The sequence below is a fragment of the Streptomyces sp. NPDC005863 genome, from assembly GCF_042871345.1.
Taxonomy (GTDB): Bacteria; Actinomycetota; Actinomycetes; order Streptomycetales; family Streptomycetaceae; genus Streptomyces.
On sequence record NZ_JBIAII010000002.1, the window covers coordinates 1,083,499 to 1,140,321 of the forward strand.

Consider the following 56,823-nt stretch of genomic DNA (forward strand, 5'->3'; position numbering starts at 1 on the left):
GATCACGGAATCGGGCGAATCGCGGCGCAGGCGCACCTCCTGCCCCGGGCGGACGCCTGGGCGCGGCGGTCGGACGCCTGGGCGCCGCGGGCAGCGCAGGTCAACTCCCTTGTATGCGGCGTCGATCGGTGACTGTTCCCCGTCACGGGGTACCCGGACGTCCTGAGGTCGTTCCGGGAGGTGGGCGATGGTGTGGTGGGCGTGGTTGATCGCCGCGGTCGTGGTGGTGGGGCTGCTGGTCGGCGCGGTGGCCGGCGTGCAGGCCCGGCGGCGCAGCGGCGGAGTGATCGTGGTGCGGCGCGGTCGGCGCACCGGGCGCGGGAGGGTGCGATGACGGCGCCCCCGGCGGCCGTGATGGCCGCCGGTGACCTCACCAAACGGCCGGTGGTGACGCTGGACGGCGAGGCGGTCGCCCAGGTCAAGGATGTGGTCCTTGACGGAGCGGGCGGCCGGATCGCGGGGTTCACGCTGGCCGGCCGTGGCCTGCTCTCCGGTCCGCTGCGCAAGAGCCTGCCGTGGTCGGCGGTACACGCCCTGGGCGCGGACGCCGTGATGATCACGTCCGCCGAGGCGCTGGAGGACAAGGCGGCCGTGGCTTCCTGGCAAGAGGCCTCCCGCGGCCTGGTCCGCGGGGCCCGGGTGCTGACGGACCAGGGGGTGCAGGTGGGATCGGTGCGCGACGTGCTGGTCGAGTCCGGCCGTGAGGGGCGGGTGGTCGGCGTGGAGATGTCCTCCACGGAGGCGCTGGGGCGGCAGGAGCGCACGGTCTTCCTGCCGCTCGGCGGCCGGCCCGCCCTGACGGGCGACACGTTGATGATCCCGGCGCGGGACACGGAGTACGTCGTCGAGGACGTGGGCGAGCTGGCGGCGGCGGTGGGGCGCAGGCGGCTGGCGGAGGCGGGGCCCGGTCTTGACGGGTTGGGCGGGGCTCACCTGACGAAGGGGCCCTCCGTGGCGGGTGGCCCCGATGGCACGGGCGGGCCCGGCGGCTCCGGTGAGGGGCGGACCTCATGATGCTGCTCAGTCAGACCGTGGGCCGTCCGGTCGTCAGCGCGTCGGACGCCGCGCACGTCGGTACCGTCGCCGGGCTCGTCGTTGAACCGGGCGGCGCGAGTGGCGCGGGTGGCGCGGGCGGCGCCGTGGTCACCGCCGTCCGTCTGGACGGCGTCAAGGGTGGCGGCGACGTCGTCGCCTGGGCGGACGTGCACGCGGTGGGGCCCGACGCGGTCGTCGTCGAGGCGGCGACGGCGGCCCGGTTCACCTCGGCGGACTCCTCCGAGCGCCAGAACCTGCTCGGCAAACGGCTGTTGACGGAACTGGGCGACGCCGCGGGGACGCTCGCCGACGTCGCCTTCGACCCGGCGACCGGCCGCATCGGCATGCTGTACGGCTCGCGCGGCGACCGTATCCCGGGCGACCGGCTGCTCGGTGTCGGCTCGTACGCGGTGGTGATCCGCGTCGCCGGGGAGGTGAGCGGAGTCTGACGCCCGTCCGGCGTTCTCATAGGTCGCGGCGGTCCACGCCGAACACGGTGACGGCCGCCGCGACCACCGGCCAGACCGCCAGGACCAGCCACGCGCCCGTGGACGTCCACGGGTAGAGGACGTCGGGGCCGCCCGGCTCCGCGAAGAACAGCCAGGCCTTGTACGGCATCGCGTGGCCGACGACCGCCGTCAGGTGGCGGTCGTCACTGAGCGCGACGGGCAGCAGGAGCATCAGCACGAACAGGGCGACCAGCGTGGTGCCGCTCTGCCGCAGGAGCGCGCCGAGCGCCATGCCGACCAGCGCCGACACCGGGGCCAGCAGTGCGGAGGCGACGACCAGCGACCACGCTCCGGGATAGCCGATCGGCACGCCGACGCCCCGGCCCGCCAGGATCGCCTGGGTCAGCCAGAAGGAGCCGCCCGCCACGACCGCCCCGAAGACGGTCATGACGGCGGCGGTCACCAGGACCTTGGCCGCCATCAGCGGGCGCCGGGCCGGGACCGCGGCGAACGTCGTACGGATCAGCCCGGTCCGGAACTCCGCGACCAGGAACAGCGCCCCCACGGCGCCGGCCGCGAGCACCAGGACGAGGGAGGAGTTGGCGGTGAAGGCCTCCTGCAACGGGATGCCGTCGCGGATGTACCGCGCCCGCCCGGCCGGCCCCTCGTCCGTCCAGTAGTGGTACGTGTCGTACGCCGTGCCGACGTTGATGCCGACGACGGCGAGCCCGGCGATCAGCAGGGACCAGCCGGTCGAGCGCAACGACCGCATCTTCAGCCACTCGGCGGCGACGAGGTCACCAAAACGGGCACGGGGCTCGGTGATGGTCGCGGTCATCGGGGCTCTCCCGCCAGGAACTCGACGCTGTCTGAGGTGAGTTCCATGAACGCCTCCTCCAACGAGGCCGTCTGGCTGGCCAGTTCGTGGAGCACGATCCGGTGGTGCGCGGCGAGTTCGCCGATGCGGGGCGCGTCGACGCCGGTCACCACGAGCCGTCCCGCGTCGTCGGTGGCGAGGGTCGCCCCCGCCGCCGTGAGCAGCGGGGTCAGCGTGCGGGCGTCGGGCGTCCGTAGGGTGACGGTGGCGCGGCCCGAGCGGCCCGCGAACGCGGCGAGGCTCTCGGCGGCGATGAGTTCGCCGCGCCCGATGACGACCAGTTCGTCGGCGGTGTGCTCCATCTCGGACATGAGGTGACTGGAGACGAACACGGTGCGGCCCTCCGCGGCCAGGCGCCGGAAGAGCCGGCGGATCCACTGCACGCCCTCGGGGTCGAGGCCGTTGAGCGGTTCGTCGAAGAGCAGGACCGGCGGATCACCGAGCAGCGCGGCGGCGATGCCGAGGCGCTGCCGCATGCCGAGCGAGAAGCCCGCCACCCGGCGCCGCGCCGCGTTCTCCAGGCCGACCTCGGCGAGGACCTCGTCGACGCGGCGCCGTGGAATGCGGTTGCCGCGGGCGAGGACGGCGAGGTGGGCGCGCGCGGTGTGGCCGCCGTGCACGTCCCCCGCGTCGAGCAGCGCGCCGACGTGGCGCAGGCCCCGCTGCCGTGCGCGGAACGGGCGTCCCGCGACGGTGACGGAGCCGCCGGTCGGGCCGTCCAGGCCGAGGATCATGCGCAGGGTGGTGGACTTCCCGGCGCCGTTCGGCCCGAGGAACCCGGTCACCAGGCCGGGGCGGACCCGGAAACTGAGGGCGTTCACCGCGGTCTTGGTGCCGTATCTCTTCGTCAGTTCGTTGGCTTCGATCACGTGTTCCACGGTGCCGGGCGCCGGGCCGCACGGCGTCGGCCCGACGACGACACTTGTCGCCTCCGGTGTCGACCGGGGTTGTACACCCCAGGTGCGATGCCGGTCGGGGCCGCTCTGGCTACGATCGGCGCATGTCCGCCACAGCGCCGCTCCACCTGCTCAAGCACGCTCCCGTGGGCGTGTGGGCCGCCGCGTCCTGGTGGCTCGGCACGGCGTTCGCCGCGCGGGCCCACTCCGGACTCCCCCTGATGCCGACGAGCGCGTTCGCGGGCCCCGCCCCGTGGGAGTGGCTGGTCGTCGTCGCCGCGGCCGGGGCGGCGCTGGTGGCCGGCCGGCTCCTGACGCGCCGCCCCCTCACGGCTCTCGGGCTGCTGATCGGCTGCTCGTACGCCGCCACCCTGGCGCTCGGCGAGACGCGCGTCACCTTCCTGCAGTACGCGGCCGTCGACATCGCCGCCGGCTTCGTCGTGGCGACGGGGACGCCCCGCGCCCGCCGGACGGCCGTGGCCCTCGCGCTCTGCGTGCTGCCTGCCTTCGCGATCCTGCGGCAGCTCCTCGGGCTCCCGTTCCGGCTGCCGCACAGCCTGGACAGCAGCTGGTCCGAGTGGCAGATCCCCGTGCTCCTTGCCGCCGTCGCCTGGCTGGCGGGCGACTCGGTGCGCCGGGCCCGCGCGTACGCGCGGCGGCTGAGCGCGCAGGCCACCGCGCAGGCCGTCACCGCCGAACGGCTGCGCATCGCCCGGGAGATGCACGACACGGTGGCGCACAGCATCGGCATCATCGCCCTGCAGGCGGGCGCGGCGGCCCGCGTTGTCGAGACCCGGCCCGCCGCCGCGCGGACGGCGATGACCGCGGTGGAACTGGCGGGCCGCGAGACCCTGGCAGGGCTGCGCCGGATGCTCGTCGCGCTGCGCGAGACCGAGTCGGGCCAACACCCGGACGAGGCAACCGATTTGACACCGCGCGGTCCCGCCGAGGGCCTCGCGGACGTGGACCGGCTCGCCGTGTCGACGACCGCCGCCGGGGTGCGGGTGGACGTGGCGTGGCGCGGTGAGCGGCGGCAACTGCCCCCGGACGTCGACCTGTCGGCGTTCCGCATCGTCCAGGAATCGGTGACCAATGTGGTGCGGCACGCGGGCGCCACGGCCTGCACGGTCCTGGTGGACTACCGCGACGAGGAGATCGTCATCGAGATAGCCGACTCCGGGCGGGGTCGCGGCACGGCGTCCGGTCCGCACTCCCGTACACCGTCGGCGACCGGCACGGACACCGGGTTCGGCCTGGTCGGCATGGGTGAGCGAGTCGCCCTGCTGCACGGCGAGTTCAGTGCCGGACCGCGTCCCGACGGGGGCTTCCGGGTGAGCGCCCGGCTGCCGTTGCCCGCCCCGGCGGGTGCCCGATGACGGTCCGCGCCCTGCTAGTCGACGACCAGCCCCTGGTCCGTACCGCCCTGAGCATGGTCATCGCCGAGGCCCCTGATCTCGAGGTCGCGGGCGAGGCCGCGTCGGGCGAAGAGGCGGTCGAGCTCTGCGCCCAACTGCGCCCGAACGTCGTGGTGATGGACATCCGGATGCCCGGCATGGACGGCATCGAGGCGACCCGGCAGATCACGTCGGGCCAGACGGGCGCGCATGTGGTGGTCCTGACCACGTTCGACGACGACGCGTACGTGTACGGGGCGCTGCGCGCGGGCGCGGCGGGCTTCCTCGTCAAGGACATGGCGCTGGACGACATCCTGGCGGCGGTGCGGACCGTCGCGGCGGGCGACGGCCTGCTCGCGCCGGGCGTCACCCGGCGGCTGATCCGGGAGTTCGCGGAGCGGCCCGTCGCGCCGCCGCCGCGCGAGGTGGCCGTCGACGGCATCACGGACCGCGAGCGCGAGGTCCTGACTTTGGTGGGCCGCGGCCTCTCCAACACCGAGATAGCCGAGGAGCTCTGCCTCAGCGTCGCCACCGCGAAGACGTACCTCACCCGGCTGCTCGCCAAGCTCGACGCGCGGGACCGGGTGCAGCTGGTGATCATCGCGTACGAGAACGGGCTGGTGTCGACGGGCAGTTGAGTGCCTGTCGTTGCTCCGACCGGTGTGCCCGGCGAGTTCGCGTCGTGTTCACGCGCCCCTCATTGACGCGCCTCCGGCACCTCCTTAGCTTCATGGCGCATCTGTCCTCACTCGTCGCCCGGCGGACGCCGCTCGGTCGACGGGCCATCATCCGCGGGAGGTCCGTCGTGCGCCGACACCGCCGACACATCTGGGGGGCGGCCGCCGTGCTCGCCCTGCTCACGGGGCTCGTACCGGTGGCATCGGCGCAGGCCGCGGCCCCGCACAGACCCGGGCCGCTCCCGCTGGAGCGGCTCTTCGACAGCCGGGCGGTCAGCGACGACGACCATCCGGCGGACGCGGACTTCGACAGTGCGGGCCGCTCGCTGTCGGCGCGGGATCTGGCCGCCGCGGGCTGGACTCCCGGGCGGACGCTGGGCGTTGACGGCGCCCGCCTCACCTGGCCGCGCACGGCGCCGGGCGCGCCGGACAACGTGCGCTCCGACGGGCAGGCGGTCCGGGTGCGCGGCCGCGGGAACGCGCTCGCCTTCCTGGTCGCCGGCACGGGCGGCGACGCGAGCGGCACGGGCACGGTCCGCTACCGGGACGGCTCGCGCGGCAGCTACCGGCTCACCGCACCCGACTGGCGCTCGGGCCCGCTCGCCACCAAGGCCGTCGCCCTGCCGCACGTCAACACGCCCGACGGCCAACTCGCCGAGAAGGCACGGCTGTACGTGGTGACGGTGCCGCTGGCCCCGGGCCGCGAGGTCGAATCGGTGCGGCTGCCGCGCGACCCCGGCGGGCCCGACCTGCATGTGTTCGCCCTGTCGGTGCGGGCCGAGCAGCGGGGCTGGACGGGCACCTGGTCGGCGTCGACCGCCGGCTACACGGCGGTGGGCCCGTGGGCCGACCGCACCGTACGGCTCGTCGTCCACACCAGCGCCGGGGGGCCGCGGGTCCGCGTCCGGCTCGACAACACCTTCGCCGCCGCGCCGGTACGGATCGGCGCGGCCACCGTGGCGGTGCAGGAGTCCGGCGCGGCGGCGCGCGGCACACCGCGCCGGCTGACGTTCCGGGGGCGCTCCGGTACGGAGATCCCGGCGGGCGCCCAGGCGTTCAGCGATCCGCTCGGCTTCGACGTGCCGGCCGACGCCAACCTCCTGGTGAGCTTCCACCTGCCCGGGTCCGTGCCGACGGCGCCCGTGCACAGCCAGGCCCTCCAGCGCAGCTACGTCAGCACGCCGGGCGACCACGCGGCGGACGGCTCCCCGGCGGCGTACACCTCGACCCTGACGGCGTGGCCGCTGCTCACCGGCGTCGACGTGAGCGGCGGGCCCGGCTCCGTAGTGCTGCTCGGCGACTCGATCACCGACGGCGTGCAGTCGACGCCGGACACGAACCGGCGCTGGCCCGACGTGCTCGCGGACCGGCTGCACGACCAGTCCGCCGTGCCGCGCTACGGCGTGCTCAACCAGGGCATCTCCGCGAACCGCGTGGTCGCCGACCGCTACCCGGGCGACGGCGTCTCCACCGACACGGGCGGCGTGAGCGCCCTGCACCGCCTGGACCGCGACGTCCTCGCCCAGACGTCGGCGCGCACCGTCGTCGTCTTCCAGGGCGTCAATGACGTGCGGTGGGGCACCTCGGCGGAGCAGATGATCGCCGGGCTGCGGGAGATCGCGGACCGGGCCCACGCGCGGGGGCTGCGCGCCGTGGCCGCGACGATCACGCCGTGCGAGGGCGAGTCCCTCTGCACGGCGGCCGCGAACGGGCAGCGGGAGGCCGTGAACGCCTATGTGCGCGCGGGCGGCGCGTTCGACGCCGTGCTCGACTTCGACGCGGTGCTCCGCGATCCCGCGCACCCGGCGCGGATGGCGCCCGCCTACGACAGCGGGGACCATCTGCACCCGGGCGACGCGGGGCTCGCGGCGCTGGCGGACTCGGTCGACCTGCGGAAGCTGGTGCCGTAAAGCCTGTCCGGCGCCCTACACGTCCAGGTCGACGACGACCGGGGCGTGGTCGGAGGCTCCCTTGCCCTTGCGCTCCTCACGGTCCACGTAGGCGTCGGAGACGGCCTTGCCGAAGGGCTCGTTCCCGTACACCAGGTCGATGCGCATGCCGCGGTTCTTGGGGAAGCCGAGTTGGCGGTAGTCCCAGTACGTGAACGGGTGGGCGTACTTCAGGGGGCGGGGGACGATGTCCGTGAGGCCCGTCTCCCGCAGCGCCGCGAGGGCGGCGCGCTCGGCCGGGGTGACGTGGGTGGCGCCCACGAAGAGCGAGGGGTCCCAGACGTCCTCGTCGGTCGGCGCGACGTTGAAGTCACCGAGGACGGCGAAGGGGCGCGGACCCGCCGCGTCCTCGGCAACCGCGGCCTTCAGTGCCTCGAACCACTGCAGCTTGTACGCGTAGTGCGCGTGGTCGACCTCGCGGCCGTTCGGCACGTACACCGACCAGACACGCACCGGGCCGCAGGTCGCCGAGATCGCGCGCGGCTCGTCGGCGCCCTCGTACCCCGGGCCGCCCGGCAGGCCCTTGACCACGTCGTCCAGGCCGACCTTGGAGACCACCGCGACGCCGTTCCACCTGCCCGTCGCGTTCACCACCGACTCGTAGCCCAGCTCGCGGAGCTCGGCCGCCGGGAACTGCTCGGCCGTCGTCTTGGTCTCCTGTATGCACAGCACGTCCGTGCCGGTGCTCTCCAGCCAGGCCAGGAGCCTCGGCAGACGGGCGGTGATCGAGTTCACGTTCCAGGTCGCAATGCGCATGTCCTCAAACCTACCGGGCGCCACCGACAGTCAGAGTTCGGCCGACTCCCCCGGGGTCAGCCTGACGTGCTCGGCGCCGCCGAGCGAGCCGATCTGGTGGTCGTAGACGGGCCGCGCCAGGTCGGTGAGGAGCGCGTCGTGGATGTCGTAGGCGCGCTGCGGCTTGACCTCCCGTACGTACTCGATCACCTCGGAGATCTTGCTCCACGGGGCCATGACCGGCAGCATCAGCGTCTCGACCGGCTGGTCGGGGACGGTCAGCGCGTCGCCCGGGTGGAACACCGCGCCGTCCACCAGATAGCCGACATTGGTGATCCGCGGGATGTCCGGGTGGATGACCGCGTGCAGCTCGCCGTGGACCTGCACGTCGAAGCCGGCGGCCGTGAAGGTGTCGCCGTGCCCGACGGTGTGCACGCGTCCGGGGAAGGCCGCCGAGATCTGGTCGGCGACGGACTTGAGCGTCCAGATCTCGGTGCCGGGGCGCGCCTCCATGGCGGCCCGCAGCCGGTCCTCGTTGAAGTGGTCCGGGTGCTCGTGCGTCACGAGGAGCACGTCGGCGCCGAGCGCGGCGTCCTCCTCGCTGAAGCCGCCGGGGTCGACGACGAGCGTGCGCCCGTCCTTTTCGAGACGCACGCACGCGTGGGACTTCTTCGTGAACGTCATGCGCTGCGCGCGCGGGGAGTGATCTTCCGTAAGAGGCGTCATCCCCCCATCCTGCTACTCCGGGGGCGTGGTTTCCTCACGGATCACGGCTTGGGCGACCTTGAAGGCCGAGTTCGCGGCGGGGACCCCGCAGTAGACGGCGGCCTGCAGCAGGACCTCCTTGATCTCGGCGGGGGTGAGGCCGTTGCGCAGCGCGGCGCGGGTGTGGAAGGCCAGCTCGTCGAGGTGGCCGCCGGCGACGAGCGCGGTGAGCGTGACGCAGCTGCGGGAGCGGCGGTCCAGGCCGGGCCGGTTCCACACCTCGCCCCACGCGTAACGCGTGATGAGGTCCTGGAAGTCGCCGGAGAAGTCGTCGGCGGCGGCGAGCACCCGGTCGACGTGCGCGTCGCCGAGGACCTCGCGGCGCACCTTCATCCCCGCCTCGTACAGGGCGGGCGACGCGGGGTCCGGGACGGCCTCGGGCTGCTCCATGGGGGCGATCTCGCCGACCGGCGAGACGGGCCCGGCGGGCGGCGGGGCGAGGACGGGTTTGACGGGCGGCGCGCTGAGGGCCGACTGGCCGAGGGTCGCGTCGGGCGCGGCCTGCCAGGCCGAGGAGAAGTGCCGTACGAGCAGGTCGGTGACGGCGGCCGGCTGCTCGACCGGCGCGAGATGTGAGGCGCCCGGCACGACGGCGAGCCGCGCGTCGGGGATCCCCGCGACGAGCGTGCGGGCCTCACCCTGCCCGGTGACCTGGTCCTCCGAGCCCACGAGCACCAGGGTGGGCACGCCGATGCGGCCCAGCTCGGCGCGGATGTCAAAGGCGGCGAGCGCCTCGCAGGCGGCGATGTAGCACCCCGGGTCGGTGGTGCGGACCATCTGCACGGCCCACTCGGTGATGGCGGGCTGGGCGGCGGCGAAGCCGGGGGTGAACCAGCGTTCGGGGGCGGAGCGCGCGATGGGGTCGAGGCCGTTGCTGCGCACGATCACGCCGCGCTGCCGGAACTCGTCGGCCGTGCCGAACCGCGGCGAGGCGGCGATCAGCCCGAGCGAGGCGACGCGCTGCGGGTGCCGGAGGGCGAGCTCGGCCCCGATGGCACCGCCGAAGGCGCAGCCCGCGTATCCGAAGCGCTGCACGCCGAGCTCGTCGAGCGTGCCGAGCAGCCGGTCGGCGAGCTCCCCGACGGACCCGCAGGGGTGGGCGGGGGCGCCGCCGTGCCCGGGCATGTCGAACCGGAAGACCCGCCACTGCTTGATCAACTCGGGAATCTGGCGGTCCCACATGTGCCATGTGGTACCCAGCGAGGCACCCAGGATCAGGACTGGAGCGTCTTCTGGCCCGTCAAAGCGGTATTGCAGGGTGTTCATCGGCGTCTCACTCACCTGCCTGACCCTCTCATCAGTCACTACCGCCCCTATGAGTGGGGTGCCCTGTATGCACGTCTGACCAGGTGGAAGACCTCCCGTACCGTCTCGCCGCAGTGCATGTCCGTTCCTCTGCTCAACCCATCAACGCGTCGCGTTGCCGGTACCGGGTCGCGTCAGGCGGTCAGGTATGTGAGAGAGCCTTGTTGATCGGCAGGCCCCTATGGGGACACGCCCCGCCGGCCCGGCACCGGCAACGCACCGTCCCCAATCCGCAGCCGACACGGAGTGATCCAGGCACTTCGGCCAAAGGAGTCATGAGTCAGACCTCGGACTCGGGACAGCACCTGCCCATCCTCTCCTCGCGCACCATCCCCTCGCTCGGGGACGGCGGATGTGGCACTGGTCGGTCCTTTTCGAGGCAGGGCTCCGACACGTGTGTTCACGTCCGAACCTCCACGGCTGTCTAAACGACGCCGTTCAGCGTCACCCTCCCCCAGCGCCCCGCCACACTCGCCTGGCGTCCACACCCTGGCCAGCCACAAAGCACCTGCCGCCCCATCAGAACGAGCGTCATTTCGGCGTCAAGGTATCGCCCGTAACGCCCACACCGCACATAACGCACACAGGAAAAAACCGCAGGTCAGGCGCCCTTAGCGACCGGTTCAACGATCGCCACGCACTCCACATGATGCGTCATCGCGAAACATGTGGAGCGCAAGCGTGTGGAAGTAGCCGCAGGTCAGCACCCCGCAACGAACATTCCGGGCACAACGCTCGCGTGCGTTACGTGCGCCGTGTGCGTTACGTGCGGCTTCTTGACGCACGAGGCCCCCGGTGCGCCATTCAACGTTAGGCCCCAGGCAGTCCCTCACGAAACCAATCCGCCCATCGCACTCCAGCGGCCGTTTGGGGTCCAGTCGGCGGCATCATCTGCCCAGGGCGGCACGACTGCACGAAGCTGGATTAGACCGCAGCCCCGGCCCCGCACCCGACGCCCGGGTCCTGCTCGATCGCCAACGGGGCTCCCGCCCACGACCAGCAGGAGCTTCTCGAGGACCGGCCACCCCAGCCCCATAACCTGCGAATTCAAGTTGACGAAGGCTCAGTGCTCGGTGAGGTCCCGGGTATCCCAGCCAGCGCCGGCCATCGCATCTGCGTACTTTTCTGCGGTCGCGGTGGGCGGCGAGCGCCAGAAGGTGGGTAGGGCGTATCGCGCCGACGATGATGCATCAGCGACATGATCGTGTGCACGAATCGGCCAGCCCGCGACGTCCTGGGGACGTCCCGGCCCGGCGTCCGGAAGACGTCATCGCACGTAATTCCGGCGCAGGTGTGACGCGAAATGCGCGATTTCATCTATTTTGAGATATTCATCAGGAGATCTGCGACTTGATGACCGGAGCACGCCATGGCCACCTTTCTCTACCGTCTCGGGAAGCTCGCGTTCCGGCGCCGTAGGCTGGTTCTCGGCCTGTGGGCGGTGGTGATCGCCGCAGTCGTGGCCGGTCTAGGAATGGCCGGTGCGGACACCGACGACACGTTCACGATTCCGGGGTCGGAGTCCCAGCAGGCGCTCGACACACTCAAGCGGGTGTATCCGCCGGCCGGTGGTACCAGCGCGCAGATTGTGTTCACCGCTCCCGCGGGAGAGCAGGTCACCGCGCAGAAGTACCAGGCGGGGATCGCCGCGTCGCTCAAGGAGGCCGCGGCCGCCCCGCAGGTGGCCGGGGTCCTCTCACCCGAGCAGACCCGGGTCGTGTCCAAGGACGGCCGTGCTGCCCTCGCCCAGGTCCAGTACACCGTCTCCAACGTGGACCTCAAGGACGGGTCCCTTGACTCACTCGAGGACACGATCGCCCCGGCCGAGAAGGCCGGGCTCACGGTGTCGGTGGGTGGTCAGGCGTACAACAGCACCGGTGTCGACATCAGCGCCAAGGAAGTCGTCGGTGTCGTGATCGCCCTGATCATCTTGGTGATCACGTTCGGCTCGCTGCTCGCGGCCGGGATCCCGGTGCTCACCGCCGTCATCGGCGTCGTGGTCGGCGCCGGCGGCCTTCTCCTGGTGAGCCATCTGACCGCGATCTCCTCCACGGCGCTGACCCTGACGGTCATGCTGGGCCTCGCGGTCGGCATCGACTACACGCTGTTCATCCTGTCCCGCCACCGCGACCAGCTGAAGGCAGGGATGGCGCCCGAGGGTCGGCGGCTCGCGCGATCGGGACCTCCGGCAGCGCGGTCGCCTTCGCCGCGCTCACCGTGATCATTGCCATGGTCGGACTGTCTGTGGTCGGCATTCCCTTCCTGACCGCGATGGGGCTGGCCGGTGCGGGAGGAGTGGCGGTCGCCGCGCTCGTCGCCCTCACCTTGTTGCCCGCGCTGCTTGGATTCGCGGGCGAGCGGCTGCGACCCAAGCCGAAGAAGGCGGCCGTAAACGGCGACCAAGCCGCGTCGGACGATCACGGCGTTCGCGGCGGTCACGGCGGTCAGGCCCAGCCGAAGCAGACGCTGGGCGCCCGGTGGGTGCGGGTGGTGACCCGCGTTCCCGCCCTCACCGTCGTTCTGGTGGCGGCCGGGCTCCTGGTCGTCGCCTGGCCCGCCCGCGATCTGCAACTGGCCCTGCCCGACAACGGCAGCGCCGCGAAGTCCACCACCCAGCGCGAGACCTACGACACCATCACCACGGAGTTCGGCCCCGGCCTCAACGGCCCGCTGCTGCTCCTCATGGACACCGGCGGCGCCAAGGCATCCTCCGCCCAGGAGCTGACCGGGCAACTGAACACCGTACGCCAGGACTTGAGCACCATCGAGGGTGTCGCTCTCGCCTCGGCCGCCCAGCAACTCAACCCCGACTACGCGATGCTGACCGTGGTGCCGACCACCAGCTCCGGGGACGAGGCCACCAGCGACCTGGTCAAGGCGCTGCGGGACAAGGAGTCCTCCATCCGGTCCGGCACCGGGATCTCCTACCAGATCACCGGACAGACCGCCGTCAACGTCGACGTGTCCCAGAAGCTCAGCGACTCGCTGCTGACCTTCGCCACCGTGGTCGTGGGCCTGTGCCTGCTGATCCTGCTGGTGGTCTTCCGCTCCCTCGTGGTCCCGGTCAAGGCGACGGTCGGGTTCCTGCTCTCCGTCGCGGCCTCCTTCGGCGCGGTCGTCGCGGTCTTCCAGTGGGGCTGGGCCGCGGACTTCATCGGCGTCACGAAGACCGGTCCGGTCGTGTCCTTCCTGCCGATCATCCTCATGGCCGTGCTCTTCGGACTCACCATGGACTACGAGGTGTTCGTCGTCTCCAGCATCCACGAGGAGTACGCGCACAGCGGTGACGCCCGCCGGGCCGTGCTGCGGGGCTCGCCCCTGGCGTTCCGGGTGGTCACCGCCGCTGCGCTGATCATGGTGGCGGTGTTCGCCGGCTTCGTCACGATGGAGGACGCCATCGTGAAACCCATCGCCTTCGCCCTGGCCTTCGGGGTGCTGGTGGACGCCTTCCTGATCCGGATGACGTTCGTGCCCGCCGTGCTCATGTGGGTCGGCCAGGGTGGGTGGTGGCTGCCGCGATGGCTGCAGAAGGTCCTGCCGAACGTCGACATCGAAGGGCGCGATCTGCCGAAGCCGGAGCTGGCGACTCAGCCGTAGGACAAAGGGCAACGGGTATGCGGCGGCTCCGCTACACGGCGGCTCTGCTCTCGCGGCGCCGGGCGCCCAACTGTGCGTAATACGCGATGAGGTCGGGGTCGTCCACGGCGGCGGGGTTGACGACCTGGTCGGCCGGGGCGCCCTGGAGCAGCCGCTTGACCGGGACTTCCAGCTTCTTGCCGGTGCGGGTGTGCGGGATGCCCGGCACTTCGAGCACCTCGTCGGGGACGTGGCGCGGTGAGGCGCCGCTGCGGACGGCGTCGCGGATCTTCTCGCACAGGGTGTCGTCCAGAGTCACCCCCGCCGCCGGGACCACGAACAGCGGCATCCAGTAGCCGCCGTCCGGTTCCTCCACGCCGATGACCAGGGCCTCGGCGATCTCGGGGAGGCGTTCGACGACGTCGTGGATGTCGGCGCTGCCCAGGCGGACGCCGTTGCGGTTCAGCGTGCTGTCGGAGCGGCCGTGGACGATGACCGAGCCGTGGGAGGTGTGGGTGATCCAGTCGCCGTGCCGCCAGACGCCTGGGTAGGTGGAGAAGTAGGCGTCGTGGTAGCGGGTGCCGTCGGAGTCGTTCCAGAAGTACAGCGGCATGGACGGCATGGGGCGGGTGACGACCAGCTCGCCGACCTGGCCGATGACCGGACGGCCCGCACTGTCGTACGCGGCCAGAGCCACGCCGAGGTGGGGTGCGGACAACTCTCCGGACCAGATGGGGGTGTTGGGGGCGCTGCCCGCGAAGCCGGAGACGACGTCGGTGCCACCGCTGGTGGACGAGAGCATCACATGGGCGCCGACGTGGTCGCGGACCCAGGGGTAGGCGGAGGCCGGCAGGGCGGAGCCGGTGCAGCCGACCGCGCGGACCGCGGACAGGTCGTATGCGGACGGGCTGATGCCGAACTTGGCCATGCCCAGCAGGTATTGAGGGCTGGTGCCGAAGACGGTGACGCGGTGGCGGGCCGCCAGCTCCCAGAGGATGCCGGGCCGGGCGGAGGGGGCAGGGCTGCCGTCGTAGGTGCAGGTCGTGGCGCCGGTCAGCAGGGTGGAGGCGACCAGGTTCCACATCATCCAGTGGGTGGTGGTGTACCACAGCAGGCGGTCGCCCGGGCCGAGGTCCGAGTGCAGGCCGAGGGTCTTGAGGTGTTCCAGGAGGACGCCACCGTGGCCGTGGACGATGCCCTTGGGCAGGCCGGTGGTGCCGGAGGAGAAGACGACCCACAAGGGGTGGTCGAACGGCACCGGTGTACAGGCGAGTTCTTCGGTACGGGTGGCGGCCTCCTGCCACGGCACCACCGGCGACGAGTACGCCTGCGAGGGCCATGCCAGGCCCACGTGGTCCACCAGGAGCGTCGCCTTCAACGTCGGCAGGGCGTGGGCCAGTTCGCGTGCGGCGTCGCGGCGGTCGTGGGTGGTGCCGTTGAAGAGGTAGCCGTCGGCGGCGATCAGGACGGTGGGTTCGAGCTGGGCGAACCGGTCGGCGGCGGCCTGGGGCGCGTAGTCCTGCCCGCAGACCGACCACACTGCGCCCAGGCTCGCGGCGGCCAGGAACGCGACGATCGTGTGCGGGGTGTTGGGCAGGTAGCCGACGACGCGGTCGCCCTTGCCGACGCCCCGGTCGCGCAGGGTGGCGGCCACGGAGGCGACCTGGGCGCGGAGTTGCCCGCCGGTCACCTCGTACGCGGAACCGGTCTCGTCGAGGGCGAGGATCGCCACGTCGTCGTCGGTGAGGCGGCGCAGGGCGTGGTGGGCGTAGTTGAGGGTGGCGCCGGGAAACCAGCGGGCGCCGGGCATGGTCTCCTCGGCGAGGACCTGCTCATAGGGGGTGTCGGCGTCGATGCCGAAGTACTCCCACACTGCGCCCCAGAAGCCCTCCAGGTCGGTGACCGACCACTGGTGCAGGGCGGCGCAGTCGTCCGGGGCGATGCCCTGACGCCGGGCGAACTCGGCGATGCGGCTGGCGGCCGCCGTCTCCGGGTCGGGTGTGAAGAAGGGCGTGTTCATCGCGTCGTACTCCTCAAAAGGCTTTTCGGGACCGGGAGTTCGGAGGGATCGGGGCGTCGCGTGGTGTGCAGCAGCGCTGCCCAGTCGGCGGTCGCGGTGAAGTCGCGTGCGCCGGCCGGGACGACGTCGAGGACGATCCGGTCGGGCCGCAACAGGACCGCGTCCGCTCGTCCGGCGTGCAGCCAGGCGGCGAGTGTGCCGTCGTCACCGAGGCCGGTCACCGGGATCACGGGGACGCCGAGACCGTGGGCGAGCGCGGCCGACCAGGGGTCGGGTTCGGTGGCGGTCAGCACGGCGAAGGAGTCGCCGAGCGCCTCGTCGAGGCGGATACGCCGCCCGTCGACGCGCACCCAGGGTTGCGGACAGTGCGTACCGGCCAGGCCCCGGCGGGCCGTGCGCCGCACGAGCGGCCCGGCGGTCAGGGGCGTGCTGATGTCGCGGCCGGCCAGCCTGGGCAGGCCGGGTATGCGGCAGGCGGCGGCCAGAAGACTGCGGCGAAGCGCAGCGGCGCCGTCCTGCCCGCCGGTCATGGCCCAGCCCATGGCGACCGCGAGCCGGATCACATGCCGCGCGTGCGGCTTGCGCTCGCTCTCGTACGTGTCCAACAGCCGTTCCGGGGAGCCGTGTTGGAGGAAGCGGGCGAGCTTCCAGGTGAGGTTGTAGGCGTCGCGCAGGCCCGCGCACAGGCCCTGGCCGATGAACGGCGGGGTGAGATGGGCGGCGTCGCCGAGCAGGAAGACCCGGCCGTTGCACCAGCGGTCGGCGATGCGGGCCCGGAAGGTGTACTGCGTCTCGCGGACGACCTCGAAATCGCCCTGGTACGAGGACGGCAGCCACGGGGCGACCAGGTCGCGCACCGGCTGCTCCGCCCCCTCGCGCTGACGGAACTCCCAGCGGTAGCGGCCCTCGCCCACCCGCATGAAGGTCGCCGGCCGGTCCGGGTCGCAGACCTGGTCGACGCCCTCCCAGCAACGGACGTCGGCCGTGGTCCGGACGTCGATGACGGTCCAGTCCTCCTCGAAGCGCAGGTCCTCCCAGACGGCGCCGACGGCTTCGCGGGTGAGGCTGTTCGCGCCGTCGCAGCCCAGCACCGCCTCGGCCCACAACTCGTGCTCGCCGTCGCCGTCGCGGTAGGTGACCCGTACGGGGCCGCTGGTGTCCGGGCCGATGCCGGTCACCTCCACGCCGCCCCTGAGTTCGCACTCCGGGCGCCGGGTAAGGGCGTCGCGCAGGACGCTTTCGAGTTCGGGCTGGTCGAACATGCTGGTCTGCGGGTAGCCGTGCGGGCCGTGCGCGGAGCGGCGGAACTCGGTCATCACCCGGTGCCGGGCATCGAGCAGCCGCAGCCCGTTCGACGGGCGGGAGATCGCGGCGAACTCCGCACCGACGCCCGCGGCCTGGAGGATCCGGCGCACCTCGTCGTCGGTGGCGACGGCGCGCGGGAGCGGGTAGACGTCCCGGTGGCGTTCGAGGACGACACTGCGGATGCCGCGCCGGGCCAAGAGCAGAGCGGCGGTCGCGCCCACCGGCCCGGCGCCGACGATCACGACGGGCACACGTGCGGCTTCCCCAACCGGTGCACTTGCGGCTTCATCATCGGTCATGTGCGGCTCACCTCGGGTGTCGGTTCCGGTGTCAGTTCGCGTCCGCGACGGGCGTGCGCTGCTCGCCGAGGTCGATCCGGCCGTCCGGGGTCGCGATCGACGCCGTGACCACGTCACCCGCGCTCAGGTAGTGCGGGTTCTTCACCTGGCTCTTGAAGAACGCCTTCCACTTCACCGCGGGCGGCAGCAGGGCGCCGATCTTCTCGACCGCCTTCGGCGGGGCCTTGAGCGCGGTGCCGCCGGGCGTGCCGGTGAGCAGCAGGTCGCCGGGGTCGAGGGCCTGGAAGCGGGCCAGCAGGGTCAGCGCCCGCGCCGGGCGGACGATCATGTCGGCGAGGGTGCGGTCCTGCCGCAGCTCCCCGTTGACGCTCAACTTCAGCCGCAGGTTCAGGAGATGGGCGAAGTCCTCCGGCTCCAACAGGGCCAGGTACGGCCCGGTCGGGGTGAAGGTGGGGTACGACTTGCTCTCGTAGAACTGCGTCTTGGTCAGCTGGACGTCACGGGCGCTGACGTCGTTGGTGACGACGAGCCCGGCGACGTACGACGGCAGGTCCTGCTCCTCGACGACGGTGCCGACGGGCAGCGGCGCGCCCATGACGAGGCCGAGCTCGATCTCGTAATCGAGGAGCTTCACGTGCGCCGGGCGGACGACGGCCTCGCCGGGGCCGCTGACCGAGCCGGACGCCTTGCGGAAGAAGGCCGGCGGGATGTCGCCGGTGAAGCCCGAATCGCGGGCGTGGCTGCGGTAGTTGACCATCTGAGCGACGACCCGGCAGGGCGTGGTGACCGGCGAGAGGGCCACCAGGTCGGCTACAGGCGTGCCCACCTCGCCGGAGGCGGCGGCCTCGCGGACGGCGGCGCGGTCGGCAAGTAGCTCGGCGGTGGTGGCGGCCTTGGTCTCGACAGGGACGGCGCGGTCGCCTCGGACGACCCACCAACCATCGGCGGTACGCAGAACATTGGTGCTCATATCAGTGCCTTTGTCAGGGGATTGGCGTGGGGGATTCAGGAGTTGGCGGCCTTGAGCAGGCCGAACAGGCGCGCCCGGTCCAGCTCGTTGTCACCGCGCAGCGCCGCGATGACCTCGCGGACCCGCTGCGGGGAGGGACTGGAACCGAGGAAGTCACGCGTGACGGGCGGGCCCCACTGGGCCAGGCCGCTGCTCGACATCGGCGCCCAGCCGGGCTCGACGTCACAGGAGAACAGGTCGCCGTCGGCGAAGTGCTCCAGCATGAAGCGGTCGGGATCGCGCCAGTAGTCGAAGAGCTGGCTGCCCTGGATGTGTCGGCCGATGCCCCAACTGCGCTGGTAGCCACGCTCTTTGAGGTACTCGCCACCGGCAGCGATGGAGTCCAGGTCGGTAACCTGGTACGCGGAGTGCACATACCCGGCGCCCGGCCCCAGATGCATGGCCAGGGTGTGGTGATCGGCCGGTACGCCGCCCAGGTCGCAGCGGATGAACGCCATGGTCGGGCCGCGGTCGCGCTGACCGTCCAGGAACAGGAAGTCGGAGACGATCATCCCGAGGGTGTCCAGGTACCAGTCCAGGGCCCGGCCGAACACCCGCGTCTCCAGCACCACATGCCCCAGGCGCTGGATACGGGACGGTTCGCGCGGCGGGCGCTGAGCGGCGTTGGTACGACGGTGATCCGTACCGAAGTTGAGGAGCAGCGACTGCTGTTCCGGCAGCGCCGGAAGCTGCTGACCGCAGTGCACGACCCGCACCGGGAAGCCCGACGGATCGAGCAGATCGACCACCTTGCCTCCGCCACCGGGCACGTCGGCATCCCGTACCGATGACCCAGTGGCTCGGGCCAGCCGGTCCAGGTCACCGCGCTCGGCCGCCCGGAACGCAGGGCCGATGAAGCGGGAGGTGCGGCCCTTGCGGATCACCATGCACGGCGGACCGGCGAAGGTGCCGCGCAGCCACAGCTCCCGCTCGGTACGCGCCACGATGCCGAACCCGAAGTCCCGGGCGAAGACCTCGGCCCGCTCCAGATCCGGCTTCTCGAACTCCAGCCAAGCCAGGTCGGCCACCTTGATCACGGGATTCCGGGAGCGGCCGGGATGTTCGCCGCGCAGGGCGCCCTGCTCACTGTGGAGGTCCTGGTGGGCCGTGCTGACGTCGGCCCCGTTGACGCGGGTTTCAGACATGCTGCCCTCCGAGCGACATTGCTTGTTGATGAAATCAACAGCTTTGACAGTTCGCTCGTCAAGGCGTCCGCGACGAGTAATGATGAATTCATCAGGACTGTGACCGACATCGTTCGGCGGTTAGAATCGACACATGTCGACGCAAGCCCCGCCCAGCAACCGGTTCGAGCGACGTCGCGCGGAGACTCGCAGGGCTCTTGTGCGAGCGGCCCGGCAGATACTCGCCGACAACGGCGACACCAGCGCGAGCATCCAGGCCATCGCCGAGCGCGCCGACGTGGGCTTCGGCTCCTTCTACAACCACTTCGACTCCAAGACGGAGCTGTTCGAGACGGCGGTGGTGGACGCCCTGGAGGAGTTCGGCCACAGCTTCGACGAGCACCTGGCCGGGATCGACGACCCGGCGGAACTCCTCTCGGCCGGCTTCCGGCTCAGCGCCCGCATGGCCGACTCGCACCCGGAGCTGATGCAGGTCCTGCGCCGCCGCGGCCTGGGGCACGTCCACTCCGACAACGGACTGGCCCGCAGGGCACTGCGCGACCTCCAAGCCGGCATCGCCTCCGGCCGCTTCACCACCCTCGACCCGACGGCCGCCCTGACTGCACTCGGCGGAACCCTGCTGTCCTTGGTGGAACTGCGCTTCGCCCGCCCCGAGGTGGACGGCGACGAGGCCGCCGCGAACCTCGCCGAGATGGTCCTGCGCATGCTCGGCCTCTCGCCGGACGACGCCCACGAGGTCGCCCGGCGCCCCCTCCCCGACCTTGACTGAGCCGGTCTCTCGGCGCGCAAGGACTACGACGACTGCACCGCCAAGTACGGCCGCTACGGCATTCCTGTCTACGTGATCGTGGACCCGTCCGCCGCGGAGGTCGTCGCCCACACCGAGCCCACCGGTACCGGCCACATCACCGCCCGGACCCACAAGTACGGCACGGGCAAGCTCCCGATCGAGCCGGCCGACGGGCGGACCGACGTTCTTGACCTGGACGAGCTGCCCCGGCCTGAGCCGGGTCTGTCTAGGTCCTGGGTCTGTCCCGTAGTCGGTGGTGACGCTGCGTTGCGGAGTGCTCGTTGAGGTCGTGTGATGGATGTCAACGAGCTTGTGAGTACGGTGTTTTCCGGGCTATCGGCGTTGGTCGTCGAGGACGTGGCGGATGGCGGTGACTCGGTATCGATGTTCTGGTCAACAACGCAGGGATCATGGACAGCATGTCGGCTGTGGCCGATGTCGGCGACGCCGAGTGGGAACGGCTGATCCGTATCAACCTGACCGCTCCGTTCCTGCTGACCCGGGCCGCCCTGCCCCACATGCTGAGCGCGGGCCGCGGCTCCATCGTGTTCACCGCTTCGGAGGCGTCACTCCGCGGCTCCGCTGCCGGAGCTGCTTACACCCTCGCCAAGCACGGCATCGTCGGCCTCACTAAGTCGCTCGCCGTGACCTACCGCAACCACGGGATCCGCACGAACGCGATCACCCCGGGGGGCACCGTCACCAACATCCGGGCTGATGTCGACGCGGAAGCCCTCGGCCCGCAGGCGCTTTTCCCCTCCATGGGCAACGTGGGACAGCCCGCGGCCGCCGAGACGCAGGCCGCCGCCATTGTCTTTCTTGCCTCTGAGGCCGCACGCAACATCAACGGGGCTGCTCTACCGGTGGATGGCGGCTGGGCCGCCGTCTGAGGCACGCCGTACCGACCGAGTGGCCGCCGCGCCGCGCGGCGAGGTACCAGAGGCACAGCCCGAGCGGGACACGGCCTTGCGATAGCCCCATGTGATGGGGAGACAGGCTGCCTGCGCTCGCCGCGGGGCATCCGTAAGGGCATCGCGTTCGCTTGCGGCACTTCGCTACGGTCTCCGACGATGCGGGCGATGGAGGCGGCCGACAGGCCGTCGCGCCCCAAGGTCCTTCCGTGACGCAACCGGGGGCGCTCGTCGACAGGGCGGGCGTCAATCTTCGCTGGACCGCCGCGAGAGTCCGGTGATGAGGCAGTCGAGGCCGAAGTGGAACTCCTCGGTGACCGGTACGGCAGTGAGGGCGTCGGCGGTGCGGGTGAGGGCAGGGTAGGCGTCGGCGTCCAGCTGCCGGTAGAAGGCGGCGAGTTGGGGGGCTGCGGCCGGGTCGGCTGCGGCGGGGCCGTGCTGCTGGGCGGTGAAACCGATGACGTAGTGGCCGACGGCGGTGAAGGCGCGGGCGGCGAAGGCGGGGGCAAGCCCTCGGTCCAGGAGCGCGCGTAGGACGCGCTCGCGCTGGGCGAGTCCGTTGGGGCCGACGGGGATCTGGGCCATGAGCGGGGGGATGACGGCGGGATGCCGGCGCAGGGCCTCATACAGGCGGCTCGCCATGACGGTGAGCGTTTCCTGCCAGGTTGCAAGGGTGTCGAGGTCGCCGAGGCCGGGTTCGCCGAGGACGCGGTCGACGATGTGGGCAAGGATCTCGTCCTTACTGGCGAAATGACGGTAGAGCGTGGCCGTTCCGGAGCCGAGGCTGTCGGCGAGCATGCGCAGGGAGAACGCCTGGACTCCGTGCTCGTCGACGAGTTGGAGGGCGGTCTTGACGATGTGGTCCGTGTCCAGGGAGGGGCGGCCGCGGCGGGGGGCGCTGGGCGCGCTGGGGCGGGCGGCCCACCACGCCGGGCTGCCGGGCGTTGCCGTGCCGTCGTGCGCGTCCGAGGGGGCGGTCATCTCCTGGGACCTTTCTGTCGAGTGGGAACCAGGCCGGTGTCCGCACGGTGCAGGGGCGAGCGGCGAGAAGGTCGCGCCCGGGCCACGGTAGCCGCTGGGTAGAGCGTGTCCCTTTCGCGTGACCTCAGAGCGGCCTGCTCCCGGGTGGCACGAGGGAGGCAATTGATTACGTTATATATGCACGTAAAACCTGATTTGCCCCCATTCTCATTTTATGGCTACGCTGTAACCATAATGAGGTGGCCGGATGTCGGCGACCGTGAGCGCACACGCCAGGAGGCAGCGATGAAGGCAGCAGTGGTAACAGCCGCAGGGGCCGTGCCCCAGTGTCAGGACTTCCCCGAGCCCGAGGCGGGCCCCGGCCTGCAGTTGGTCGAACTGGTCGCGTCCGCGATCCACCCGGTCGTGCGCTCCAAGGCGGACGGCGTGCACTACAGCAGCACCGGCCAGTACCCGATGATCCCCGGCGTCGACGCCGTCGCCCGCGCCGCGGACGGCGCGCTGGTGTACACCGGCGAGACGCAACTGCCGTGGGGAACCTTCGCGGAGCGGATGGCCGTGCCGATGGCCGCCCCGCTGCCCGAGGGGGCCGACCCGCTGGCCGTCGCGGCCGGCATGAACCCGGGGATGGCCTCGTGGATGCCGCTCACGACCCACGTCGATGAGCGCGGAGTGCCCGACACGGTGATGGTGCTGGGCCCGACCGGCGCGGCCGGCGGCCTGGCGGTCCAGAACGCGCGCGCCCTGGGCGCCCGCAGGATCATCGGTGTCGGCCGGGGTGCGGCCGACCTCGCCCGGGTCGCCGGGTACGGCGCCGAGACCGTCGAGCTGACCGGGGAGCGGGACGCCGACGCGCGGGCCATCGCCGCCGCCCTCGACGGCGCCACCCCTGACCTGGTCCTGGACTACCTGTGGGGTACGCCCACCGAATCCGCCTTCCAGGCCCTGCACGGCCTGGAAGGCGCGAACCCCACGAACTACGTGGAGATTGGCTCCATCGCCGGCGCGGACGCCGCCGTCCCCGCGGCCCTCCTGCGCAGCCGCCCCTTCCGGCTCTCCGGCAGCGGCATCGGCTCCTTCGACATGCACCGCTACCTCGTCCAGGCCCAGGCGTACCTGAAGGTGATCGCGGACGGAAAGATCGCGGTGGACACGGCGCCGTACCCCCTCTCGCAGTGCGCCGCGGCGTGGACGGCCAAGGGCGGCCCGCGCGCCGTCCTGACCGCCGAGTAGCGGACCCGGCGCCGACCCCGCAGCCCCGCCGCGGCCTCCCGGCGGCGGGGTTCGTCGCGTCCCGGGACGCCGATGGGGGCGCTTCGCGCCAGGTCCTGGACCGTTGTGCCCTCGATTATTTACGGATACGGTGTGGCCGAAATACTGGTCCATCGTTCGCTCCGCCGGGAATCCTGGGGTGGTGTGCGGGCCGGCGTGTGCGGGACCGAGCAGGAGGAGCGGGGCATGAACCCATCTGGTCCGGATCTGGCGAAGGTCGGCGGTTATGAATGTCTGGTCTGAACCCCAATCCGACTCACGATTCGCCGACGTCGATGGCCTGCGGTTCCACTACAAACGAGCCGGCCATGGGCCCACGGTCGTGCTGCTGCACGGCAGCGCCTCGTCCCTGCACCACTTCGAGGAGGTGGCGGCCCTACTGTCGGCGTCGTACGACGTCATCCGCCCCGATCCTGCCGGGATGGGGGCTCACCGAGTCCCGCGACGACCGGGACTATCGCGTCCCGACGTACGCGGCCACGGTCGCCCGTTTTCTGGACGTACTGGGCGTGCGCAGCAGTGCCGTGGTGGGCAACTCGCTGGGCGGTAACATCGCGTGGAACCTCGCGCTGGACCGTCCGGAGCGGGTCAGCGGTCTGGTGATCGTCAACGCCACCGGCTACCCGGAGAAGGCGGTCCCGGCGGGCCTGCGGCTGGCCCGCAATCCGCTGCTGCGTCCCTTGCTCCGCCGGACGATGCCGCGCCGCGCGATCGAGCGAAACCTGCTCGCGGCCGTCGGCCCGCACTCGGACATCGTCGACGACGCGATGGTCGAGCGTTCGTACCAGCTCATGAGCCGGCCCGGGAACCGATCGGCCTTCGTCGACTTCGTCAACACCGACCAGCCCGACCGCAGCGCGGAGATTCCGCGCATCGCGGTGCCGACGCTGGTGCTGCGCAGCGCGAGCATCAATGCCCAGCACTTCGCCCAGGACATCCAGGGCGCCCAGGAGTTGGTCCACGCCGACGGTGGCCATCTGCTGCCGGAAGAGGACCCGCAGTGGGTCGGCGGCGCCATCGCAAAGTTCCTCGACTCCCCTGCGGACAGCTCGCAGTGGCAGCAAGGAGGCCGACCGTGAAGTACTTCGTAGCCGCCGGCGAAGACCGCCGCCTCCCGGCCGCGCGGCAGAGCCTGCGCGGCAGCTTCATCGAGCTGTCCGACGGTGTCACCCACTACGAGCTGGCCGGCCCCGAGGGCGGCGACACCGTCCTGCTGGCCGGCGGGCTCACGGTTCCGCTGTCCTACTGGGACCGGACGGCGGCGGAGCTACGGTCACGCGGGCTGCGCACCCTGGCGTGCAGCGCGTACGGACGCGGATACTCCGACCGGGTGCGGGCGACATACGACGAAACGCTGTTCGTCCGCCAGCTCGTCGAGCTGAAGGAAAAGCTCGGCATCAAGCGGCCGGTGCATCTCGTCGGCACCTCCATGGGCGCCCTCGTCGCGATGCAGTACGCCGGACGGCATAGCGAGTCGCTGGCGACCCTGACACTGGCGGGACCTGCCGGGCTCGCCCCGCAGAAGGTGCCGCCGCACCGGCTGCTCGCCAGTGATCTGCTGGCCGGCTTCGTGGCCCGGCGGTTCGGGCGCCGGCTGCTGGAGAGCCACCTCGGCTCCAACGTGCGTGATCCGCAGCTCTCCGCCGAGCTGGCCGCGATGGTGCTCGACGCCTACCGGTACGAGGGTTCGCTGTACGCGTTCTTCGACACGCTCCAGCATCTGCCGCTGTCCGGACGCACCGAGCTGTTCCGACGTGCGGGCGAACTCGGCATACCGACGCTGCTGCTGTGGGGCGACGACGACAAGGTCACGCCCATCGACCAACTCGACACGGCACGCTCCCTGTTGAAGCCGCAGCAGTGCCACGTCATTCCGGACTGCGGCCATATGGCCGCCTACGAACGGCCCCGCGAAGTCGCCGAGCGGATCGCCTCGTTCATGGCAACCCGCACGGAAAGGCAAGACTCATGAACCACACTCAGCCCCTCGACGTCCTGATCATCGGCGCCGGGCCGACCGGCACCGCGCTGGCGATCGACCTCGCACGCCGCGGCCTCGCCATCCGCATCGTCAACAAGTCGGACCACGCCTTCGACGGCTCACGGGCCAAGGGCATCCAGCCCCGCACCCTGGAAGTGCTGGAGGACCTAGGAGCGCTCGACTCCATCCTGGCGGGCGGCACCACCTATCCGCTCCTCGGAATCCATCTCGGCCCCCTGGCGGCACCATGGCGGATGATGCGCAACCGGCAGCCGAGCGCGGACGTTCCGTACCCCAACACCTGGCTGATACCCCAGTACAGCACCGACCGCGCGCTGCACGCCCGCCTCGAACAGCTCGGCCACCACGTCGAGTTCGCGACAGGGCTCGTCGAACTGACCCAGGACAGCGACCTCGCTACCGCCAAGGTGACAGGCCCCGACGGAATCGAGGAGATCACCGCCCGGTATGTCGTCGGCGCCGACGGCGGTTCGAGCACCGTCCGCAAGCAACTCGGCATCGGCTTCACCGGCTCGACGGACGAGCAGGACCGGATGATCATCGTGGATGTCGTCACCACGGGCCTGTCCCGCGACCGGTGGCACATGTGGCCGCGTACCGGGGGCAAGTTCACCGGCGCCTGCCCGCTTCCCCACAGCGAACTGTTTCAGTGGATGATCCGGCTGGACGCCGACGAGGAGCCCATGCTCGACGAGGCACAGCTCAACGAACGGATCCGCTCGGCCACCGGCAACCGGCGCATCACACTGAGCAACATCCAGTGGACGTCGGTGTTCCGGCCCAACATCCGCCTCGCCGAGAGCTACGGTCAGGGGCGCGTCTTCCTCGCCGGCGATGCCGCACACGTGCACACCCCGGCCGGAGCCCAGGGACTGAACACCGGCATCCAGGACGCCTACAACCTCGGCTGGAAGCTCGCCCAGGTCCTGGCCGGCATGGACCCCGCGCTCCTGGACACCTACGAGGCCGAACGGATGCCGATCGCCGCCGAAGTGCTCGGACTGTCCACGAAGAAGTACGACGGAATAGCCAAGCTCGACCCATCGAGCCTCAAGCGAGGCAAGGACGAACAGCAGCTTGCCCTCACCTACTTCGGCGGCCCCCTCGCCCCCGCCGACAGCGACCGCACCAAGACACTGCGCGTGGGTGACCGGGCACCGGACGCCGCACTGACCGGCAGCGACGGCAAGCACGTCAGGCTGTTCGACGTTTTCCGCGGACCGCACTTCACTGCCCTCGCCCACGGCCGCCGCGCCTCCGACGCCCTCGACCAGCTCGAATGGCCCGCGGTCGGCGCACAGTTGAAGCGGATCGCAGTCGGCTCCCCCGCCGAACACGCGGACCACGTCCTCACCGACTCCGCGGGGACACTCGGGGCGGTCCACGGGCTCGCCGCGGACACCCTGCTGCTCGTCCGCCCCGATGGCTATATCGGCCACATCTCGAGCGAGGACATCCTCACCAGCACCCGCACCGCAATTGAGGCGATGACGCCTACCACTATGAGTGGCACCGGAGTCTCTCCTGTTACAGGCGTCGCCGAATGAGCCGCACCTCGCTGCGGGGCGCGAGTCACCGCCATGGCCCACGAGATGCACTCCACGTACCTGCGGCACACGTGGCTCGTACGGCCACGGACATCCACTCCCGGGGACGGACCCGCTCGCGCGCCACGACCACCATCGGTGCGCAGTCCGCGACGGCCGGATTCACCGGCCCGGAGGCCGAACATGCGAGGGGACCAACGGCGCATTGCTTTTCGACGACTCCCCCGCCACGCCCCCAGCCAGTCTCGGTTTCGGACCGCAGGCGGTTCACTGGGGACGCTCGCTCTGGAAGCATTCCTCGGCTTTCCAGCTGCGGGCTGGTGATGCTCGCCAGGTCGGCGACGGTGGTGTGAAGCAGCAGAAGGAGGCCCTGAGCGTGATCGGTACATGGCTGGGTGAGCTCAGTCCACGTGACACAGACACGTTGGCCCACTCGGTCCTGCCGCCGCCCAGGCTGGCGGAGTTCGCGACCCGAGTCGGAGCGGGCCCCTGCGGCTGGGCGATAGAGCTCGGCGCGGCGATGGCGGTACACATCACCGAAGAGATCCCGGAACTCGCCGTCGACGGGATCGCGCAAGAACTTCGAAGGGGCTGCGAGGCGGTCGCCCTGGGCTTGGTCGCCGCCTTGTCCGACCAGCGGGACTTCAATGTTGCCGACGTTCCCGAGGTCTTGTTGGGCACGGCCGAGGTGGTGAGCCGGGGCGTCGGGATCGAGCACATGCTGCGCGCCATCAACGTGGGCCACTCCTTCGCCGTCCACGAGGTGCTGGACGCCTGTGAACGGCTCCTGTCGGGCGACGAGCGGTTCACGGCGATGCGGCGCGTCTGCGAGCTGATGCTCAGAGTCGTCGACGAACTGACGGCCGATATGGCCCGCGACTTCGGTCAGGTGCAGCAGGCGTGGCTGGCCAGTGCCGCCGCCGCACGTATGGAGATCGTGCAGAGCATCGTGCACGGCGACCCGGTGCCGCTGGATCGTGCCGCGCGCGTTCTCGGGTACGACCTGACCAGGCAGCATCTGGCTGTCGTTGCCTGGGCCGACGATCCGACCCCCGTGTGGTCGGGCCGGCTGGAGGAGGCCGCGGTCGACCTGCTGCGTGCGGCCGGCTGCACGTCGACCCTGGTGGTGCCGGTCGGCGACCGGAGAGTGTGGGCCTGGGGTTCCGGTGTCCGCCGGTCACCTGGTCTCCCCGCGAACGGCACACCCCGGCCCAGCCCCGGAATCCGGATCGCCGCCGGGCTGACAGCCCCGTCGCTCGGCGGTTTCAGGGACAGCCACCACCAGGCGCTCGAGGCCGCCCGGGTCGGCATGATGTCCCACGATCCATCGTCCGGCGGTCGTTGGCTTTTCGACTACGGAGAACTCGACCTGGTGGCCATGCTCAGCTACCGCATCGACCTGGCCCGCGAGTTCGTGCTGCGCGAGCTCGGCGGACTAGCGGGTCCCGGTGAGTCCACCGCCACGGTTCGGGCCACGCTCAAGTGCTACCTGGACGAGGAGCGCAGCCTCAACGGCGCGGCCGAACATCTACATGTCGCACGCAACACGGTCGCCTACCGGGTGCAGCGGGCGGAACAGCTGCGCGGGAGAGAGATCGGCGTGCGGCGCATGCAGCTCCAGGCCGCCTTGACGTTGGTCGAGGAGCTCGGCGAGGCGGTCCTTTACCTGGACCCGGCGCCGTCCTCGGGCAGTCAGGAACGGGCTTCCCGGCCCGCAAGGTGACTGGAGTACAAGCCGGGCGCGTACGTTTGCACCACAGTCCAAGCGACGGCACGGCGACGCGGGGCTTCATGGTGGGGTCCGTTCCGCCCCCCCCCGACACCGCTGACGCGGTACGTCAGCCCTTGCCAGGAGCCCGTGATGCCGGCTGCCACGAACAACCCGACCCGCCTTCCGGCCGGGGTGCTGGAATCCGTCGAGCGGCGTGTCCTGTGGTTCTCCGCCGCGATGGTCGACCACGCCAACAACGTGCGAGAGAACCCCTCGGGCCTGAAGGTCGGTGGCCACCAGGCATCGAGCGCGTCGATGGTCTCGGTCATGACCGCGCTGTGGCTCCAGCACCTCCAACCGCAGGACCGCGTCTCGGTCAAACCCCACGCGTCACCGGTGCTGCACGCGATCAAGTACCTTCTCGGCGACCTCGACGCCAGATACCTCACGACGCTGCGTGAGTTCGGCGGCCTGCAGAGCTATCCCAGCCGTACCAAGGACCCCGATCCGGCCGATTACTCGACCGGATCGGTCGGCATCGGGGCGACGGCGCCGGTCTGGGGCGCGCTGGCACGGCGCTATGTCGACGCCCGCTTCGGTGGAGCCGGCCGCGGTCGCCAGTACTCCCTCATGGGCGACGCCGAACTGGACGAAGGCGCCTGCTGGGAGGCCATCCTCGACCCGATGGTCGCGGACCTGGGCGAGGTCGTCTGGATCGTGGACGTGAACCGCCAGTCGCTGGACCGCGTGGTGCCCGACATCGCCGCCCACCGACTGCGGGGCATGTTCGCCGCCGCCGGCTGGCAGGTCGTCACCGTCAAGTACGGCAGCCTCCTGGAGAACCTGTTCACCCGCCCCGGTGGTCGCGCCCTGCGCGAGCGACTCGACACGATGACCAACCCTGAGTACCAGCGGCTGCTCCGGCTCTCGGCCTCCGACCTGCGCGAGCGCCTTCCCGGCACCGGCGCCGACACGGACCGGATCCGCTCCCTCCTCGCCGAAGTCCCCGACGAGGATCTACTGCGTGCGCTGCGCAACCTGGGCGGCCACGACCACGAGATCCTCGCAGACGCGTTCGACACCATCGACGACAGCCGCCCCACGGTGATCTTCGCCTACACCGTCAAGGGGTACGGCCTGCCCACCGAAGGGCATCCCCAGAACCACTCCTCGCTGCTGACCGCATCCCAGGTCGCCGATCTTGCTGCCCAGCTCGGCGTGGACCTCGCGGACAAGTGGGCCCGGTTTCCCGCCGACAGCCCCGAGGCCGTCGCCTGTGCCGAGGCTTCGGCACGCCTTGCCCGCCCCCCGGTCCCCGAGGCCGACCCTCCGCCCGTACCGGCCGACCTGGGCCGGACCGTCTCCGGAACCCAGTCGAGCCAGGCGGCCCTCGGCCGCACCCTGCTCGACCTCCTCAGGTCGGCCCCCGAGACCGGAGCGCGCGTGGTGACGCTGAGCCCCGACGTCAGCTCCACCACGCACCTCGGCGGCTGGGTCAACAAGGTCGGCGCCTGGTCCGCCGTTGAACGCCACAACTGGTTCGCCGATGACCCCGACACCCTCCTGCACTGGCGGGAAAGCCCCACCGGCCAGCACATCGAGCTCGGCATCGCCGAGACCAACCTCGTGTGCGCCCTGGGCGAGCTCGGCTCCACGTGGAGCCGCTGGGGCCAGCCGCTGCTGCCCATCGGCGTCCTGTACGACCCGTTCGTGGAGCGGGCCCTGGAGCCGTGGTCCTTCGGTATCTACTCCGGCGGCCAGTCGATCCTCGTCGGGACCCCCTCCGGTGTGACCCTCGCTGCCGAGGGCGGCGCACACCAGTCGGTAAAAACGCCCTCGATCGGCCTGGAGCAGCCCGGCTGTACCACCTACGAACCGGCCTTCGCCCAGGACACCGAATGGGTCCTGCTCGCCTCCCTTGCCCGCCTGGGCAGGAAGGACGGCCGCTCGGCCTATCTGCGCCTGTCGACCAGGCCGGTCGACCAGACGCTCGCCGACGTGCCGGTCGACCCCGTGGCACGCGAGCGACGCCGCAGGCAGACCGTCGCGGGCGGGTACGTGCTGCGCCGGACCGGGGGTGCCGCCGTGACTATCGCCGCCATGGGTGCGCTCATGCCGGAAGCCGTCGCGGCCGCGGACCGTCTCACCGCCCTGGGCCAGCCGGCGGACGTGTTGTGCGTCACCAGCCCCGGTCTCCTCTTCGAGGCCCTACAGGCACGCCGCGGCATGAGCGCCGCACCGGACCGGATCCTCGACACCCTGCTGCCCGCCTCGACGGCCAGGCCCCTGGTCACGGTGCTCGACGGACATCCGCACACCTTGGCCTTCCTCGCCGGAGTGCACGGCGTTCCCGCCGCCCACCTCGGTGTCAGCCGGTTCGGGCAGTCGGGCGACCTGGCGAGCGTGTACCGCCACCACGGCATCGACGAGTCGGCGATCGTGTGCGCCGCCCTGGACCTCGTCGACTGAAGCCGACCGAACCGGCCGCCCACACGCCAACCCGCCCCCCGTTTCCTACGCCAGACCCACCACCCCGGAGGCTCGTCCATGGTCACCCATCTGGCCCACTACCGCTCCGACGGCGGCGACATCAGGTGGGGTGTCGTCGTCGACGGTGGGCTCTCGCCCCTGAGCGACACCTACCGCACCACTGCGGATCTCATCCAGCACGGCACCGACGACTGGCGCTCCGCGAGCCGCCGGCCCGCGCCCTTCCACCTGGACGACGTGGAGCTGCTGTCCCCGGTGACGAGGCCCTGCCGGGTGATCTGCCAGGGAACCAACTACCGTCAGCACGCGATCGACTCCGGCATGGACCCCGACGCCCGCGCGTTCAACCTCTTCTTCGACAAGACCGACGCCTCGCTCACCGGCCCGCGCGCGTCTGTCGCTCGGCCGAGCCACGTGCGCCTCCTCGACCACGAGATCGAACTCGCCCTGGTGCTACGCAAGGAGGTCACCGAGCCGGAGGAGGTCACGGTGAAGAACCTCCACGAGTACGTGTTCGGGGTGACGATCGCCAACGATCTCTCCGCCCGCGACGTCCAACTGCCCCAGGGCCAGTACCTCAAGGGCAAGAGCTACCGCGGGTTCTGCCCCGTGGGCCCCTTCCTCGCCGTGCCGGAACCCGACGAGCTCCCCCTCCTTGACGAACTCGCCCTGCGCCTCGAAGTCAACGGACAGCTCCGTCAGCAGGACAGCACCGCCAACCTGCTCTACCGCCCCGCCGAGACCCTCACCGAGCTGACCACCTTCTGCAACCTCAGCCCCGGTGACCTCCTCCTCACCGGTACCCCCCACGGGTGCACGGCCACGACACCTCCCGCCCTGCTGCGCCGGCTCGCCACCGCCCTGCTGCCCGAGGACAAACTGTGGGCCCTGTTCATCCGCCAGAACCTGAAGAAGCCCTACCTCGCGCCGGGTGACGTCATCACCGCCGCCATCCACAACGCCGACCGGTCCATCGACCTGGGCATGCAGCACACCACCATCACCACGCCCTGAGTGGACCCGTGGAAGGACAGCACATGCAGCACACGAACCCCGACACCGCGGCTGCCCAGGGATCACCTCCCGCGGACGCCCTCACTCCGGACTTCCTGGCCCACTGGGTCGTCAAGACCGCTCGCAGCAAGGAGATGATCGCCTGGTACCGCAGCGTCTTCGGAGCGCACGTCGTCCACGAGGACAAACAGATCGCCTTCCTCACCTGGGACGAGGAGAGCCACCGCCTGGCCCTCGTCAAGGTCCCGCGCCTCCTTCGATACGCCTTCCCCCTGGCCCGGTTCCGCCGGAAGGTCTACGGAATCGACCATCTCGCCTTCACCTTCCGGTCGCTGGAGCGGCTGCTGTCGAACTACGACCGCCTCAGGCAGGCCGGAGTCCTGCCGGTGTGGGCGATCAACCACGGCCCCACGATCTCCCTCTACTACGAGGACCCCGACGGCATCCGCCTGGAATTCCAGACCGAGAACTTCCCCACGTCCCGGGCGACCGCGGAACATTTCGACAGCACCGCCTTCGCCGACAACCCCATCGGGACCGACATCGACCCCGGCTACCTGCTCGAACGCCTCAGGAGCGGTGCATCCCCGACAGACCTGCTCAAGCCCGGCGCCGGTACCCGCCCAGGCACGAAGCCGCGGGCCAACAAGCGGGCGATCACATGGAAGACGCTCTGAGCCATGCCCATCGAAACGACCAAACCGGCCGAGCCGATCCTCATCGTCGGAGCGGGGGCGACAGGATGCACCCTCGCCCTCCTGCTCGCCCGCCACGGCATACCCAGTACCGTCCTCGAACGGCGAACGCAGCCTCTGCTGCATCCCGCGGCGCACGTGCTCAACGCGCGCTCCCTCGAAATCTGGCACCACGCGTCACCGAAGCTGGCACAGGAGATCACGGCGCTGGCCCCACCGGTCGAGACCATCAACATGATCCGCTGGAACTCCCGGCTCGCCGACGAACCCCTGGGCGAGATCGACCTCCTCGAAGACTCCGGACAACTCGCGCGCGTACGCACCCACAGCCCGTTCCTGATCTCCCACATCGGACAGCATCTCTTGATGCCCGTACTCTGGAACGCCCTGGAACGCGAACCGCTCGTGGACTTCCGGCGCGGCACCACGGCCCGCCATATCAAGGACGTGAGCGCGAGGTTCGTCATAGCCGCCGACGGCGCCAACAGCGCCGTCCGTGAAAGCGCCGGGATCCGTATGCGGGGCAGGGTGCTGGCGAACATGGGCAGCGTCTTCTTCAACGCCCCCGACCTCCACCCGAAGGGCAAGGGGGCACCCCTGCTCACCTGGATCTACGAACCGAACCTCTGTGGCGTCCTGATCTCCCACGGGGGCGGCGACTACGTGCTCATGACCGCCTACCTCCACACGGAACAGCGGATCGCGCGCGACAGCCGGGCCTACTGGGGTCACATCCTCCCCAAGGTCCTGGGACCGGACGTGCCCGTCGAGATCCGCTCGACCGGTACCTGGACCATGACCTCCCACACGGCCGACACTTTCCGCCAGGGTCGGCTGCTCCTCGCCGGCGATGCCGCACATCGCTTCCCGCACACCGGCGGATTCGGCCTCAACAGCGGTGTCCAGGACGCCCACAACCTCGCCTGGAAGATCGCTGCGGTGCTCGACGGCTCCGCCAACGACACGCTCCTCGACACCTACGAGACAGAACGCCGACCCGTCGTCGAATGCTTCGCCGAGCAGAGCGTCGCCAACCATTTCCGCCTCGACGAGGTGACCAGGCCGCTCGGCATCACCAACCGGGCTCTTCGCGCGGCCACCGAAGCCGTCAGCCACCCCTTGCTTTCACCGGTTCCCGGACGGCTGATGGCCGCGACCGCGGACCTCGTGACACGCCTGCAGCTGCGCCGCACCCGAGTGCTGCAGGGCGACAGCCTCCGGGCACGTCGGCTCCGTACGGAAATCGCCTCCAGGATCCCGGCGCAACTGGAGCACTTCGCCTCCACGGGAATGGAGTTCGGCTACGCCTACGACGGTCCCCTCATCTGCCGCGAACAAGGCCCGCAGCCGCTCGAAGGCGAGGGTGTCGTCAGCTATCGCCCCACGACCTGGCCCGGCGCCCGCCTCCCTCATGCCATGGTCCTGTACGAGGGAAGACCACACCCGATCCACGACCTCCTCCTGCACAACGGACTCACGTTCATCACCGCGGACTCCGAGGGATGGACACACGCGTTGCGGCGCAGCCGGTTCGAGACCTTTCTTCCCTTCCAGGTGGTCGGCCTGGTCGCCCTCACGCCCGGCGATCAGCAAAACCTCCCGGACCTCTACGAGGTGGGTGAGCAAGGAGCCGTTCTGGTCAGACCGGACGGCCACATCGCTTGGCGCACCACGGACGCATGCCGCGATGCCGCCGACGAACTCACCTCCCTGCTCGCGAACAGGTGGAGACCTTTCAGCGCGGCTCAGGGCTGAGCGCTCCGCCGGAAGTGCGGTGCGTCGTCTGCGGGCCCGTCGTGGCTGGACTCGCAGTGCCCCGGGCCCCTTTCGTCGCCGTGTCAGCAGGACGTGCCACCTGTCCGCCGATGCGGAGGCCGCGCGGGTTCCCAGCAGGCTCAAGGATCGCGACACACTCAACGTGCTGGGTCATCGGGAACACGTGGACACGAAGTCGACCGCCGCACCCCACCTGGCACGGCACAGCCCCTTTGTGACGCGTCCACCATCCGTGGAGCGGGCCGCGATCCCAACACCTCCTTCACGGCACGCGCGTTCGAAGTGGAGGATACGGTCGATCACGTGCCAGTTCAGTACGTCGCTCGTTATGAGTGCGGGGGCCGGGAGATGACCGGCCCTCGGCAAGTGGACCCACCTCGTCGGCGTCTTCGACGCCGAGTGCCAGCGGCCAGTTGGAATTCCCCGCTGGCGGCCATCTAGCGGGGAGTCATCTGGCCACCAATGTCACAGAGCGTGCCCATTGTCGATTCAGGTGGCACGCCTCGAAGGCCCCCAGGGGCTGCCGTTTGGAGATTGACGAGAGTGGCTTCGGCGTAGGGAGAGAAGAATCAGCAGCGCGAAGGCAGCGAATGCGGCGCCCGTGCGTGCGTAGTTGAACATCTCCCAGCGCGCCAGGATCTCAGCGTGATCGGCAGGTGCCGAGGTGGCCGCCCACTGCTTGATTCGGCTGTTGATGGGAACGTTGCCGAGGCGGGTGATCAAGAGAGACGAGACGACGAGGATTCCGGCTCCTCCGGCCAGGCGCCGTGTGATGCCACGCGTGATGGCGGCAAGTACGAGGGTGCTGAGCGCGGACACGCCCATGGCGCCTTGCATGGTGATGCCGTTCATCTGCATCAACTGGGTGTGGAAGGACAGCCTCATGTCGAGCGGTACGGCGTTGAAGGCGGGGACGAGGTTGGCCGCTCCGTAGCCGAATGCGCCGGCGAGCGCACCGGTGGACATCAGGGCCAGGCCCTGAACTGGCCGGATGCGCAGGCGGATCACTCTCCCGTCTCCGGTTTGGCGGGGGGAGTACGGCCGAGTTGATGGATATGCCGCACCCGTCCGTCATGGGCGACCTCGCCGATCAGGAGCCACTCGCTCACCACGTGTCCGAGCTTGCGGTGTTCCGCGCTGAGGCAGCAACGTGCGGCGAACCGATGGCCGTCGACGAGGAGATCATCGACCCGCATCTCGCTGGCGGTGACGTTCTTGCGGGCCGGTGCCGCGTGCGCGATCAACTGGTCGCGGGTGAGCTCGGTGCCGTCGGTGACCCAGACCGCGTCGTCGGTCAGGGTGCGACCCACGATCTGTGCCGGGTCCTCGTCGGAGAGGGCCATGTCGCGCGTGTAGTCGATCAGGAGGCGGCGCGCCGCCTCTTCAGTTATTTCTGACATACCTGTCAGTCTTGGGATGTGCCATATAGTTGTCAATCGTGTCAGAGATAAGGCGTCGCCGTCAGCGAGTAGAGGTGCAACGCAATCGCGCAGCCGTGCTGTCGGCGGCGGTCCGGGTGCTTGCCGAGCGCCCTGAGGCGAGCATGTTGGAAATCGCTTCCGCGGCCGGTGTGACACGGCAGACCGCCTACGTGCACTTCGGTACCCGTGAGGGACTTCTGGCGTCGGTGCGCGATGAGCTGAGCCGTCGTGCTTTCGCTGTGCTGGATGCTGCCGCGCTTGAGGCTGGCACCGCCACGGAAGCCCTCGGCCGGTTCCTCGACGCGGCCGGGACATTGCTGGCCGAGCAGGCGGCCTTCGACCATGCAGGCAGCGAGCCGGAGGCCGACGCGTCTCGTCACGTACCCGTCGAGCAGCGCCTGGAGGCTTTGATCCGCCGTGGACGCAAAAGCGGCGAGTTCACGGTCAGCCTGGAGACCGAGTGGCTGGTCGCCGCGGTGATCGCTCTCGGCCACGCCGCCGACCACCAGATCCGCGTCGGCCACATGGATGCGCAGCACGCAGCGAAGCAGTACCGGTCGTCAGTGATGCGCTTGTGCGGCGCCAAACACTGACCGCTCGCGGTACGGGCGGTGCCCGGAGGGCCATTCGGCTCTGACCAGAGCGCGCCCCACCAATTGCACACCCTGAGTAACCATTCCAACTGGCCGTACGTGGGGAATTCTTGCTGGCCGCTGTCAGCCGAGTCGCAAACCCTCAGTCTCTATGTCAACGGCAGCCTGAGCACGCGTGGGCACTACGCCGGAACGTCCTGGAACGCGAACGGCCCGGTCGAGATCGGCCGCCGCCTATACCGAGGCAGCTACGGCGAATACGCCAACGCTCAGATCAGCGACGTCCGCCTCTGGAACAACGCCCTCCCGGCCGCTGACGCGGCAGCACCGGGCGACATCCCGCGGGTGAGCGGCCTGAACTAATCCGCCCGACCGTCGTTCTGATCCGCTCCGAGAACAGCCGGAGCGGATCAGAACCGCAAGAGCAGTTGATCCCGCTCACCGCGCCTGCCCCATACGAAATCGCGGACGACAACCCAGGCTCGTAGCGTTACCTGCGCGCCGTCTCGCTTCGAAACGCCACCTCAACAAGGAGGGCTGAGCGGCAGTTGCCGGACCAAGGAGAAGACCTCCCGGGCCGCATAGCGTTTGAGGCATCGGATGATCTCCCGCCGGGTCTTGCCCTCCTTCAGCCGACGCTCGTAATACTCCTGCGTACGCGCATCAACGCGTAGGCGGGTGAACACGATGCGGTGCAGCGCGGCGTTGGCCTGACGATCACCACCCCGGTTCAGGCGGCGGAATTGCCGGCGCCCCGAAGAACGCTCCACCGGGCTGACTCCGCACAGCGCGGCGAACGACGCCTCGCTCTCCAGGCGTTCGGGGTTGTCGCCCACCGCGACCAGCAACGCGACCGCCGTAGTGGGACCGACCCCCACCACCTCGAGCAACTGCGGAGCATGGCACGCCACGAGCCGCGCCATCCGCGCCTCGACCTCCTCGATCTGCTCGGAGAGCTGGCCGATCCGGCAGGCCAGCAGCCCCAGGGTGATCCGAGTGGCTTGCAGCACCGTCTCCTCACCGCCCTCGCCTTGAACGACCGAGCCGGAAAACCCTGCACAGGTCCGAACGAGCTCGGCGCTGCCCAGCGGCGCCAACTCCTCCCGCAGGACAGGATCAGCGGTGACGAGAACAGACTTGAGCTGATTGATGGCCTGCGTGCGGGCCTTGACCGCCGACGCCTTCGCGAGCTTGTACATACGCGCGATCTGCACCGGCCCGTCGCCCGCCTTGGCTCGGGCGCGCGCCCGCCCGCTCAGCACCGCCCGCGCCGCGTTCTGCGCATCGAGCGGATCCGACTTGCCGCGCCGACGACGATCAGCCCGGTCCATCCGGTTCACGTCAAACACATCAACGCCCTGGCTCAACAGATAGCGGGACAACGACGCCCCATACGAGCCGGTCCCCTCCACTCCGGCCCGACGCACGGAGCCCAACGTCCCTGCCCACTTCAGCAGCTCGCGATAGCCCGCCGCGGTGGCCGGGAACTCACCCGTGTCCAGGACCGTCCCCGTGACCGACAGCACCGCCGCCACATGCGCGTCGCGATGCGTGTCCACTCCCAGCACGATCTCCCCAGCCACTTCACGGCGACGCGTCCGCGTAACTGCTGTTGCCGTGGGCACGGTCGCACTGGCCATGCTCGTTCCCCTTCCGGTCCGTCCGCCGACGCGTCACATTGCCGGAACCGGGCCTGACGGGCGGTCAGAATCGTGAGACGCCACAACGAACAGCAAGCCCCTATCGGGACACGCCCCGCCGGCCCGGCACCGACAACGCACCATCCCCGGACACCAGCCGGCAGGGTGAGATCAGGACACCACGGTCAGAAAAGTCAGGAGCCAAGCCCAGACCCGGGACAGCACTCACCATCGTCCCGCCCGCCCCAGCAACTCCATCCGGAAACACCAAGGATGCTCACTTCAAGCTCTGCGAGCAGTCTGAACGCGACACCGCACGAGCACTGCATGTCCACAGCCACGCATTCTCGATCAAGTCCCCTCATCGGAACGCGTCAAGAACTGAGACTGGAAAAGAATGAAGGACGTCATGTGGAAGGTAGACCCTTCATATGGCGACCGCTACCTCATTCCCAGGGACATCCCACCCCAGAGCTGGACCTCGTATTCGAACCCGATACCGCACCGCTGCGACGCATCCTGCGCGAATACATCGCTGCCGCTCCCGACGACCGAACCATGCCCGAACTCAAGCGATACGCCTTCTTGGAAAACGTCTACCGGCCCGGCCAAGTTATCGACGCCGCCCGACAACGACGTGACACAGAAGCCGTGCAGACAGAACCCCGCGCCGTTAACAACAATGCGCGTCCGCCTGGCCACGGCACCTCCCACCTCCGACGCACCAGCCGAGCAGACGACCCTGTGGCGAGCAGCCCTCAACAGGCGTCGGAGACCGGTCGGGTGCGGCAGGACGGGCCTCGCCGAACAACGTCCCGGCAGGCCCGTCCTGCCGCATGTGCAAGGCGCCACAAGCGCCCCACGAGTCACAGGAAAGTCACCAACACCATCGACGCACCGGGATCACGGCGTTCAGGACAGGTGCAAACGCCATCGTTTCGGACCACGTGGACGCCTGAAGACGGTTTCTACGACATGTGCCATGTGGTGCCGAGGGAGGCGCCCAGGATCAGGACGGGGGCGTCTTCGGGCCCGTCGAAGCGGTATTGCAGGGTGTTCTTCGGTGGCTCACTCACCCGCCAGACCCTCTCATCTGTCACTGAAAGTCACTGCGCCGGGGTGGGCCTACCTGACCTTGCCCCGCTCCGGCGCTACCGTGCCGGACCACCGGTGTCCGAGACACCATGCCTTCCGGGCCTGTAGAAGCCCGCCTCCGGGCGAGTATGACGCAGCAAGTCTCGCGTCAGACAGTCCCCACACCTCGCGATCACCCCTCCCCCACAAACCCATGCAGGCCATCCCAATTGGTGGCGGCTCCGCGCAGCATGTCGTGGCACAGGGACGGAACGAACAGGCAGGATCAGTGTCATGAAGATTCACAGGCATCCAACGGCGCCCTCACCATCGTCGCTCTCGCCCAGGAAGCCGACGTCCCACGAAATGCCCTCACCCAGCGGCATCTCGACCTGAAGAACGAGTTCTGCACGCGGGTCAAGCAACGCGGAGAGACACCAGACGTCGAAGTCCGCCTCCGCAAGACGATCACGCAGCTCAAAAAGACGATCGCGAACAAGAACGCAGCACTTGATCAGCTCCGCGCCGACGTCCCCGCACTCGTCCGAACCATCAACCAGCTCACGCTGGAGAACCAGCAACTACGTCAGGAACTCGCACAGCCCACATCGCATGTCGTCGCTCTCCGGCAGCAGCCGGTTCCCGTCCAGGCGCGTGACGTCCCGGACAGCGATCGTTCCGTCGTCGCTCTCGATGGTTCTGGAAATCTTGGTGCACCGTTCGCGGTACTGCGTGTCCTGAAGTGCCGTGCGCAGGGTGGTGGAGAGGCTGTCGGCTGTCAGGCGCCGAGCGCTGACGTACCCCGGGGGAAAGGCCCAGGGCGGTCAGGCGGCGGGCCCAGAAGGGCTGGTCGAGTACGAGAGGTACCGGTACAGCGGGCACACCGGCCCGGCACCCACAGTGCCTGAGCCGGCGTGGTGGACGAGGGCGGACACGCGGGGGAAGAGCCAGTCGTGCGGGCACTCGCCGATCGTGATTGTCCGTGGCGGGCCACCAGCAGCCCGCGCACCTGCGCCCCTGGGGAAGGACGAGTCGCTTCGGCAGCAGGCAGGAACCGAAACCGTGCAGTGGCTGTGGAGGTCTAATCGGGTTCTGGTCCACTCTCTGTGGTCGCGCACGGGGTGTGATCGAAATCTGTACGTGACTGCGCCCTGCCCGCTATGCGGGTTCGTTGGCAGCCGGATCAGGGGCGTACGGCTCGGTCATCGCCCAGGCCGGTGGTCCGCCGAGTTGCCAGTCGAGCGGCGGCTGCGAGTGGTCCAGCGAGATGCGGGCCGCGTTCACGAAACGCAACTGGCCTTTGGCCAGCGCCTCCTGGATTTCTCGGAGGTCCTCACGGGTCTTTGGCGAGCGAGCGACCAGTTCGGCGAACCGGCCGACCGCGCCGGTCAGTTCCGCGGCCGCCGCAGCCACCTCCCGCGTGGCGACCAGACTGAGGGCTACCAGTGCCGCGTTCCACGGAGCCCAGTCCAGCCGGTGCGCGCGGTCTGCGAGGAACGCCGTACGAAGCTCGATCTCGACCGCGACGAACTCTCGCAGGAACGACGCGTACGTGGCCGTCCGGTTGTCCCGGACCCACTGCTCGTTCTGACCACGCCGTCCGATGACACCTCCCGCCAGGACACCCACGACGGTAGCGGCGACACCACCTGCGGTCGAGATCACCAACTCCCAAGGAACAGCCACAGCCATCCTCCCCCGCGCCGCTCATCTGCCCGAAGGCCGCATCGAAGGCGGACCCTGCCTACCGTTCGGCCTCCCCAGACGGTAGACGATTGATCATCAGCGGCGCCGTGCTGTTGCGTATCGCCGACGCTTCTTCTCCGACGATTACGGTGCACCCATCGTCTCGGGCGGTGAGCTGGTGAAGGAAGAAACGTCATATTTTGTACGCGACCACAGTAAGTGGACCAGAGCCTCTAAGGGCTCTGGTCCACTTACTGTGAAGAGCTCACCGGCGGTGACGTCAGTGGTGTGTGGTGAGATGACCGTGCTCTGTCAGTCGCCGTCGAGGAGGTCGTTCTGTGTCTGGGTACCCGTCGCTGACCTGTGCTCTGGCAGAGGCGCTGGTCGACGTCCTCTGGTTCGTCGAAAGGTGTGAGGACGAGCAGATGGACCCGGATGACGCGGTGAAGGTCCTGGAGAGTGTCGCTGCTCTGATGTCTCATCTGTCGGGTGATCAGCGAAGCGAGTTCATGGATCTGCTCGGATCGATGGCTTCGCAGGAGAACGATCCGTCGCGTCGCGACTTCTTGCTGGGCTTCCCTGAAGGGTTCGGCCTCGTCGAGGAAGACTCCTGATCTGGAGTCCTATGCGTAGAGCAGGACCCGTTTGCGGAGGAGTTCGAATCCTGCGCGGCCGAACATCTGCCGCTTGAGCATCTTGATCCGGTTGACATGGCCTTCCACGACGCCGGAGTTCCAGGGCAGCGTGAGGCCCGCGGTCACGGCGTCGAGGTCGCGTTCGAGGTGTTGGGCGAAGTGCCGGAGGCTGGGCAGGTCGGTAGTGCGGTGGCTGCTTCGATCCAGGTCGGCAACTGATGGCCCTGAAGGTGAGCGACCATGTGGCCGAAGGAGCGGATGTGTTCGGAAAGCGCCGTAAGTTCATGGCAGTTGGCCAGGACAGCCTCGAGCTGGATCCGGTAGCTTTCGGGTAGGGCGTCGGGGTGGGTGAGAAGCCGGCGCGTGACGGCGCGGGCCGATGGCGGGCGGGCTCCGACCGGCCGAGGCTTGCCGCGCAGGTTCCTGCAGACGTGGGCACGGACGCCGGCGTAACCGCGGGGATAGCCGTTCCTTGATCTCCTCGCTTGCTGTGCCCGGCGGCGAGGAGCGCGTGGATGGTGGCGTGCTTGGCGCGGGTGCGTTCGGCGAAGCGGTGTCCGGTGGGCCACGGCGATGACACAAGCGACTCCACCTGCTCCTGGGGTTCCTCCGGCTGTTCCGGCGTAGGGCGCAGGTAGCCGCGATGACGGTAGACGCACCTCTCGGCGGCTTCGCCCAGGTTGTGCCAGAGGTGCCAACGGTCGGCCACTTGGTTGGCTTGCGGGGCACCGCGGGTGGCGCCGTCGGCGAAGAAGGGGGCGCGGTCTCGGCAGACGATCTCGATGCCGGGTCGCTCGGCGAGCCAGGCCGCGAGGGTGTCCACCTCCCGGTCGGGCAGGAGGTCGATCGGACGACGTGTCTCGATGTCGACGAGTACGGTCCCGTAGACCTGTCCCTTGCACTGGGCGTATTCATTCACCCCAACCACACGGGGCGTGGCAATAGGCGGATCCGGGAGCGAGGCGATCAGCCGCAGCAGGGTGTTGCGGCTGGCGGGCGCCCCTAAGACGTCAGTCATGCGAGCCCCGGCCCTGCCGTACTTCGTTCACGACGCAGCACTACCACACCGCACACCGGCCGGGCGATTTTCGGACTATCTCAGCCCCCGTCACGATGAGATCGATAGTCACGCTGCGTACGCGTCCACAGCAAGTGGACCAGAACCCATTCCCGTGGACAAAGTCAGGGGAGCACAGCAGCTTGCCCATGGCCGTGACGATGGAGCTGGGACCACATGTAACGCACTCCGCACCCAGTGGAGCGCACCGAGTGGACTCCATCCGCACGTGGCGCGCCCCGGGATACTCGCAGCCCAGAGCCCGCGAGTCCGGCAGCAGGAGCGTCGCTGCGGCGCAGTCCGGCCGCCTCTCCACGTCGCAGCCCCGCCCGTACAAGCAGCAGCACGATCAGGCGGGCCCGCGCGCTGCGGCATGCGGTGAACATCCCGCTGAGCCGTCTGCTGCTCCGCAGCGTATGCCCGGTGTCGGCTCTGGCACGAGGGCTCGGCGTCGAACCGACGTCGGCGGAACTGTCTGCCTTCTTCTCGTGACGCTCGCCGGGGGACGACAAGCAGGCGCTCACGCGGGACTCAGGATCACTTTCCAGCCAGGCTGGGACCCCCAGGCCAAAGCGCCGCCGTGGCCACCGGTCACCGCGACGAGCCCCGGTCCAGGAATGACGATCGTGCCGCGAAATTTTCCGGTGTGCCCGATCAGCTTCTGCCTCCTGCGCCACCGGAAGTCGCTGAACCACACGGCGCCATTTCCTTCGAAATCCACTTCCGCCTCGGTCTTCTCTCCGAGGTAGGAATAGACGCGGGAAGTGGTCCCGGATGACTCCACCGAGAGTTTGGGTGCGTCCGTCAGTTCGCTGAGGGAGAGGTGCCAGCGCCCCGGATTCCGTCCGCCCTTGGATATGACGAGGGTTTTGTATTTCGGCGGTATCACGATGTGAGCCTTCTCGTTGCCCCAACCCGATTGCCCGACCCATTCCCTCAGGACGGCATTTCCCTCCCGGTAGTCACCCTCGACCGTAAACCCCTGACTGAGAACCCTCCCCCAGGCCTCAGCGAGCAAAGTCTTTCCGGCGAGGGCAACAGGTACTTCGAACTCAGACCTTCCACGTCCGGAGAAGCGCCCCAATGAACCGTCCGACATCTGCGTACCTTTCAGGAGGATCGCCGCATGAGTGAAGGTGGTGTGCAGCCGCTCCAGGACAAATTACAGAGCTCGGGAGGCAGATCCAGACGTTCCAGCAAAGTTCGAGCCCAGCGGGGCGACGCATCGGACTCCCGAGGGCCACCTACCCCTGTCGTCCACCGCCGTCGGATCTCATTGAACCCGAGCCGTCGTCAGGCCCCGGCAAGTCCGAGTTCACTGGACGCTCGCCGCGCCTGTCGTCATCGTTTGCCAGCTTCTCCGGGGCCTGGGGACCATCCCAGCGGGAGCGCACCGTACGTCCGGGCTGAGCGGGGTGGTTCCCTCGGGACCCATCCCCGCGGGCGCGGGGAGCACAGCTGCGCTGACAGCTTGGCTGCGCTCTCCAGGAGAACATCCCCGCAGGTACGGGGAGCACGGCACCGCGGCCGCGATCAAGGAGACCGGGCTGACGTTCAACACCGATGCCGTGCTCGCCGCGCCGAGCGAGACGTCCGAGCGTGGAGACCCTGATCTGGTTCTCGCACATGCTCAGGTAGCTGATGGCGTCGGCCCGCACCAGAGTCGACTCCCTTGCTGGGGTGATCGTTGTCCGGCTGGTCGTGCTGTCAGTGGCCGCTGCTACGTTCCGCGAGACGTCGGCGGACACGGGTAGGAAGGCGCTCAGATGAACGCAGAGGTAGGCGGGACAACCCGGCACGTCCCTCACCAAGGGGGCGAGAAGGAGAGCCTGCATGTTGCTCTGGACCGGCACCGGGATGTTGTCCTGTGGAAGCTGGAGGGGCTGGATGAGGTGCAGGTCCGGCAGCCGATGACGCCTTCGGGGACGAGTCTTCTGGGCCTGGTGAAGCATCTGGCGGCCGTGGAGTACGGCTGGTTCTGCGAGACGTTCGGACGCGAGACGGAGCCGCTGTGGTTCGACCCGGAATCGGAGGACATGTCGGTGGCCAATGACGAGACGGCCGAGCACATCCTCGCGTTCTACAGGCGTGCGCGCGTTGCGGCCGACCGTGCGATCGCCGAGACCGGACTCGAGGAAGTGGGCACGGCATGGGACGGGCGCCAGGTGACGATGCGGTGGGTGCTCATTCACATGCTGGAGGAGACAGCCCGGCATGCAGGGCACATGGACATCGTGAGAGAGCTGACCGATGGAGCCGTGGGAGACCATCGAGAGTACGCGAATAGCTGAGTGGCTACCTGGCGGTCCACGGCCGGGAGGGCCTATTGAAAGTCTCAGCCTGGCCCCTGCGGTTACATCTGCCCGAGTCGCGGGACGCGGGCGCCGCCTCTACAAGGCGCATGATCCTGATTTACCCAGTTGCAGGACCATTGGGATCTGTTGGCGATGTTTCGTGATCCGCTCCTACAGTATGGGGGTGGGCTGTACGCCAACATGCTCTGCCCCACGGGCCGTTGGAGGTGTCGATCTCGCGGTGAGGGGGCGGGCTCATGGCGTCACTGATGGAGAAATTGCGGGCCAGGGCGTCGGCGTCGCGGGCGCGGGGCGAGGACCTGCGCGGGCGGGTCGCCGCGCTCCAGAAGGCGCTCGCCGAGGAGGAGGAGCGGACATCGCTCAGGCCCTGGCCCTTCCCGCCACCGTCGGCGGCGTCGTCTCCCAACTGACCACCATGCTGGTGGGCGCGCTGCGCGAGCGTCGTCAGACCGTGCGCGCCCTGGCCGGCTGCACGCGCCTGGCCGACATCCTGGACACCGAGCCGGACCTGGAGCCCCTCAGCTTCGCCACCCATGTGCTGGCCTCAGCCAGAGGCCTTCGGAGACTTCCCCGCGCTCATCTCCCGCACCGTCAGCGACCTGAGCACCGAAGAACGGCATGTGCTGCGCTCGGTGATCCTGCTCGATGCCTTCTCCGTACCGCTGGCCACCCAGGTGGCCGGACTCAGCCACGACGCCGCCGCCCTGCGGTTGAGCGAGCGGCCCTTCGTGCTGGAGAACCCGAGCGGCCTGTGGCCCTTCCACCTGCACCAGGTGGTCCGCTCCGCGATCCGCCACGCCCCCGACCACACCGACGACCGCTGGTCCGACCAGGACTGGCAACGAGCAGCAGGGCGCGCCCTGGCCGCGCTGGCCGCGCTGGGCCACGAATGGGCTCACGGGCCGCGCCTCGACCGCCCCACCCTGATCGGCTGCTGGCGCCAAGGCCTGCGCCTCGCCCGCGACTTCGACCTGGACCTGGACCTGGACTGGCTCACCGAGGCGGCCTTCTCCTACGTCGGGGACTCCGTATGGGCGCCGCTCGCCCCGCTCGGCACCAGCCGCGACCCCGGCCCCGTCGTCGACGCCGGCCGACGCGCTCGTCGAACTGCTCAGCACCCTGGCACGCCATCAGCAAGAACACCGCGCCCGCACCGTGGAACGGCTCACCGCCGCCATCAACGCCGCGCTGCTGCCCGCCGAGCTGCAGGAGATGGCCCTGTACTACCGGGCCAAAGCCCTGCGCGACAAACGGCCGCGCCCAAGAATCACGCCGCGGCTACCAGCAGGTCGCCGACGGCCGCGGCCGCCTCGCCCCCGCCACCCGCCGCGGCTTGACCCAAGCCGCACGCCTCACCGGCGACTTCCCCACCACACTGGCCGCCGCCCGGCACCTGGGCTGGGAAGGACGCCACCAGCGCGTCCTGGGTGACCTCTACTGGCTCCAAGGCGACCCGCACCGCGCCGCCGCGGCCTTGCCTGGCCGCCGCACCGAGGCCGAACAGCACGCCAAGACCGGCGAGATGGCCATCAAGTCCGGGTTCGTTGCCAAGGACACTAGCGCGGAGAGGCACCCTGCAACCGAGAGGACGAGGGGCCTGAACGGGGTGGCGGTCGAGCCCGATGCTGCTCGTGCCGAGGGCCAGCGCGTGGCCTTCGAGAGCACCATAGGAGGGCCAACGCGAACGTCGAGAGCGCGTCACCCGAGGGGGACTGCCACCTGCGGACGGAGCAGTTGATCCTGTAGTCGGTCCGTTCCGGCAGCCGGGGCGTCTGGGCAAGTCAGCGGGACGGGCCTCACCGGGATCTTGCACGAGACCCCTTATTCACCCAGGCACCGCCAAACATGAAAAGCAGGACGGTGACCACCAGCGCCAAGCCACCCACAACAGTCCTTGGCGTACCGCTCATCGCCATGAGTATGGACACAACGGCAACACCGAAAACGACGAGACCGGCAAGAAACACTCCCAGCCTGCTGGCGTGGCTTTGCAAGGTACGTTCTCTCTCCGCCCTCGGCGTGCGGGGAACGGGCCACCGCTCCCCGCACGCAAAAGAGGCCATTTCAGCTACTTCTTGTAGGCCTTCATGCCCGCCTTCGTCAACGCACCGAGACCACCGGTTGCGGCTCCGAGTGCTCCCTGTTCCAGGCAGGATTTGCCCACTCCGCCAAGGTCCTCTCCTTCGACCGCCGCTGTGATTCCTCCTCCGATACAGCCGCCGACCGCACCTCCTGCCACAACCCCAAGACCCCGTCGAGGGCAGCAGTCGCTACCGCACCGGCGGCGGCTCCGACGACATCACCGAACGAGAGCAGGCCACTCGGGTCGATGCGGTTGGCGGGGTCGCCTTCGGCGTAAAGGTAGGGGTTCTGTTCCTGGCCGGAGGGGTCGGGCTGGGTGAAGCGGCCGATGTTGGGGTCGTAGTAGCGGGCCCCGTAGTGGTATATGCCGGTGGGGTCCTGGTAGCCGTCGGCAAGCGGTAGGGCTGCGTGGTCTTCTCCGAGGTGGTCGACCGCTCCACGCCGCGCGGGCTGTAGGAGTACGTGTTGACCTTCTCGCCGGCCTCGTCGGTGACCCCGACGACGGAGCCGAGTGCGTCGGTGAGGTAGAAGTAAGTCTTCCCGTCCCGGGTCATGGAGTTCAATGTGCCCCCGGGCTCGCGGTTGAAGCCCGTGTCCACGCCCGCAGTTAAGGTCGCCGACAGGCCCAGCGGCCCGTTGTGGAAGTACGTGTCGCCGAGCTTGATGCGCTCGCTCTGGTCCGTGGAGCCGTAGCGGCCGTCGTAGGTTTTGCCGCCCACCGTCAGCGAGGTCAACTGGCTGTGATCCGACCACTTCTCGCCGCATCGGCTGCGCTGCGCCCCACTCTCATCCGAGGGCGGGGCGCAGTCATGTCCACATGTCACAGCTCAACCACCGCCCTCCCTCGCTCATCGCTTCTGCCCAACGGTGTCCCTCTAGCTCAACCCTGGGGGGGGCACATGCGCGTTCGCGCTACGGCGGCCACAACACTTCTGCTACTGGCCGCTCTCACTGCCTGCGGCAGCAGTGATGACGAAGGCAAGACCGACGGGAAGACGTCCGGGGGCAAGAAGGCCGCAGCTTCGAAGAAGGTCGACTGCATGGACGAGGACATCAGCCAGTCCGACTGGATGAAGCACCGCTCCGATGAGGGCGCCGGGACTGGCGGCGACGGGGCCAAGGGGCAGGCTGCAGACCTCAAGTTCGGCGAGCCGGCACAGACCATCGGCGAGAGCGGCACCGGCGTCCTCCAGATCACGCCCGACACCGTCGTGTACGTGAAGAAGAACGGCACGGAGACCGCGGCCAACGGTGTCTTCGCCGTCGTCGCCCTGAAAGACAAGGCGATGACGGGCGCGCCGGCCGACGAGGTCGCCCCGGTCTCCGGTGGGGGCTGGAAGTGGATGGCGCCTGACGGTGAAACCATCGACGTTGGTGGCGGCGAGTCGTACAACGTGGTCGTCGACAAGTTCAACAACGAAGATCCGGTTCAGCCCGGGACCTACCAGCGGCGGCTGCGGGCATTCGATCTCACCCCGGCGCAGGCGAAGGGCGGCACCCTGATTTACGTCGACGGTGACGAGGCTGCGCACCGGTGGAAGGTCCCCGCCACGGACACCGGGCCGAACGCAGCAGAGCTCAAGAAACAGCTGGCCGAGTAGATGTAGGCGCTCGGCAAAGCCGAAGGCTCCCCCAACCCGAGTTGACGGGATACAGGGGAGCCTTTCCCAGGCCTCTCGGTTACTGGCTTCCTGGCGACCACGCGTCCCTGCGGCTGTGGGGGTGTGGGGGTGTCACTCGCTGCCGTCTACCCGACCGAGGCCATCGAGGCCCGCCCAGCGCAAGCTCCGGGAGATGGCCCGCATTCCGAACATGGCCAAAAATGATTTAACCTTCAACCTATCCTGGTGGAATGCTTTCCAGGGCGACGCCGACCAGCATCGGCGGCCTGGCCCAACTAGGCACCTACGTACAGGAGATGACCGACATGACGCAGACGTCGACGCAGACACGGCCCGCGCCGCACGCCCAGGTCCGATCCCTGCCCCTCCGTCTCCACCACCACGCCTGGATCACCGACGACCAGGAAACCAACCGCCGCTTTTACGAGGACGTGATCGGCCTGCCGTTAGTGGCCACGTGGACCGAGCGCGAGGTGATGCACGGCGTCGAGCGCGCCTATAGTCACGCTCTCTACGGCCTGGCCGACGGCAGCGCGCTCGCCTTCTTTCAGTTCGCGGACCCCAACGACCAGAAGGAGTTCAGGACCAGCATCAACTCAACTCCTCTGCGTCACATAGCCTTCAAGGTCGAGGCCGGGGCACAAGAAGCCATCCGCGAGCGCGTCGAGGCGGCCGGCTCCGTGGACGCGAACCCTCACGTGATCGACCACGGCTTCTGTGTCTCGCTGTACGTCACGGACCCCAACGGACTGATCCTGGAGTTCGCCGTCGACCACCCCGACGTGGAGAAGATCGACGCCGAACAGCGCGCCACCGCACACGCCGACCTCGCCCGTTGGCTCGCCGGAGACCACACCAGCAACAACCGCTGGCGCTGATCCGTACCCTGTGGCACCGGCCAAAGCGGCGCTTCTGCCTGAGACTGAGAGCGCGTAGCGGAGTGGTGATCGGCGATGACGGTGATGCGGCGGACACGGCGTTGCCCGGCGTTGAAAATGCCGACGAGGGCGGCGTTCACGGTGCCGACGAACTGTGACGGGGCCGCCCCACCGGTGGGGGTTCCGGCGGGGCGGTCGTCGGCGCGGTGTCGTCTTGCTGCCCAGGACAGGGAAGGCGACTCGGACGCGGGCGGCAGTGTCCGGCTGGAGCAGCGAGTAGGCGTAGCGCGTGGCGGCGTCGAATCCCTCCGGGGCCCGCCCCCATCCTTCCCAGTCCAACAGGCGCAGCGGTTCGGTGAGATTCGCCCAGTGCAGATCTGCGTGGGCTGTGGTCCAGCAGGAGACCGCCGGGGCAGGGATGCCCACGAACTCGGGGATGGCCCGCTCCATGTACTGCTGTCGTACGGCGACGCGGCCGGTGTCGACGGACGCCACCTACCCGAGTGTCTCGGCGAGGTCGTTCCACCAGGAGTCGGGCAGCTGGGCCTCGTGCTGGAGGGGCGGGTCGGCTGACAGGACCGGGGCATCGACGCGGACCGACAGCTCCGCCCGGTGGTCGACGGCGTCGTGGAGAGCCAGGAGGGCGGGCCGCTGGCCGTCGAGGTCGCCGAAGGCGTGCTGGGCCTCGAGGGCGCCGTCCCACAACTTCCCCGACGCCTTGTCCTGCGGCACGGACACCAGGCGCAGCCAGGCGGGCAGGCCCGCAGCGGTGCGAGCCGGGGCACCCAGGGTGCGCCCGGCCCACCCTCAGAACTCCGCGCCCGGCTCCACCTGGACGTCCAGGGCCTTCGCGGCGTGCGTGTGGTGGGCGCGCATGCGCTGTTCGGCGTCCGGGTCAGGGGGCGGCGAGTACACCAGTGATCTCCCGCAACTTGGCGGCGGTCAGGGAGGGTTAGGCGACGGCGTCGGCCGCTTCCCTCCAGTGTGGCGCACCGGAGGCGGCCAGAAGGACGTCCGTCACTCCTGGGCATGACGCGACCGTGAGGACGCAAGCCTGTGCGGGGGTCAGTCCCTGCCAGATGAGGTCGGCGAGCTCCTGGTCGACCATGCCGGGGAGCTCCCCGCCGTGCAGCGGCGCGGACGCCATCACCCGCAGCCCCGCGTCCACGGCGGCCGGGAGCGGGCCCCGGCCGTGCAGGGCCTGCACGATCGGCATCATCATCACCAGGCTGACCGGCATCTGGACCGCGACTAGGTGGTGCCGGCCGCCCGCGGCTTCCGTGGCCAGGGCGAGCAACTGCCCCACCGTGAACCCCTCTTCTTCCAGACCGCCCAGGTGGCGACGCCGTAACCCGCCACGTTCCCGGCCGCCGCCTCCGCCTCCAGGACGACGAACGCGTCCCGCATCGCGGCGTGCAGGGCGGCGCGGTCGCCGCGGTGGGCGCGCTCGGGGTTGTGCAGCAGGACCAGGTCCAGCCGCTCGCGCCCGAGCTGGGCGCGGTTGCGTGCGGTCTGCCAGCGCACGTAGTCCGCGGCGAGGCTGTGCCCGGCGGCGGCCTGGTCCTCGGTAAGGACACCGGCGTCCACGGCGTCGGCACCAGTGGCCGCGGTGAAGTAGCGCAACGGCCAGACGGGTAGCGCCAAAGGATCTGCCCGCCGGTACTTCAGCAGAGCTTGCGATAGGCGAATTCCGGTAGATAGGCCTGCCATTCCACCCGGGACGGACCACCGCCTGCACGTGCGCAGACAGAAGCGGTGGCACGACGAGAATCCACTGCATAGGACTGCGGAAGGGTGTGCTCGCCGGCAGCGACAACTGTGCGCCCGTCTGAAGCGAAGACCAGAGCGACGATGGCATCGCCCCGCGTGGGATAGGGCAGACCGAGAGGCTGACGGGAGGCGATGTCCCACAGTTGAAGCGTGCCTCTCTCTCCTCCGACTGCCAGAACCTTTCCATCGGGAGAGTAGGCCAGTGCGGACACCGCCTCGGCGCCTCCCGGTCGGCCGGGTCGATAGGTTCCATCGAGAGCTCCGAGCCGCTGCTTGACCGCTCCGTCCCACAGAACGACGCTTCCCAGGTCGCCGCCGGCCGCCAGCTGCCCACCGTCGGATCTGTACGCCAGAGCCGATGGCTGCGGCATCTTCAGCGTGCGAGAGGTGGCCGAGCTCGGGAGGCCGGAAAGGATCCGTCCCGCAGTGGCAAGTGTTCGGCCGCTCGGGCGCAAGACGACCTGACCGGGACTGACGGCGGCAGGAGGAGGCGAGTAACCGATGGCAATCGGTTTGCTGGCTCTTCTCTTCCTCGTCCCTCGCGAGGTGTCCCATACGTCGATGTCTTCAAAGCCTTCTCGGAGGGAAAATAACGATCGCCCGTCAGGGCTGAAGGTGATTCCCTCCATCTCGCCGCTACCCACATCGGGTAACGGCCGGGGGAAGGTGATCGAGTGAGCAGGGCCTTGCCGTTGCATATCCCAGAGCGTCAGACTTTCACGTACTCGGTTGCCATCGTCGTTGAAGAGGGTTCGGCCGTACGCGAGAGTTTCGCCATCGGGACTGAGAGCGAAGGTGGTGGAGCACAGTCCCCTCACGTGACGCTCGCGTGGTTCGCGGCAGTGCAGGTTCGGTGTATGAGTGATGCGTTTCGCCTCTGGCAGCCTCCAGACTTCGAACCAGGAGAAGTCTCCGCTGTGCCGCTTGAGCCCCAACGAGCGGCCGTCTGGAGTGAACGTTCCTTGCGTAGCCGGTTCCTTGTGCCACTTTCCCGTCATGACGGATCCGTATGAGAGCGTGCGCACGGTGCGATCGTAAGATCCGTGACCGCTGAGGTAGCGGATCACTCCAGCGTCTGTGTCGAAGCGGAGTTGTGTGGCGTACTCGTCAGCGAGCGGGAATCGCATGACCGGTCTTGCGGGGTCCGCGACCCGCCACATGAGGATCTCTTGACCGTCGGTGGCCGCCACGAACTTTCCGTCGGGGCTGAACTCGAACTCATCCAGTCCTCGGTGCCGGATCCGGGCTGATACCCGCCCGGAGGCCAGGTCCCAGATCAGGAGGTCTTTCGAGGTGTATACGGCCATTCCGCGACTGTCCGGCGTGAAGCTCAGAGCCCGAGAACGACATGCCAGCTTCAGTTGCGCTTGCGGCCGTCGAAGGGGCAGCTCGCGGTGCTTGACCACATCCCATAGTTGAACTCGTCCCCCGGCGCGAGGACACAGGGCCAGAAAACGGTCATTCGGGCTGAGGCTCGGGCGCTGCACCCAGCGGCTTTTCTTGAAGAGCAGTCGGTGGTCCTTCATGTCCCACAGCCGCACACCTCCGTAGCCGTCTTCGACCAGAACAGTGCGGCCACTGGGCCCGAAGGAGTTCCTGTAATACCCCCTGTCCTCCACGCCGGAGCCTATGAATTTTCCCGTACGCACGTCCTGCAGGCTGGTCAGTCCGCCCGAGGCCGTGACCCCGTTGCGCCCGTCAGGGCTGACATCCCACAACGGTCCCAACCCTCTGACTGGCCGCGACGCTGTCCTTGAATGGGCGGTGACATCCCACATCTGCACAGTCCGGTCATCCGCAGTCACCGCGATACGACCATCCTTACTGAGGAATGCCTTCCCATCCTCTGCTCCGGCGAGGCGGTAGGCGTCCTGCTCGGGTTGGTTCATGGCACCCAACAACGCCGAGCGAGTCTCCGGACTCTCGTGCAGCGCCCCCGCCGCGAGGCTGAGCCTCATCGCGAGGACCGGCTCGGACGAACGCAGGCTCTGAGCAACGGCGCTCACCCTACGAGCGACTGATTCAGCTTGCCGTTGATCACTCGTCCTGTTCTGCTGCCAAGCAATCACTCCTGCTATCAGCGCGCCCACCACGGCCAGCGACACCACGCAGACGACAGCGCTCCGCATCCGACGTGCGCGGGCGCGAGAGGCTATACAGGCATCGAGGAAGTCCCTTTCCGGAGCGGTAAGTTCGGCGCGAGCACCGGTGATGTGGAAGAGGCTTTCGACCTCGGCAAGTTCAGCGCCCCGTAACAGCGATCCGCTGTCGCGGCCACGGTCGTGCCAGTTTCGAGCCGCGTCGGTCAGGCGCCGGTGCCGACACAGCCGCTCACGGTTCTCATCCACCCAGTTCCGCAACCTGGGCCAGGCGGAGATCAGCGCTTCGTGGGACAGCTCCACCGTGTCGTCATCCAAGGTCACCAACCGGGCGTCGGCCAGGTGGTCGAGGACGGTTTCCCGGCCTGTGGATTCGGTCAGGCCCAACTCCGCCCGTTTTGCAGGCCGCCGGGTATCCGGCACCCCCTCACCGGGGGTGATCAAACGCAGCAGGATACGGCGGGCCTCTTCGGCCTGCGAGGGCGAGAACTGGATGAAACAAGCTTCTGCGGTTTGGGATATGGCACCGTGCAGGCCGCCGGCAGCTTCGTAGCCCTCCAGTGTGAGGGTGCGACCGCGGCGTCTTTTCCAGGTTTCGAGGAGGGTGTGCGACAGCAAGGCCAGCGCACCGGGTTCACCTTCGGTCTCATGGATAAGGCGCGCCGTCAGCGCCCGTTCGACGATCAGCCGGTCCGCGGCAGCAGGCTTGACGATCACTTCGCGCAACTCGTCGGCGGACATCGGCCCGACGGGCAGAGCGGCCTCGGCCACGGCAGTGGCCAGACCTTGGTGCTGAAGAAGACGGCCATAGAAGTCCGCTCGTACACCCAGCACGACCCGAAGACGGCTGTCAGCAGCCTGAGATGTCCACAGCGAATCCATGAACTCCCGCCTCTCGCGGGAGTCCCTGCAGAGGGTGAACGCCTCTTCAAACTGGTCTATCACCAGCCATGTATCTCCCGACCCGTCAGCCGGAACGAACCGCTGATGGTGATCACGCATCGGCCGGGGACCGGGAGTGAAAATCCGGATCGCCGCTGGACGCGACGTTGGATCCTCGGCCTCCCGCAGCCGGGGTATGAGGCCCGCCCGCAACAGTGAAGACTTGCCGCTCCCCGAAGGCCCCAGCACTACGACACAACGGTGAGCCCGTGTCAGGGCGGTGAGACGATCCGTGAGGCGGGACCGGCCGAAAAACCGCGCGCGATCGCCCGGTTCGAAACGGGCCAGTCCGCGGTAGGGCGGGTCCGCCGACTCCTCGTCCATGGCCCGGGGCTCAGCAACTTGTTCCTCATGAACCGTCCGCCATCGCCGCTCCCAGTCCGCCGGGTCGCCACCACACACCGTCACATAGGCCAACGTCAGCGGTAACGACGGCAACACCTCCCCGCCCGCAGCGCGCGACAGCGCGGCGACGGAGTACCCCGACTCGTGCGCCATAGACCGGTACGTGGGGCTGCCCGCCTCCTGGCGCAACTTGCGCAACTCGAAAGCGAATCGCTGCACCGGTCCGGTGACCGGATCAATCGGCTTCTCACGACGTCCCACCGCGATCTCAGCCCTCTCCCCCCGATGTTCAGCGCTCATGATCAGCCCATCACGCAACCACACCAGCAACAAGGCACCCGCAAGCCAGCCCAGTGGAGTCTCAGGACGGCTTTGGCTCCGTGTAAGCCCGCGCGGAGAGCCGGTGATGTCGAGGACGCCGCAGCGATGAGGTGGCAGTAGGCGCCGACGGCGATCGCCCACCCGCATGTGCTGGCGGTGTCGTAGCGGAACTGGTCGAGGTAGGCAGGTCAGGTATCGATGCAGTCATCGGCATCCTCCCGGCGCGAGACTGGCAGGTCCCCCCCTCGCGCCTGGGCGGTCAACCAGGACGACCGAACGACGGCCAGGCTCCGCATGACTGGCCTCGCCAGGGCTGCCAGCACGGACCGGTGGGCCACCTCATTCATTGTCTACGTGCACGAACGGGGGCTGTGAGACAACGATCCGGCCGCTGAACTAGCACTCGTGGCACCGGGAGAGCGGTCGCACTGTGCTCTCTCCCCTCCTATCGGGGCCCCCTTACCGCGTCTATGGGACGGATAGGGGACTGGGGCCACGCAAATGCCGAACGACCGAGGCCCATCAGGGCCTGACCTTTGAGAGGACGTCAGATGAGGTACGCGACAAAGGCGGTGCAGGGCATCGCTGCGAGCGCACTCGCAGCGGGGCTGCTCACGCTGTCTCCCGGCAATGCTTTGGCCAACAACCACGGGACGGTGTCTGGGGAACGTCCGTCTTCGGCGGTGACGACGTCGGCAGCCGATCACCGGCCGACAAGTACGGCGACGGAACACCTCTTCGACAGGGCAGGCAAGTCGGTGACCGTGACGTCAGACATCCGGTGGGACACGCAGGGGCGGGACCGCGTGCCGAAGTGCGCCCGACACGGCTCGCTGGTCACCTCCGGTTGGACCGACCACCTGAAGCTGCACAACAAGTGTCCCTCTTCTGTCACCTACCACGTGATCCTCGACCACAAGCCGGACAAGTGGCACAGGGTCCGCGCCGGCAAGACCTGGAAGACAAGCTGGGCATATCCTGGCAAGTTGCACAAGGTCGGCGCCTGACCTGACCCACGGAGCAGCCCCGCACGCGCCGAAGGCGTGCGGGGCTGCTCCCTTCCCCCTAGGAGCGGCGCGGATTGCCTCCTCGGCGCGTGGTTGGCATGGCTGCGGGTGGTCATGCGTCGTGGCTCCTGTTCAGGGCTGCCGGTCGCGGGGGTATGGCTGAGGCTCCGCCCAGCAACGTGCGGCAGAGGGCCGGGCTGAACACGGCCCCGCTGGACGTCGGATTCGGAGAGATCCGCCAGCAGCTCGCGTACAAGACGTCGTGGTACGGCTCTGCCCTGAGTAGGTGACGTCCATAGATGGGTGCTATGCCAGAAAGGCGGGTGATCCCGGGCATCACTGTGTTCGCTTGGCGGTGATCTTCTATGCGGCAATGACCGCTATAGGAATCCCTTTCGCGCGCAACGTCGCAGATCTTGCCGATCGATTCTTCGCGTTCCTTTTGGCCTCACTCCCTGGCCCTGGGGAGAGGTCTTCGCCACGCCAACTTCGGATTTTCGCATGGGTGATGGTGGGCTTTGGGCTTGTCGGTCTACTTGTGGAAATCCGAACCGGTGTAACCTGAAATTTAGAGCGCCTTCCGGGTGGAAACTTCCGATTGATGTCTGTCAGCGGCGTATCTCCGCTGACAGACATCAGGGCCGTCTCGGTGGGGCGCAAGCGAATCTGCTGAGCCAGCCCACCAGCGTGACCCCGTGACCGACGACGATT

49 protein-coding genes and 5 pseudogenes (1 of these 54 only partly in view) are annotated in these 56,823 nt (G+C 69.2%); 30 read left to right on the forward strand and 24 right to left on the reverse strand.

Features of this window, described 5'->3' with window-relative positions; translation table 11 throughout:
• Positions 1-187 precede the first annotated feature (187 nt).
• The 3 genes from ACFYO9_RS10840 to ACFYO9_RS10850 are packed head-to-tail and all read left to right on the forward strand — an operon-like array spanning position 188 to position 1,484.
• A complete protein-coding gene (locus ACFYO9_RS10840) occupies positions 188-334 on the forward strand; it encodes a hypothetical protein (protein ID WP_355806114.1) in 147 nt (48 codons plus the stop codon).
• On the forward strand, positions 331-1,014 hold the full coding sequence (locus ACFYO9_RS10845) for a PRC-barrel domain-containing protein (protein WP_358773775.1): 684 nt from the start codon (positions 331-333) through the stop codon (positions 1,012-1,014). The genes ACFYO9_RS10840 and ACFYO9_RS10845 overlap by 4 nt, the downstream gene beginning before the upstream one ends.
• Positions 1,011-1,484 carry a hypothetical protein gene (locus ACFYO9_RS10850; protein ID WP_358773773.1) on the forward strand — a complete coding sequence of 158 codons (474 nt, stop codon included), beginning with the start codon at positions 1,011-1,013 and terminating at the stop codon, positions 1,482-1,484. The genes ACFYO9_RS10845 and ACFYO9_RS10850 overlap by 4 nt, the downstream gene beginning before the upstream one ends.
• Positions 1,485-1,500: 16 nt before the next feature.
• Here ACFYO9_RS10850 and ACFYO9_RS10855 read toward each other — a convergent pair whose 3' ends face one another.
• Entirely contained in the window at positions 1,501-2,322 is an 822-nt protein-coding gene (locus tag ACFYO9_RS10855; RefSeq protein WP_358773768.1) for an ABC transporter permease, read from the reverse strand.
• On the reverse strand, positions 2,319-3,230 hold the full coding sequence (locus ACFYO9_RS10860) for an ATP-binding cassette domain-containing protein (protein WP_358773766.1): 912 nt from the start codon (positions 3,228-3,230) through the stop codon (positions 2,319-2,321). The genes ACFYO9_RS10855 and ACFYO9_RS10860 overlap by 4 nt, the downstream gene beginning before the upstream one ends.
• A gap of 131 nt (positions 3,231-3,361) precedes the next feature.
• Between ACFYO9_RS10860 and ACFYO9_RS10865 the strand changes: the two genes are divergently transcribed.
• The 3 genes from ACFYO9_RS10865 to ACFYO9_RS10875 all read left to right on the forward strand — a co-directional run bounded on the left by ACFYO9_RS10865 (position 3,362) and on the right by ACFYO9_RS10875 (position 7,238).
• Positions 3,362-4,633 (forward strand): sensor histidine kinase, encoded by a 1,272-nt coding sequence (locus ACFYO9_RS10865; RefSeq protein WP_358773764.1) that lies wholly within the window; start codon positions 3,362-3,364, stop codon positions 4,631-4,633.
• On the forward strand, positions 4,630-5,289 hold the full coding sequence (locus ACFYO9_RS10870) for a response regulator transcription factor (RefSeq protein WP_358773762.1): 660 nt from the start codon (positions 4,630-4,632) through the stop codon (positions 5,287-5,289). The genes ACFYO9_RS10865 and ACFYO9_RS10870 overlap by 4 nt, the downstream gene beginning before the upstream one ends.
• A gap of 167 nt (positions 5,290-5,456) precedes the next feature.
• Positions 5,457-7,238 carry an SGNH/GDSL hydrolase family protein gene (locus ACFYO9_RS10875; RefSeq protein WP_358773760.1) on the forward strand — a complete coding sequence of 594 codons (1,782 nt, stop codon included), beginning with the start codon at positions 5,457-5,459 and terminating at the stop codon, positions 7,236-7,238.
• Positions 7,239-7,253: 15 nt separating this feature from the next.
• Here ACFYO9_RS10875 and ACFYO9_RS10880 read toward each other — a convergent pair whose 3' ends face one another.
• Genes ACFYO9_RS10880 through pcaC form a run of 3 tightly spaced genes read right to left on the reverse strand, consistent with a single transcriptional unit; the run spans position 7,254 to position 10,058 of the window.
• Complete coding sequence (locus ACFYO9_RS10880; protein WP_358773758.1) at positions 7,254-8,033, reverse strand: exodeoxyribonuclease III; 780 nt, start codon at positions 8,031-8,033, stop codon at positions 7,254-7,256.
• 30 nt (positions 8,034-8,063) lie between these two features.
• A complete protein-coding gene (locus tag ACFYO9_RS10885; protein ID WP_358773833.1) occupies positions 8,064-8,696 on the reverse strand; it encodes an MBL fold metallo-hydrolase in 633 nt (210 codons plus the stop codon).
• A gap of 54 nt (positions 8,697-8,750) precedes the next feature.
• Entirely contained in the window at positions 8,751-10,058 is a 1,308-nt protein-coding gene (gene pcaC, locus ACFYO9_RS10890; RefSeq protein ID WP_358773756.1) for a 4-carboxymuconolactone decarboxylase, read from the reverse strand.
• Positions 10,059-11,451: 1,393 nt separating this feature from the next.
• Here pcaC and ACFYO9_RS10895 point away from each other — a divergent pair.
• Both ACFYO9_RS10895 and ACFYO9_RS10900 read left to right on the forward strand, forming a co-directional pair.
• Complete coding sequence (locus ACFYO9_RS10895) at positions 11,452-12,303, forward strand: MMPL family transporter (protein ID WP_358773754.1); 852 nt, start codon at positions 11,452-11,454, stop codon at positions 12,301-12,303.
• Positions 12,258-13,679, forward strand: a complete 1,422-nt coding sequence (locus tag ACFYO9_RS10900) for an MMPL family transporter (RefSeq protein ID WP_388666197.1) — start codon at positions 12,258-12,260, stop codon at positions 13,677-13,679. The genes ACFYO9_RS10895 and ACFYO9_RS10900 overlap by 46 nt, the downstream gene beginning before the upstream one ends.
• Positions 13,680-13,710: 31 nt before the next feature.
• On the opposite strand, the gene ACFYO9_RS10905 is transcribed toward ACFYO9_RS10900, so the two are convergent.
• Genes ACFYO9_RS10905 through ACFYO9_RS10920 form a run of 4 tightly spaced genes read right to left on the reverse strand, consistent with a single transcriptional unit; the run spans position 13,711 to position 19,436 of the window.
• Positions 13,711-15,678 carry an acetoacetate--CoA ligase gene (locus tag ACFYO9_RS10905; protein ID WP_358773750.1) on the reverse strand — a complete coding sequence of 656 codons (1,968 nt, stop codon included), beginning with the start codon at positions 15,676-15,678 and terminating at the stop codon, positions 13,711-13,713.
• Positions 15,675-17,282 carry a bifunctional 3-(3-hydroxy-phenyl)propionate/3-hydroxycinnamic acid hydroxylase gene (locus ACFYO9_RS10910; RefSeq protein ID WP_358773748.1) on the reverse strand — a complete coding sequence of 536 codons (1,608 nt, stop codon included), beginning with the start codon at positions 17,280-17,282 and terminating at the stop codon, positions 15,675-15,677. The genes ACFYO9_RS10905 and ACFYO9_RS10910 overlap by 4 nt, the downstream gene beginning before the upstream one ends.
• 31 nt (positions 17,283-17,313) lie before the next feature.
• Entirely contained in the window at positions 17,314-18,252 is a 939-nt protein-coding gene (locus tag ACFYO9_RS10915) for a fumarylacetoacetate hydrolase family protein (RefSeq protein ID WP_358773746.1), read from the reverse strand.
• Between the two features lie 35 nt (positions 18,253-18,287).
• Positions 18,288-19,436 carry a VOC family protein gene (locus ACFYO9_RS10920; protein WP_358773744.1) on the reverse strand — a complete coding sequence of 383 codons (1,149 nt, stop codon included), beginning with the start codon at positions 19,434-19,436 and terminating at the stop codon, positions 18,288-18,290.
• A 133-nt stretch (positions 19,437-19,569) separates the two neighbouring features.
• On the opposite strand from ACFYO9_RS10920, the gene ACFYO9_RS10925 reads away from it, so the two are divergent.
• The 3 genes and pseudogenes from ACFYO9_RS10925 to ACFYO9_RS10935 form a co-directional block, all read left to right on the forward strand.
• Positions 19,570-20,205, forward strand: a complete 636-nt coding sequence (locus tag ACFYO9_RS10925; RefSeq protein ID WP_355806065.1) for a TetR/AcrR family transcriptional regulator — start codon at positions 19,570-19,572, stop codon at positions 20,203-20,205.
• Between the two features lie 72 nt (positions 20,206-20,277).
• Positions 20,278-20,511: a hypothetical protein gene (locus ACFYO9_RS10930; protein ID WP_358773742.1), complete on the forward strand. Its 234-nt coding sequence runs from the start codon at positions 20,278-20,280 to the stop codon at positions 20,509-20,511.
• Between the two features lie 92 nt (positions 20,512-20,603).
• Positions 20,604-21,116 (forward strand): annotated as a pseudogene (locus tag ACFYO9_RS10935) (SDR family oxidoreductase); the annotation flags it as partial.
• Positions 21,117-21,383: 267 nt separating this feature from the next.
• Here the strand turns inward: ACFYO9_RS10935 and ACFYO9_RS10940 are convergent.
• Positions 21,384-22,118 carry a TetR/AcrR family transcriptional regulator gene (locus ACFYO9_RS10940; RefSeq protein WP_358773740.1) on the reverse strand — a complete coding sequence of 245 codons (735 nt, stop codon included), beginning with the start codon at positions 22,116-22,118 and terminating at the stop codon, positions 21,384-21,386.
• A 285-nt stretch (positions 22,119-22,403) separates the two neighbouring features.
• Between ACFYO9_RS10940 and ACFYO9_RS10945 the strand changes: the two genes are divergently transcribed.
• The 9 genes and pseudogenes from ACFYO9_RS10945 to ACFYO9_RS10985 all read left to right on the forward strand — a co-directional run bounded on the left by ACFYO9_RS10945 (position 22,404) and on the right by ACFYO9_RS10985 (position 34,604).
• On the forward strand, positions 22,404-23,351 hold the full coding sequence (locus ACFYO9_RS10945) for a zinc-binding alcohol dehydrogenase family protein (RefSeq protein WP_358773738.1): 948 nt from the start codon (positions 22,404-22,406) through the stop codon (positions 23,349-23,351).
• Positions 23,352-23,616: 265 nt separating this feature from the next.
• A pseudogene (locus ACFYO9_RS10950) lies at positions 23,617-24,469 on the forward strand (alpha/beta fold hydrolase).
• Positions 24,466-25,362: an alpha/beta fold hydrolase gene (locus ACFYO9_RS10955; RefSeq protein WP_358773736.1), complete on the forward strand. Its 897-nt coding sequence runs from the start codon at positions 24,466-24,468 to the stop codon at positions 25,360-25,362. The pseudogene ACFYO9_RS10950 and the gene ACFYO9_RS10955 overlap by 4 nt, the downstream one beginning before the upstream one ends.
• Complete coding sequence (locus tag ACFYO9_RS10960; RefSeq protein ID WP_358773734.1) at positions 25,359-26,939, forward strand: FAD-dependent oxidoreductase; 1,581 nt, start codon at positions 25,359-25,361, stop codon at positions 26,937-26,939. Before ACFYO9_RS10955 ends, ACFYO9_RS10960 begins: the two co-directional genes overlap by 4 nt.
• A 349-nt stretch (positions 26,940-27,288) precedes the next feature.
• The gene (locus ACFYO9_RS10965) at positions 27,289-28,662 is read left to right on the forward strand and encodes a helix-turn-helix domain-containing protein (protein ID WP_358773733.1); all 1,374 of its coding nucleotides are present in this window, start codon (positions 27,289-27,291) and stop codon (positions 28,660-28,662) included.
• A gap of 135 nt (positions 28,663-28,797) precedes the next feature.
• A complete protein-coding gene (locus ACFYO9_RS10970) occupies positions 28,798-31,119 on the forward strand; it encodes a pyruvate dehydrogenase (RefSeq protein ID WP_388666136.1) in 2,322 nt (773 codons plus the stop codon).
• A gap of 78 nt (positions 31,120-31,197) precedes the next feature.
• Positions 31,198-32,154 carry a fumarylacetoacetate hydrolase family protein gene (locus tag ACFYO9_RS10975; RefSeq protein WP_358773729.1) on the forward strand — a complete coding sequence of 319 codons (957 nt, stop codon included), beginning with the start codon at positions 31,198-31,200 and terminating at the stop codon, positions 32,152-32,154.
• Positions 32,155-32,177: 23 nt separating this feature from the next.
• Positions 32,178-32,831, forward strand: coding sequence for a VOC family protein (locus ACFYO9_RS10980; RefSeq protein ID WP_358773727.1), 654 nt, complete (start codon positions 32,178-32,180; stop codon positions 32,829-32,831).
• 3 nt (positions 32,832-32,834) lie between these two features.
• Positions 32,835-34,604, forward strand: a complete 1,770-nt coding sequence (locus ACFYO9_RS10985) for an FAD-dependent monooxygenase (protein ID WP_358773725.1) — start codon at positions 32,835-32,837, stop codon at positions 34,602-34,604.
• Between the two features lie 510 nt (positions 34,605-35,114).
• Here ACFYO9_RS10985 and ACFYO9_RS10990 read toward each other — a convergent pair.
• Entirely contained in the window at positions 35,115-35,633 is a 519-nt protein-coding gene (locus tag ACFYO9_RS10990) for a DUF1772 domain-containing protein (RefSeq protein WP_358773722.1), read from the reverse strand.
• Entirely contained in the window at positions 35,630-36,025 is a 396-nt protein-coding gene (locus tag ACFYO9_RS10995) for a nuclear transport factor 2 family protein (protein WP_355806031.1), read from the reverse strand. The genes ACFYO9_RS10990 and ACFYO9_RS10995 overlap by 4 nt, the downstream gene beginning before the upstream one ends.
• A 38-nt stretch (positions 36,026-36,063) precedes the next feature.
• Between ACFYO9_RS10995 and ACFYO9_RS11000 the strand changes: the two genes are divergently transcribed.
• Positions 36,064-36,639, forward strand: a complete 576-nt coding sequence (locus ACFYO9_RS11000; protein ID WP_358773720.1) for a helix-turn-helix domain-containing protein — start codon at positions 36,064-36,066, stop codon at positions 36,637-36,639.
• A 99-nt stretch (positions 36,640-36,738) separates the two neighbouring features.
• Positions 36,739-37,002: a LamG-like jellyroll fold domain-containing protein gene (locus ACFYO9_RS11005; RefSeq protein ID WP_388666200.1), complete on the forward strand. Its 264-nt coding sequence runs from the start codon at positions 36,739-36,741 to the stop codon at positions 37,000-37,002.
• 161 nt (positions 37,003-37,163) lie between these two features.
• Here the strand turns inward: ACFYO9_RS11005 and ACFYO9_RS11010 are convergent, their stop codons facing one another.
• The 4 genes and pseudogenes from ACFYO9_RS11010 to ACFYO9_RS11025 form a co-directional block, all read right to left on the reverse strand.
• Complete coding sequence (locus ACFYO9_RS11010) at positions 37,164-38,279, reverse strand: IS110 family transposase (protein WP_358773716.1); 1,116 nt, start codon at positions 38,277-38,279, stop codon at positions 37,164-37,166.
• Positions 38,280-39,253: 974 nt separating this feature from the next.
• A pseudogene (locus tag ACFYO9_RS11015) lies at positions 39,254-39,355 on the reverse strand (3-oxoadipate enol-lactone hydrolase); the annotation flags it as partial.
• A gap of 300 nt (positions 39,356-39,655) precedes the next feature.
• Complete coding sequence (locus ACFYO9_RS11020) at positions 39,656-39,934, reverse strand: hypothetical protein (protein WP_358773714.1); 279 nt, start codon at positions 39,932-39,934, stop codon at positions 39,656-39,658.
• A gap of 577 nt (positions 39,935-40,511) precedes the next feature.
• Complete coding sequence (locus tag ACFYO9_RS11025; protein ID WP_358773712.1) at positions 40,512-41,018, reverse strand: hypothetical protein; 507 nt, start codon at positions 41,016-41,018, stop codon at positions 40,512-40,514.
• A 359-nt stretch (positions 41,019-41,377) separates the two neighbouring features.
• On the opposite strand from ACFYO9_RS11025, the gene ACFYO9_RS11030 reads away from it, so the two are divergent.
• Positions 41,378-41,653, forward strand: a complete 276-nt coding sequence (locus tag ACFYO9_RS11030; protein WP_358773710.1) for a hypothetical protein — start codon at positions 41,378-41,380, stop codon at positions 41,651-41,653.
• 9 nt (positions 41,654-41,662) lie between these two features.
• On the opposite strand, the gene ACFYO9_RS11035 is transcribed toward ACFYO9_RS11030, so the two are convergent.
• The 3 genes and pseudogenes from ACFYO9_RS11035 to ACFYO9_RS11045 form a co-directional block, all read right to left on the reverse strand.
• Positions 41,663-41,881, reverse strand: a complete 219-nt coding sequence (locus tag ACFYO9_RS11035; RefSeq protein WP_388666203.1) for a transposase — start codon at positions 41,879-41,881, stop codon at positions 41,663-41,665.
• Between the two features lie 484 nt (positions 41,882-42,365).
• Positions 42,366-42,692 (reverse strand): annotated as a pseudogene (locus ACFYO9_RS11040) (transposase); the annotation flags it as partial.
• A gap of 559 nt (positions 42,693-43,251) precedes the next feature.
• Complete coding sequence (locus tag ACFYO9_RS11045; RefSeq protein ID WP_358773708.1) at positions 43,252-43,830, reverse strand: hypothetical protein; 579 nt, start codon at positions 43,828-43,830, stop codon at positions 43,252-43,254.
• 667 nt (positions 43,831-44,497) lie between these two features.
• Here ACFYO9_RS11045 and ACFYO9_RS11050 point away from each other — a divergent pair.
• The 3 genes from ACFYO9_RS11050 to ACFYO9_RS11060 all read left to right on the forward strand — a co-directional run bounded on the left by ACFYO9_RS11050 (position 44,498) and on the right by ACFYO9_RS11060 (position 46,383).
• A complete protein-coding gene (locus ACFYO9_RS11050; RefSeq protein ID WP_355806004.1) occupies positions 44,498-45,022 on the forward strand; it encodes a DinB family protein in 525 nt (174 codons plus the stop codon).
• A gap of 260 nt (positions 45,023-45,282) precedes the next feature.
• On the forward strand, positions 45,283-45,456 hold the full coding sequence (locus tag ACFYO9_RS11055; protein WP_355806001.1) for a hypothetical protein: 174 nt from the start codon (positions 45,283-45,285) through the stop codon (positions 45,454-45,456).
• Between the two features lie 123 nt (positions 45,457-45,579).
• On the forward strand, positions 45,580-46,383 hold the full coding sequence (locus ACFYO9_RS11060) for a hypothetical protein (RefSeq protein ID WP_358773706.1): 804 nt from the start codon (positions 45,580-45,582) through the stop codon (positions 46,381-46,383).
• Positions 46,384-47,114: 731 nt separating this feature from the next.
• On the opposite strand, the pseudogene ACFYO9_RS11065 reads toward ACFYO9_RS11060, so the two are convergent.
• Positions 47,115-47,898: pseudogene (locus ACFYO9_RS11065) on the reverse strand (RHS repeat-associated core domain-containing protein); the annotation flags it as partial.
• 270 nt (positions 47,899-48,168) lie between these two features.
• Here ACFYO9_RS11065 and ACFYO9_RS11070 point away from each other — a divergent pair.
• A complete protein-coding gene (locus ACFYO9_RS11070) occupies positions 48,169-48,729 on the forward strand; it encodes a hypothetical protein (protein WP_358773704.1) in 561 nt (186 codons plus the stop codon).
• Positions 48,730-48,980: 251 nt separating this feature from the next.
• Positions 48,981-49,628, forward strand: a complete 648-nt coding sequence (locus ACFYO9_RS11075) for a VOC family protein (RefSeq protein WP_358773702.1) — start codon at positions 48,981-48,983, stop codon at positions 49,626-49,628.
• A 495-nt stretch (positions 49,629-50,123) separates the two neighbouring features.
• Here ACFYO9_RS11075 and ACFYO9_RS11080 read toward each other — a convergent pair whose 3' ends face one another.
• The 4 genes from ACFYO9_RS11080 to ACFYO9_RS11095 all read right to left on the reverse strand — a co-directional run bounded on the left by ACFYO9_RS11080 (position 50,124) and on the right by ACFYO9_RS11095 (position 55,084).
• A complete protein-coding gene (locus ACFYO9_RS11080; protein ID WP_358773700.1) occupies positions 50,124-50,366 on the reverse strand; it encodes a hypothetical protein in 243 nt (80 codons plus the stop codon).
• A 214-nt stretch (positions 50,367-50,580) separates the two neighbouring features.
• Positions 50,581-50,925, reverse strand: coding sequence for a hypothetical protein (locus ACFYO9_RS11085; RefSeq protein WP_358773698.1), 345 nt, complete (start codon positions 50,923-50,925; stop codon positions 50,581-50,583).
• Positions 50,880-51,215 carry a hypothetical protein gene (locus ACFYO9_RS11090; RefSeq protein ID WP_388666139.1) on the reverse strand — a complete coding sequence of 112 codons (336 nt, stop codon included), beginning with the start codon at positions 51,213-51,215 and terminating at the stop codon, positions 50,880-50,882. Before ACFYO9_RS11090 ends, ACFYO9_RS11085 begins: the two co-directional genes overlap by 46 nt.
• 77 nt (positions 51,216-51,292) lie before the next feature.
• Complete coding sequence (locus ACFYO9_RS11095) at positions 51,293-55,084, reverse strand: hypothetical protein (protein WP_358773696.1); 3,792 nt, start codon at positions 55,082-55,084, stop codon at positions 51,293-51,295.
• 572 nt (positions 55,085-55,656) lie between these two features.
• Between ACFYO9_RS11095 and ACFYO9_RS11100 the strand changes: the two genes are divergently transcribed.
• On the forward strand, positions 55,657-56,112 hold the full coding sequence (locus ACFYO9_RS11100; protein WP_355805979.1) for a hypothetical protein: 456 nt from the start codon (positions 55,657-55,659) through the stop codon (positions 56,110-56,112).
• Between the two features lie 695 nt (positions 56,113-56,807).
• Positions 56,808-56,823, forward strand: partial view of a hypothetical protein gene (locus ACFYO9_RS11105; RefSeq protein ID WP_358773694.1) — the 5' portion only. The gene runs 266 nt beyond the window's last position; 16 of the gene's 282 nt are visible here — the first part of the coding sequence; the start codon lies at positions 56,808-56,810; the stop codon falls past the right edge of the window.

Coding starts and splice junctions, on each gene's coding strand:
- ACFYO9_RS10975 (WP_358773729.1), top strand. CDS start 31,198: ATGGTCACCCATCTGGCCCACTACCGCTCCGACGGCGGCGACATCAGG.
- ACFYO9_RS11010 (WP_358773716.1), bottom strand. CDS start 38,279: ATGGCCAGTGCGACCGTGCCCACGGCAACAGCAGTTACGCGGACGCGT.
- ACFYO9_RS10995 (WP_355806031.1), bottom strand. CDS start 36,025: ATGTCAGAAATAACTGAAGAGGCGGCGCGCCGCCTCCTGATCGACTAC.
- ACFYO9_RS10865 (WP_358773764.1), top strand. CDS start 3,362: ATGTCCGCCACAGCGCCGCTCCACCTGCTCAAGCACGCTCCCGTGGGC.
- ACFYO9_RS11050 (WP_355806004.1), top strand. CDS start 44,498: ATGAACGCAGAGGTAGGCGGGACAACCCGGCACGTCCCTCACCAAGGG.
- ACFYO9_RS10925 (WP_355806065.1), top strand. CDS start 19,570: ATGTCGACGCAAGCCCCGCCCAGCAACCGGTTCGAGCGACGTCGCGCG.
- ACFYO9_RS11100 (WP_355805979.1), top strand. CDS start 55,657: ATGAGGTACGCGACAAAGGCGGTGCAGGGCATCGCTGCGAGCGCACTC.
- ACFYO9_RS11095 (WP_358773696.1), bottom strand. CDS start 55,084: ATGAGCGCTGAACATCGGGGGGAGAGGGCTGAGATCGCGGTGGGACGT.
- ACFYO9_RS11055 (WP_355806001.1), top strand. CDS start 45,283: ATGGCGTCACTGATGGAGAAATTGCGGGCCAGGGCGTCGGCGTCGCGG.
- ACFYO9_RS10880 (WP_358773758.1), bottom strand. CDS start 8,033: ATGCGCATTGCGACCTGGAACGTGAACTCGATCACCGCCCGTCTGCCG.
- ACFYO9_RS10840 (WP_355806114.1), top strand. CDS start 188: ATGGTGTGGTGGGCGTGGTTGATCGCCGCGGTCGTGGTGGTGGGGCTG.
- ACFYO9_RS10870 (WP_358773762.1), top strand. CDS start 4,630: ATGACGGTCCGCGCCCTGCTAGTCGACGACCAGCCCCTGGTCCGTACC.
- ACFYO9_RS10920 (WP_358773744.1), bottom strand. CDS start 19,436: ATGTCTGAAACCCGCGTCAACGGGGCCGACGTCAGCACGGCCCACCAG.
- ACFYO9_RS10985 (WP_358773725.1), top strand. CDS start 32,835: ATGCCCATCGAAACGACCAAACCGGCCGAGCCGATCCTCATCGTCGGA.
- ACFYO9_RS11060 (WP_358773706.1), top strand. CDS start 45,580: ATGTGCTGGCCTCAGCCAGAGGCCTTCGGAGACTTCCCCGCGCTCATC.
- ACFYO9_RS11070 (WP_358773704.1), top strand. CDS start 48,169: ATGGACGAGGACATCAGCCAGTCCGACTGGATGAAGCACCGCTCCGAT.
- ACFYO9_RS10850 (WP_358773773.1), top strand. CDS start 1,011: ATGATGCTGCTCAGTCAGACCGTGGGCCGTCCGGTCGTCAGCGCGTCG.
- ACFYO9_RS10910 (WP_358773748.1), bottom strand. CDS start 17,282: ATGACCGATGATGAAGCCGCAAGTGCACCGGTTGGGGAAGCCGCACGT.
- ACFYO9_RS10905 (WP_358773750.1), bottom strand. CDS start 15,678: ATGAACACGCCCTTCTTCACACCCGACCCGGAGACGGCGGCCGCCAGC.
- ACFYO9_RS10845 (WP_358773775.1), top strand. CDS start 331: ATGACGGCGCCCCCGGCGGCCGTGATGGCCGCCGGTGACCTCACCAAA.
- ACFYO9_RS10895 (WP_358773754.1), top strand. CDS start 11,452: ATGGCCACCTTTCTCTACCGTCTCGGGAAGCTCGCGTTCCGGCGCCGT.
- ACFYO9_RS10940 (WP_358773740.1), bottom strand. CDS start 22,118: ATGACCGCCCCCTCGGACGCGCACGACGGCACGGCAACGCCCGGCAGC.
- ACFYO9_RS10915 (WP_358773746.1), bottom strand. CDS start 18,252: ATGAGCACCAATGTTCTGCGTACCGCCGATGGTTGGTGGGTCGTCCGA.
- ACFYO9_RS11045 (WP_358773708.1), bottom strand. CDS start 43,830: ATGTCGGACGGTTCATTGGGGCGCTTCTCCGGACGTGGAAGGTCTGAG.
- ACFYO9_RS10980 (WP_358773727.1), top strand. CDS start 32,178: ATGCAGCACACGAACCCCGACACCGCGGCTGCCCAGGGATCACCTCCC.
- ACFYO9_RS10945 (WP_358773738.1), top strand. CDS start 22,404: ATGAAGGCAGCAGTGGTAACAGCCGCAGGGGCCGTGCCCCAGTGTCAG.
- ACFYO9_RS11075 (WP_358773702.1), top strand. CDS start 48,981: ATGCTTTCCAGGGCGACGCCGACCAGCATCGGCGGCCTGGCCCAACTA.
- ACFYO9_RS10885 (WP_358773833.1), bottom strand. CDS start 8,696: ATGACGTTCACGAAGAAGTCCCACGCGTGCGTGCGTCTCGAAAAGGAC.
- ACFYO9_RS10855 (WP_358773768.1), bottom strand. CDS start 2,322: ATGACCGCGACCATCACCGAGCCCCGTGCCCGTTTTGGTGACCTCGTC.
- ACFYO9_RS10960 (WP_358773734.1), top strand. CDS start 25,359: ATGAACCACACTCAGCCCCTCGACGTCCTGATCATCGGCGCCGGGCCG.